We start from the raw sequence: 57,671 nt of genomic DNA, 5'->3' as shown, positions 1-57,671 counted from the left end.
TTATTCTTTCTCCTTTGATAGGCTCATAGTTCCTAATGTTACTTACACCTAAACTACAAAGAATTTTGCCTTTAATACCAGCTTCCCTAATACTTAAAGCGGTCTCAAGCCCCTCTGCTATAATCGTTACATTACTTGCTGAATTATTGCCATCTTTACTGTTTTGTACGTTCTGCTGTTCATTATTTTTACTAATCTCAACAAAAGAACCTCTGATTCTGCCAAAAGAACGTTTATTAACCTCAATATCAGCTTTATTATTTGTGTCTTTGTTTAAATAAATTGATTGTCTATAATGGTACCCAAAAACTAGACAAGAAAATAGAGAAAAGTAGGTATAATATCTCCTAGGAAAAGGAGCAAAAAATGAAAAAACAAGTTAAAAAATATAGTGCAGAAGAAAAAGCAAAAATAGCAATTGAAGCAATATCTGGAGAAATGACTATAGCTCAAATTACCAGCAAATATGGTGTTCACGCTAATCAGATTTATAAATGGAAGAAAGAAGCTTTAGATTTTATGGTTTCTGGATTTAAATCGAAATCTAAACAACAAGATACCGGCCAAGAAGATTTAATTAAATCATTATTTGAGCAAATAGGCCAGTTAACAGTTGAAAGAGACTGGCTTAAAAAAAAATCTAGTATCTTTGGATTTAGAGGTTAGGAAAAAAATGATAAGTTATGCTTCAAATTTAACCATAGCAAGACAATGCAAACTTTTAGATTTAAACCGCTCAAGTTACTACTACCGAGCTAGGAATACCTTAGATGATAAGGAGTATAGAGTACTGAACAGAATTGATGAGATTTTTACAGAGCATCCCTATTATGGTACTAGAAGAATGTCTCATGTCCTAAAATCCGAAGGGTTAAATGTTAGTCGTAAGATGATAAGAAAATATTATAAAATACTTGGTATTGAAGCAGTATACCCAAAGATTAATTTAAGCCGTAGGAATCAGGCTCATAAAGTATACCCATATCTATTAAATAATATAGAGGTGGTTTGCTCCAATCAAGTTTACTGTGCAGATATTACTTACATAAGATTAAAGCAAGGTTTTGTATATTTGGTTGCTATAATGGATTGGTATAGTCGTTATATTTTGAGTTGGCGGGTGTCGATTAGTTTAGAAAATGATTTTTGTATTGAAGCTCTAAATGAAGCAATATCTATACATGGCAAGCCTGACATTTTTAATACGGATCAAGGAGTACAATTTACATCAAAAGATTTTACTCAAATACTTGAGCAACAAGGCATAGCTATTAGTATGGACGGCAAAGGCAGAGCCTTAGATAATGTATTTATTGAACGTTTTTGGCGATCTTTGAAACAAGAGAAGATTTATCGTTTTGATCTTGAAACAGTACGTGAAGCAAAGATAGCTATCAGAGATTATATAGAATTTTATAATCAGCAAAGACCTCATCAATCGCTTGAATATAAGACACCTGAAATGATACATTTTGCAGAAAAACTAGAAAATTATCAAGAGGCTATATGACATAGAAAATGCAAACTTTACTTTGAAAAACCAATACATTAATACAGGAGAATTACACCTCTAAAATTTAAAAAATTTGTCTAGACAAAGGGTACCACCTCAGAGTTTCCATATAAGGCTGGTAGTTGGAGTCATGAACGTAGAATAATTGGTAAGGCAGAAATGACAATGCTTGGAGAAAATCCAAGGTATATAGTAACTAATTTATCAGATAAACCTGAAGATTTATACGACAAAGTTTACTGTGGTCGTGGTGATATGGAAAACCGTATAAAAGAGCAACAACTAGAATTATTTGCAGATCGTACTTCTTGTCATAGATGGTGGGCTAACCCGGATATTGCATGAAGTGAGATTTAAAGTAAGAAATTGAGTAATTTATAATATTAGCAATGATACTTTTGTAAAAATTTTGCCAAAAAATGCTTTGAAGCCGTTATTTTCAAATTTTAGATGTAATGCCCCTTACCCCATTTTTTCTAAGCACCGGGAACAGTGCTAATCTAGGTTATTCTAATGCTAATTTCTTCATCACATGATTCCATACCTGTCGGTAAGGATATGATGAAGATAACAAAAACTTAATACGCCTAGTATTACGGATAATTACTACCCCAATTTTTAATAATTTTAAACGTATTGTACCTATTTGTGCTTTTGCTAATGCACTACCTTGTAATAAATTACCTCTGATATATTCTACTAAAGTGTATGCAAGACCCGATAAAATCATTCTGAGCTGATTAGCCCACCATCTATGACAAGAAGTACGATCTGCAAATAATTCTAGTTGTTGCTCTTTTATACGGTTTTCCATATCACCACGACCACAGTAAACTTTGTCGTATAAATCTTCAGGTTTATCTGATAAATTAGTTACTATATACCTTGGATTTTCTCCAAGCATTGTCATTTCTGCCTTACCAATTATTCTACGTTCATGACTCCAACTACCAGCCTTATATGGAAACTCACTAAAAAGACGTTGCTTTTCTTGGGTTATAATAAATGCTGCTTTTGACTTCTCCATTGTAGGTTTCAGTAACTCATTTAGTCTGTTATTTTGGGGCATTCCTACAATATATTTTATATTATGAATATCACACCAATCAAACATCTGATGACGACAAAATCCACTATCACCACGAAAAATAATCTTTACCTCTGGCCAAGCTTGGCGAAAACGTTTTACTAACAATGATAATATTGCCCAAGAATGTTTTGCTTGATCCTGCTTTGACGTCCTAAGATAACTAACTAACAGATGCTTTCCACAAAAAACATACAAAGGTAAAAAGCAATTATGACCGTAATAACCATGATAAAACTTACCTTCCTGTTGCCCATGAATTTCATCATCCGTAGCATCAAAATCAAGTATTAGCTGCTTTGGTACTATTTTATGAGACTTAATAAATTTATCAAGCATTAGTTCATGCACTTTAATTGCAAAGTGTCTATCAGCATTGTTTTCTATACGACATAAGGTAGAACTACTTGCCATATCATCAATTGTTTCCATAGCTGTTTGCATAGCAGGACATTTTCGTAGATAATTGTGGTCATTTAAATCTTCATAACCTAATGCAATACCATAAATTCGTTGCCTCAGCATTGTTGCCATATTATGGGTAATTTTACTACCATCTCGTCTATCAGGAAATATTTTAGCAAGCTCCTCTGTTATACCAAGCCTTTTATCTGCTTCTCTTAATAACAACACACCTCCATCGCTACTAATATCACCTCCAGTGAAATTTATCTCTATTGTCCGATTTTTTACTTTGGAAAACTGGTAACTATATGCTATACAATTTGTCATGACAAAATCCTTTGTATTATTCTAATGAAATACCAGTATTATACAGCTTTACGAGGATTTTGTCTCCTATATCTCATGCAATATCCGGGCTAATCAGCTCAGAATGATTTTATCGGGTCTTGCATACACTTTAGTAGAATATATCAGAGGTAATTTATTACAAGGTAGTGCATTAGCAAAAGCACAAATAGGTACAATACGTTTAAAATTATTAAAAATTGGGGTAGTAATTATCCGTAATACTAGGCGTATTAAGTTTTTGTTATCTTCATCATATCCTTACCGACAGGTATGGAATCATGTGATGAAGAAATTAGCATTAGAATAACCTAGATTAGCACTGTTCCCGGTGCTTAGAAAAAATGGGGTAAGGGGCATTACATCTAAAATTTGAAAATAACGGCTTCAAAGCACTTTTTGGCAAAATTTTTACAAAAGTATCATTGCTAATATTATAAATTACTCAATTTCTTACTTTAAATCTCACTTCATGCAATATCCGGGCTAAGTATATTGTTATAATAATCCAGTAATTCTTCAGCACAATTTACCACACTAGCTAAATAATCCTTTTTTTCAGGATTATCTTCTATTTCATAAAGAGCTGTTACTAGTGAAAAAATCCCATTACATGGAATCTTTAATCCATGTACCATATTTTGAACCACATCTCTTTTAAATAACTCAGATTCTTTCAATTTATTATTTGCTTCTTGTAATTCTAATTTATATTTAATTATATCAGTATAATTTGTGATCGTCGAGTTAATGATATTCTCTTCTTGCTGATATGGTATTAATGTGACAGATATGGGAGATAATTGAAGATTCCAATTTGTTTTAGTAAGATTAGTAATATTATGATTATCTTTTGGTTGATTTTGATTATTAATTGTCATAGCATTTCCTTGCTGTTAAAGTTAAGAAAACAGCTCAGAGGTTAAGGTGATAAAATTTTGTAGTTTTTAATTTAACCTCTGAACTAGAGCTGCACCATGCAGCCCTCACAAGGACAGATATCCTAACTATTCCATGAAGTACAGAGGATTTAAGAGCTTTTTTGACAAACTTTGCACAATTTAATAAACAGCTGCATAAAAGAGACACTGCTAAATTACTATTGTTTGTTTGCTCAACTTTTTATCTATTATATATAAATCAACAGTAGCATTAATTATGCTACAAAAAACATCACAAATTCCTTCGAGTACAGCATTTTGCTGGCATTTAAGTCTATTTTATACTATAATTATAGTGTAAATATTTGAATAATAATTTCATGTCAGTAAAGAACTCAGATAAACCGCAACCATTCCTACAATGGGTTGGTGGTAAAAGAAAAATTGCCGATCAATTAATTAAGTTTTTTCCATCAACACTAAATAACTACTATGAACCATTCCTTGGTGGTGGGGCTTTATTTTTTCAAGTTAGAGATAAATTTAAACATTGCTTCCTATCTGATATTAATCTAGAGCTAGTAACATCCTATAACGCAGTTAAGAAGAATCCAGATAAGGTCAGTAAACTATTAGTGATGTGGCTATAGTATTCCGGACAGTTAGTATGAGACAATATTAACAGAAAGGAAATACAGTATGACAAAAACAAAAATGTATTCTAGTGAATTTAAAGAATCAGCAGTTAAATTGGCAACTGAATCGAAGCGACCTGTTATTCAGACTGCAAAAGAATTAGGTATCAGTAAGAATACTTTATATAGTTGGATAGATAAATATTCTAAACAATTTGAAGAATCAATAACAAGAACAGATGAACATCTGTATGATGAATTAAAAAGATTAAAGAAAGAGCTGGTGATAGTAACACAGGAGCGTGATATACTAAAAAAGGCTGCAGCGTACTTTGCAAAAGAGTCCCTGTAAGGTATGTATGGATAAAGAAGCATCAAGATGATTTCTCAATTGCAATTATGTGCAAATGTATGAAGGTATCACGTAGCGGTTATTATGAGTGGTTAAATAACCCTGGATGCAATAGGGATAAAGAAAATAGAGAATTAACCTGTAAGGTTAGAGCTATTTTTCAGGAAGGTAGACGAAATTATGGATCTAGACCCATTAAAAAGGCTTTGTTGAGGCAAGGCATAATTGTTAGTCGTAGGAGAATTACAAGACTAATGAATGAAGCTGGCTTAGTATGTAAAACTAAGTATAAATTTAAAGCAACTACTGATTCTAAGCATAATAAGCAAGTTGCTCCTAATTTATTGGATAGACAGTTTAAAGTTTCTAATGTTAATTGTTATTGGGTTGGTGATATCACCTATATCCCAACTGGAGAAGGATGGTTATATTTAGCAACAGTTATTGATCTATTTTCTAGAAAAGTAATAGGCTGGTCAATGAATAGTAATATGAAAGCTGATTTAGTTAATAATGCTTTGCTAATGGCAATATGGCAACGTAAACCACCTAAAAAGCTTATTTGGCATACTGATAGAGGTAGCCAATATTGTTCTGATAGTCATTTAAAACTTATAAAACAACATGGTATTATACAGAGTATGAGTCGTAAAGGAAATTGCTGGGATAATGCTGTTGCTGAAAGCTTTTTTCATACTATAAAAACAGAATTAATTTATCAACATAAATTTAAAACTAGGGAGGAAGCAAAACATGCTATATTTGAATATATAGAGGTATTTTATAATCGTATAAGAATGCATTCTGCTAACGATTATCTATCACCAGTACAATACGAAAAAATACAAAAATGTGCGTAAAAAACTGTCCGGAAAACTGTTGACAGATCACTTTATGAAGGACACCGAGCAGTTATAGATTGCCTTGCAGGGTTACACTTACTATCACAGTATCTACCCGTTTCTAAAGAATTAGTATTGAAACAATTACTCATGAATTGTCATAAAACAAGATTTAAAGTTTGGGCTAAAAATGCACCCTATGAAACTAAGGATTTATTAAAGTCTAGAGGATATCGTTGGTCTACCCATCCACAGGAAAATTATAAAGCATGGATGGTTGAAATTATTGAGAATAATATGGAATCAGAACTAAATTTTTTACAATCTTGTATTTATCATAAAAATTACGCTATCCCTATACAAACTATTTTGCCATATAATAGATTTACTTAATGATATTCAAATATTAGACCTATTTTGAAACTGGAATTTAAGATCAAAATATGATATAAAGAGAACGTTCATAGAACCATACGCATCAAGTTAAGAAAAGCAAGTAGGTTATACTGGTATTACGGTAGTAAATTATGAATTAAAAAGAAGCTAATATATGGTATAAATTTTTGCAAGATTAACAACTAAATTGTGAGAATTTGTACTATGGGGAAAATAGTAAACTTAGCAAAACTATGCCAAGAGTTTTTTGGAGAGACAGCCAATAATTTATCCATTACAACAGGATTTATTAAGAGACAACGAAAAATAACTGGTTCAGCTTTTCTAAAAGCTATAGTGTTTGGTAATATGAGCGATAGTAATTGTAGTCTTGATGGAATGCGTAACTTTTTAAGTGAAGAAACTATAGATATTTCTGCCCAAGGCTTAGACTTTAGGTTTACTGAGGTAGCAGTAAAATTTATGCAGTCAATGTATGAACAATGCTTGAAATTATTTAGAAATACTATGCCGCTTGATTGCAACATTTTGCAGCAATTTAATAGCGTTAAATTATTGGATAGTAGCCATATTATTCTACCTGCCAATATGGCGGATATGTATAAGGGTTGCGGTGCTTGCTATAAGGGGCGTAGTAGTACAGTGCAATCTTCTCTTAAATTACAGGTAGTATTTGATTATTTAAATCAATCGTTAGATAAAGTCGATATAACAGAAGGTATAAGGGCTGATCAAGGATATAGAGAACATTTATCAAACATATCTACTAAGGACTTATTAATATCTGATTTAGGTTATTTTGTCCCAGCTTCATTTATTCAAATTATCGAACTTGGTGCATATTTTATTAGTCGTTATAAAGCAGATACTAATATATATGACCCTATCACTGAGGAAAAAATTGATTTATTAAACTTATTAGATAATAAATTCTTTTTATCAAAAGATGTACTTTTAGGTAAACAAGCAAAAGTTAAGCTACGGATTATATGTCATAAATTGACTGATGAACAGGCTATTGGTAGAAGAAGGAAGGCTAATTTATTAGCTAAGTCTCATAAATATAAATCTTCTTCAAGAAACCAGAGATTACTAGATTGGTCAATATTTATCACTAATATATCAGAGGATATGGTTAATGCTGAGCATATAATGATAATTTATCGAGCAAGATGGCAAATTGAATTATTATTTAAATTATATAAAAGTCATGCAAAAATTGAGAATCTTAAAGGGAGAAGTAAACCTGCAAGAGTTTTGTGTGAATTATATGGTAAATTATGTAGTGTGCTTATTTTTCATGGATTATCGAATTGTGTAGAATTAGCAAATGATAGAGAAATTAGTTTAACCAAAGCATTTATTGAACTACAGAAAAGGTCAAGAGAATTATTCCTGTCTATTACTGGACGTCTTAATGATTTAGAGCAGTTCCTTAAGAAATTAATTATAGATTGGGGGAAATTTTCTTTGAAAGATAAATATCGTAAAACCAGATTATCTTCCTTAAATACACTAAAATTATTAACAATTATGGCTTAACTTGATGCGTATGGTTATATAAACTGTGCGTGTAGTCATTTTTTATACTCCTTAAATAATTTATTTACTTATAACAAAAGTAGTAATAGGATAAACTTGTAACTTAAAAAATGTAAACTTTTAATTATGTATATTAATACTTTAACTGTTTCGTCTAAAGATCAAATATTACTCTCATCATCACACGATCTTAGCGGCTCTCTTGCAGATTATAATAAAAATACCAACCTTTCCTTGCAAGAAATTAGAAAACAGGTTTGGCAAGAAAATACTTTACGCTTTAGCACTAGAGAAGCTATAGGAGCAAAGAATAACCTTTAAAACAAAAGAATATACAAAAGTAAGAACTGGATACCGTGTACAAGCCACGGTATGACAAACTCTTCAAATTCATCGAGTATACTCCTCAAATAACTTAACTAATTTATCATTTATCAAATAACTAATATGTCCTCCTTCTACTTCTAGTAGTGTAGAATCTTTTAAAGATTGATGCAAAGATAAAATAGATGATTTCGGTACTATTTGATCGTTACTTGCAGCTACTATATATACAGGCTGATTAATTACCCTCGGATCAATTACTATATTGTTAATTTCCCACCTAAGATTTGCAAACATATTATCGTCTAATATATTCCGGATGATTTGATAATAAGTAGCTTTCGGCAAATTGTTACCCGACATTAACCAATTTTCTATTCTAAATACTAAATCTTGCTCTTTACTAGAGGTTAAAGAAAAAAATTTACCTAATTTAACATTAAAGTGATTAGGAAATAAAAGAAAAAATAAAATTTGTATATGTATTTTAGGAATAATCGGTAAATTGTCTATATAATAATCTAAGGTGAAATAGTGATGAGCTTGGCGTATATAAAAAAAATGCGAAAAATCCCACGGCGTGGTAAGCAGAGTTAAGGTATTTATACTATTTGGAACTAGCACGTTTGCAGCTATTGCAAGATTGCCGCCGATACAGTGACCTACTAAATTAATAGAGTTAATACTTCTCTTTTCTAACTTATTTATAACCTTGATTACTTGTCGTACATAATCATCTAGTGAATATTTAGGATTTGTAGCTTCCAGCCAATCAATTAAAAAAACCTCACCGCATTCTCTTAAATTATCAATAAAATTTTTATCACGACTTAAAAAAAGAATTTCGGGAGAGTTAAAAATGGAAGGAATAACTAAAAATACTCTTGTGTCATTCCCGCGAAAGCGGGAATCCATCCTTAATTTGTCATGCTGACTTTGTTTTAATGGATTTCCCTCGTTGCTAGATTGATCTCGAGAGTGCGGAGATGACTTAAAAGAATAATACAGCAATCTATAATATCTAGTGCGAATTATTTTTTTGCCAAGCTCTAAATATTTGCTACCTAAATTGTAAGCTTTTGAATAACTATTATACCGGTCAAAATATTCTTGAAATTTATCGTTATCTAGCATTTTTTTAAATTCTTAATTTAAATTAGTAATTCTTGACAAAAAGCCTAATATGTTATATAAGTTTGGCACTTTTAAAACTATAGTCAAGTGATTTGAACTCGCTTCTTGTATGCAAATTCAACTTACTTGACTATTAACATGCAAAGTTAAGTATAAATATATTTAAATTAAGTTGATTTGATGTTATTTCCATGAGGCAGGAATATACTAAAATTTCGTCATTGCGAGGAGGTACGTAGTGCCGACGTGGCAATCTAGAAAAAATTAGCAGAGAATGCTATGAAAATTGTTATTTTCTAGATTGCCACGCTCCTTTCAGTCGCTCGCAATGACGATTCTGAATCCACACAGCAATGCTTTAGTTAGGAACGACATCGAGTTAAAACCTTGAAGTGCTTAAGTTTTTTTTTTGTCCCTAGGGCTTTATAATGCTAAGTACCTCGTCTTCATTTAGAAATAATTCCTTTAAAAGTAAATTTAGGGCTATGTTTTGGCCCGTGCATAACCATGAGCTAGGGAAATTTATCCCTATGAGTGCTTTAATGTTTTGCATTTTATTCAATCAAAATATCCTTCGAATTCTTAAAGATAGTATATTAATTTCTGAAATTAGTGCAGAAGTAGCAAGCTTTGCTAAAGTTTATTGCGTTACTCCCGCTGCTGCTATATTTGTTATTGCTTATGCTAAAATGGTTAATCATTTTACATTTGAAAAGATTTTTTACTATCTAAGTTTATTTTTTATCGGATTTTTTGTTGTTTTTGCTTTTATAATTTATCCGAATATTCATTTTTTTCATGCAAATCCCGATAATCTAACTCGCATGATGGAAGCACACCCTCATTTTAAATGGTATATAGCTTTAATAGGTAACTGGGCATATATAGTATATTATAGTCTTGCCGAGCTTTGGCCAAATATTTTTTACGTATTATTATTTTGGCAATTCGCTAATGAATTAACTACTACCGAAGAAGCAAAAAGATTCTACACGCTTTTTTCTTTATTTGGCAATTCTTCTTTGATATTGGTTGGCTTTCTGATGATGAATTTATCATCCGAGCAAACCATTATTAAATATTTTATTGATGTTTCGGACAATAAAATCACCCTTGTGCAAATATCGACTATTCTCGTAACCGTTGCGGCTATTGCTTCTTGCTTATTGGTAAGATTCATTACTAAAAATATATTTACTAACCCGACATTTTACGCCAAAGCCAAAAGCGGTAGGTCAACAAAAGACAGAATGGGATTAATAAAAAGTTTCAAATATATCGCAAAGTCAAGATATCTTTGGTTACTACTAATATGTTCGGCAGCTTTTGGGTTATCGATGAATTTAGTAGAAGCAGTCTGGAAAGCAAAAATTAAAGAGCTCTACCCGACAGTAAATACTTTTGCCGAATTTAATAGTCTGTACATACTTTGGACAGGGGTTGCTATTATGGTCATGACAATTATCGGTAATAATATCATGCGTACATATAACTGGTTTGCCGCAGCCGTGATTTCGCCGGTTATAATAATGATTACCGGCATATTATTTTTTATGTTGATAGTATTTGATCGACAAATATTATCGCTTTTTGAAGGAGCAATTTTAATGACTCCTCTTGCTCTTGCCGTGTCCATCGGTGCAATACAAAATATTCTAGCCAAAGGCACTAAATACTCAATTTGGGATGCCTCAAGGGAGATGTTGTATATCCCCCTTGATAAAGAGTTAAAAACCAAAGGGAAGGCTGCCGTCGACGTAATAAGTTCTAAAGTCGGGAAATCTTCAAGCGGGCTGGTACAATCAATTATCTTTACTATAATACCGACGGCAACTTTTAGCTCAATCTCCCCAATCTTAATGGTAATATTTACCTTTGTTTGTTTAGCGTGGATTTATGCGGTAAAGAAAATATATGTTGAATATCAAAAAATAGCTTAAATTTTCCGCTCCTTAATGTCTTTATACTCCCGCAAAACATGACCGGTATAAAGTTGACGGGGGCGGCTGATTTTTTGCTCCGGGTCTTCATGCATTTCTTTCCACTGTGCCATCCAGCCGACAGTTCTAGCTATGGCAAAAAGTACGGTAAACATTTGTGAGGGAATACCCATAGCCTGATAAATAATACCCGAATAAAAATCAACATTCGGATATAATTTATGTTCAATAAAATATTGATCTTTAAGAGCGATGCTTTCAAGCTCTATGGCAATTTGTAGCAACGGGTTATTTTTCAACTGCCCTAGCTCATTTAACACCTCTTTACAAGTTTCTTTAAGAACTGCCGCCCGTGGATCGTAATTTTTATATACTCGGTGACCGAAGCCCATTAGCCTAAACGGGTCGTTTTTATCTTTAGCTTTAGCAATAAATTTTGGAATATTTTCGGGCGTGCCGATCTCTTTCAGCATATTTATGACCGCTTCATTAGCCCCGCCATGTGCAGGTCCCCATAAAGAAGCAATACCCGTGCTGATGCAGGCAAAAGGGTTAGCACCTGACGAACCGGCTAGCCGCACTGTTGAAGTAGAAGCATTTTGCTCATGGTCGGCATGCAGAATAAATATTTTATTAAGAGCGTTTTTTATTATCGGATTTACCTGATATTTTTCACATGGCGTTGCAAACATCATATATAAAAAATTTTCGGTAAAATCTAAATTATAATTAGGATAGATAAACGGTTGCCCAATCGAATATTTATAAGACATTGCGGCAATTGTCGGTATTTTGGCAATCATTCTAATAGCGGTTAGTTCATAATCGGCGTTTTTAACATTTAATAAATCGGGATAAAAAGCTGAAAGCGAACCGACTGCCGCAAGCATAATAGCCATCGGGTGAGCGGAACTGCAAAATGTCGGGAATAAATTCCTTAGCCGCTCATTAAGCAACGAATGGTGAGTAATTTTTTTAGTGAAATTGTTATATTGCTCTTTATTGGGTAATTCTCCGTTAATTAATAAATAAGCTACTTCTAAAAACTCACTTTGTTCAGCTAAAGTTTTGATATCATAACCACGATGCCGGAGTATGCCAAGATCGCCGTCTATATAAGTTATAGTAGACTGACAAGAAGCAGTCGACATAAATCCCGGGTCGTAAGTAAAATAACCGGTTTCGGAGTAAATTTTACTAACGTCAATAACATCTTCTCCGATACTGGCTTTTTTTATGGGTAACTTAAATATTTTATCTTTGATTTTTAATTCGACAAATTCTATATAGTTATTATTTTCGTTAGTCATATGCATACACCTTGTATTTTTACATACTAAAAGTATAATCTGACTTTAAGAAAATTAGGAGAAATAAATTATAATTTCGATAAAAAAAATTTAAATAGTTAAACCTGAATTAGTTTTTAATTTTTCTACTATTTAGTTATTATTTAATAAATAAGTTAATTAATTATAGGTTTAAGATGCTAGAAATAATAGATTTTTTAGAAAATAGAGAGTATTACGTAGAAGCTGAAAAATTAAGACAAGGAGAAACTTCTCTTGATTTTTTTGCTAGATATATAGGAGATGAAGAGGTAGGAGAAATTGCTGAATTGCTGAAAATAAATACTACCATTACTTCTTTCAGTATAATGCATACTAGTGGAGGCACAGAACTCGCAGAATCTTTAAAAACAAACAAAACTCTTACTACTTTTAGAATTATGAGGAGCGAGATGGGAGATGAGGGAGCAAAGGAATTTGCTCATGCACTAAAAATTAATAACACTCTTACTTCTCTTGATTTGCACAATAATAACATGAGTACATTCAACATATTTGCCGATGTACTAAAAATTAATAATTCCCTTACCCACTTTATCATATCAAGCATCAACCCAAAATGTGAAGGGCTGGGAGAGTTTGCTGATGCACTAAAAATTAATAATTCCCTTACCTACTTTTGTTTTTCGGGTTGCGGACAAATGAAGGAAACAGACAGACTTGCTGCTGCACTAAAAATTAATAAAACTCTTACCTCTCTTGTTCTTTTGCATGTTGTAATAGAAGATGTAGAAGTAGAAAACCTTGCTAACTGCTTACAACTCAACAAAACGCTTACCTGTTTTAACTTTTCAAGTCGGAATATAAGTAACATAGGAGTAAAAAAGCTTGTCGATGCTTTAAAAAATAATTATACCTTAACTCACTTTGTTGTTAAAAATAATGGGAGAGATGATGAGGGTATATTAGACGAAATAGAAGAAAGAATTAATCATAATAAAAGCTTAGTACAGAAATTAAGTTTATCAATAAGTGACTATTTTAATAATAAAACTGAAGACAACGCTTTTAAAGTTTTAGCATGTACTAAATTTTATCAAAAAGCTGATAAGGAATTATTGAAAGAATATTTAACTAAGCAAAATATTATTGATGTCAAGTCTACGCTAAATGAAGTAAATAACCTTATCACAGAAAAAGCCTTCACTGTTTTAAGCATATGTAAAAATATACAAACAGCTAATTTCAAAGCGGCAGTCGGTAAAACACATATTTCAGATTTACCCAATGAAGTAATGAAACATATCGGTTCTTATCTAATTCACAATCTTTGGGAGAAAAATGTTGAGGTTATCGGTAATATAGTAGAAGAAATAAATTAAGTCTAAGCATTAAGTTTTGCATTAATATACTCCTTAATCTTCAGTAAATCATACCATGAGGTGCGTTTTTGCATAGGTTGCCGTAGTAAGTAAGCAGGGTGGAACATAGCCGTAGTTTGGATAGGTGTAGTTAAATATTTATTAGTGTAAAAATAATATTCCTGCCTAATTTTAGTAATACCGGCATTTTTCCCGAGCAAACTAGTTGCGGCAGTACTACCGACTAAAATAATTAATTTGGGGTTAATTAGTGCAATATGTTTCTCGACAAAGGGTCTGCAAATATCGACTTCATCAAGAGTCGGCTGACGATTAGCGGGCGGACGCCAGAACACCGTATTAGTAATATAAGCATTATCTTTTCGTGAAATTCCGATAGCCGACAACATATTATCAAGCAAATTCCCACTTTCACCGCAGAAAGGTATACCTTTCAAATCTTCATTACTTCCGGGTGCTTCACCTATCAACATAATAGCAGCTTTAGGGTTGCCGTCACCAAATACCGTGTTATTAGCCAGCTTCTTTAACTCGCAGCCGTCAAAATTTAGTAGAGATTCTTTTAACTCTGCTATATTATTAGCTTTATCGGCAAGCGACCTTGCTAAAGTAATATTTGTAGTTTCTTGAGAAAAGTTTGACGTATTAACAACTACCACGCTTTTTTTCATAGGTTCAACTTTAGAATTTTCTAGTTCCGTTTGCTTTATTACTTTATTTATTTCTATTTCTTTTATTGACTCTGAGCAATAATATTCTATACCGATTGCTTGCAACCATTTAAGGTGGTCGGTTTTTTGTATTAAATAATCCATTTTATGTTTTAATCTATAATTGCTATTATGATAAAATACCACATACCGCCCGAGCTAAACGGCTTTAGACTTGACAAAGCCTTATCTACACTTCTTAATCAAGTTTCGAGGAGTCAAATTCAAAAAGCTATTAAGGCTTCTTGCGTACAAGTTAATGAAGTAATTATTTCCGATTCTAACGTTCCGGTCAAGGAGAATGATGTTATATTATTTGCCTTTAAAGAACCGGAGCCGGTAACGATGAAAGCCGCTAATCTCAAGCTTGATATAGTTTATGAGGATGAGGATTTAATCGTAATCAACAAAGAAGCCGGTATGACGGTGCACCCTGGAGCCGGTCATTATCAAGATACGCTTGTTAATGCTTTATTATATCATTGCAAGATTTTATCCGATATCGGCTCGCCTGAAAGACCGGGCATAGTTCATCGTTTAGATAAAGACACTTCCGGCTTAATGGTAGTTGCTAAAAATAATTTTGTTCATATGACGCTTGCAAACCACATAGAGAAACGGCAAGTAGTACGGAAATATAAAGCATTAGTCTGGGGTGTAATTAACCCGTTAGAGGGAATAATTAAAAATAATATCGGTCGTAGTCGCATAGATCGGCAAAAAATGACTATATTAAAATATGGCGGCAAAGAGGCTATCACTCATTATAAAACAATAGAGCTATTTTTTCATGGCTCTATCAGCATGGTTGAGTGTAAACTTAACACAGGCAGAACTCATCAGATTAGAGTGCAGCTAAGCCACTTAAAACATTCGGTGGTCGGTGATCAATTATACGGCAATAACGATAGAAAAGTAAATTATAGCCCGCCGGAATTAAAGGCAAAATTAATTAATTTTAAACGCCAAGCTTTGCATTCGTGGTATTTAAGCTTTACTCACCCCGTGAGCGGTCAATTTATGGAATTTTCTAGCGACTTACCGCAAGATATGAAAAATATAATCAATTGTAATTGATTTTGTTCTCAAGATAGTATAGACTAGTTTAATAAACTGGTGTATTAAGAGGTTATATATGCGAACTGTAGGAATGTTTAAAACAAAAACCCATCTTCCGGAATTAATAAAAGACGTTGCAGCAGGCGAAGAGCTTTGCATAACTAATAGAGGAAAAGAAGTAGCTTTTATAATTCCTGTTAGTAAATATTATCAAAATAAGTTTTCTAACGTATTTCAAGAGCTTGCAGAGCTTAAAAAACGTGTCCCATTAGGTGATATAGATACTATTTTAGAAATGAAAAATTTAGGTAGAAAATGAATCTAGTGGTAGATTGCTCTTTTATTATGTCCTCTATTTTACCTGATGAACTTTTGATAAAGAGCAAAAATATTTATGACAAAATCATCGAAAATACATACACAGTATATGTTCCTGCTATATTTTATTTAGAATGTAATAATGTTCTTATCAATTCTTTAAAAAGACGAAGGATAGACAAAAATGGTTACGATGATTATATAAAATTACTAAGTTTATTACCTATTAATGTCGATAAATTTTGTTCTACCTCGGAGGCTTTATATATTATAGCTAAACTAGCTACCGAACATAGCCTAACTTCCTATGATGCTTGCTACCTTGAGCTGGCACTGCGACTAGAAGCAAATATTGTAACATTAGATAAAAACCTAACTGCAAGCTGTTTGCAAACAGGTATTAAGTCAATAATTTAACGTTTTATCTTTCATGCCATTCTCCATACAACAATGTCTTAATGAAGCAACCGATAAATTAAAGAAAATCGGCATTAACTCGCCCGAACTAGAAGCAAGAATTTTGCTGCAATATGCTATAGGCAAGCCGCTTGAATATCTACTTACGCACGGCGAAGAAATATTAACGGAATCTACGTTATCTATTTTTGAAGATTTTATAAATAGGCGTCTAAAATTCGAGCCGATAGCCTATATTAACGGCGTTAAAGAATTTTATAGCCATGAATTTATCGTTAATAAGCATGTATTAATCCCACGTGCGGATACGGAGTTATTAGTTGATGTTGTAGTGCATAATAGTTTTCAATGTCATTCCCGCGAAAGCGGGAATCCAGAAAAAACATTAAAAAAGTATCTGGATTCCGTGGTCAAGCCACGGAATGACAAACTCTTCAGCATTCTAGAACTCGGTACGGGTAGCGGTTGTATTGCTATCACCTTATTACTTAAACTTCCAAACAGTGCGGCAATTGCAACGGATATAAGCCTTGATGCCCTAGACATTGCTAAAAATAATGCTCTAAAACACAAAATAGATGACCGAATAAAAATAATTCATAGCGACTGGTTTGAAAATATAAAGGAAGAGAAATTTGACTTTATTGTTAGCAATCCGCCTTATATTTCACAAGCAGAAATCGCCGATATGGCAGTTGAGACAATCAAGCATGAACCGCACCTTGCACTATTTGCCGATCAAGAAGGATTACAAGCTTATTATGCAATCGCTCGAGAATCTAAAAGATTTTTAAAGCCGAGCGGTAAGTTAATAATAGAAATCGGCTATCTTCAAGCGGAGAGGGTAAGCAAAATTTTTAATGATTACGGTTATATTATCGATCATATTTATAAGGATTTACAAGGTCACACACGAGTAGCTGTCATATCTCATGCCGCTTTAAATCGCTCATATGCGAGACGCATCGGTAAAAGCCTGTCATCCTTACAACAAAATTTACTAAAAAATGAATTACCGAATTATCTATTTTCTCCGGAAAAAATAAAATCCGAAAAAACGTAAGATATTCCTGGAAATAGGCTTTGGTATGGGGGAGCATTTTATCCATCAGGCTAAAACTAATCCGGAGACGCTTTTTATCGGCGTGGAAGTATATTTAAACGGCGTAGCAAATGTTTTAAAACTAGCTCAAGAGCAGAATGTAACAAATTTTTTACTCTGGTCGAATAATTTAGATTTTATATTATACGAATTACCTAATAAAATATTAGATGGAATCTATATTTTATTTCCCGATCCATGGTCGAAAAATAAACAAAAAAAGAAACGTATTTTGAATCAGGAGCGGCTAAATATTTTACAAAGTAAATTAAAAACTAACGGCAGCTTTATATTTGCTTCCGATATTGAGGATTATTTTAATGAAACACTTAAGCTAATTCAGCAAAATCCTAATTTTCAAATTGTAAATAATAATGATTATTATCAACCTCACGATAATTATATAATTACCAAATATCACCAAAAAGCTATTAATGAAGGTAGAGCCGCAAAATTTATAAGAGCTATAGTCAAATGATCTTCTTTGCTGTGTGCAAGGCGTTATTGCATGGCTCGAATGGTATTGTTGCATAGCTCAAATTCTTGATGTCATTCCCGCGAAAGCAGGAATCCAGAGAATATTTAAGCGAATTATATAGTAAATTTTTATATAATTTTGCTTATTTTAAGTGTCTTTTCTGGATTCCCGCCTTTAGCTAGAATGACATCAGGCACTTTTTTAGAGCCATACAATAACGTCTATATGCAATGAGGCTGATTTGATTATAATTTAAACGGCATCAATATTAATTATCGTTATCCTTATAAATCTGTTCTACTACCCCGTCAAGCCCCATTAAAAAAGTATAGACTTTTAAATTTGGAAATTTTTCGTTAATTATTTCTCTTGCCTTATTTAAAATTTCTGCATGTGCTACTGTTTCTTTTTCAGGGGTTTCAAGATATTCTTCACCGATAAGAAGCTTATAAGCTCCGCATTCACGGTGATCAAGAAAAATAATTTGTTTAATATTATGTAATTTTTGTAAAATCTCAATAACATCTTCAATTGTTTTACCCCAATAAGGATATTGATTATTGACTAAAGCAAGGGAAGAACCCGGAAGCGATACTTCATCATAGTCATCTAGCAAATTTAATTTGTTCATAAAATCAACAGTTTCATCCCTCAACCGAAAGTCAACACAAGAAATAAGCAGAGTAGAAGCTTTATTAAGCACCTTAAGATGCTCATTACTTACTTTTACTTTTAAAACTTTTTTGCCGGCAAGAGTACCTTTATTATTGGCATAAAGATTGAAATTAGATAACATAATTAATCCTAAAATTATATATTTTACAGCATAACCTCCATTTAAAAATATTTACTACACGCCTTAAAATAAGAATAACCGGTTATAATTGTTAAAAAAGCAGCAACCCATAAAATTATTTCTCCTAATAAGTCTAAGTAAGCAATACCGGAGCCTTTTGAGCCCAGTATTAATATCGACAAAGCAAACATCTGCAAAAATGTTTTCACCTTAGCAAGCCTTGATACCGGAACGCTTACTTTAACTAAGGCTAAAAATTCCCGTAAACCGCTAACTAAAAATTCCCTAGCTAAAATTAGTAAGCAAGGTATTTCCCCTACCATATCTTTTTTTAATAACATTATAATAACGCAGCCGACTAATATTTTGTCTGCTACCGGATCGAACATCCTACCGAAATTTGAAACTAAATTAAATTTCCTTGCTATATATCCGTCGAAAAAATCGGTAATACTGGCTAAAATAAATAATACTGCCCCAAGCCTATGAGCAAAGGGATGCTCTAGATAAAAAGTCATTACAATAACCGGAATGACGGTAATTCTAGCTATCGTCAGATAATTCGGTAAATTTTTATCAATTTTCATCAATTAATAATTTTTATTTTTCATAAAAATATGTCATTCTTGTTAAGGCTTTGGCATTGTTGCGTGGATCTAAAAAAGTGCTATATGTCATTCCCGCGAAAGCGGGAATCCAGAAAAAACACTTAAAATAAGCAAAATTATATAAAAATTTACTATATAATTCGCTTAAATACTTTCTAGATTCCCGCTTTCGCGGGAATGACATCAAAAATTTGATCCATGCAACAACGCCGGCTTGACCACGGTATCCAGAAAAAGCCTTAATAAAAAGACCGGATGCCGTGATCAAGTCACGGCATGACAAAAACTGGATGGCTACGATGCTAAGGGACACCTCGCCATGACGCTTAACTACTTATCCAGCCTATTAATATAATATTGCTGAATTATAGATAAAATATTATTCCAAGACCAATAAATTAATAGTCCTGCAGGAAAGCTGCTAAACATTACTAGAAAAATTAACGGCATAAACTTCATTACTTGAGCTTGAACGGGATCAGCCGGCTCAGGACTCATTCTTTGCTGCAAGAACATAGTTATAGCCATCAAAATAGGCCACGCTCCAATCATTAGGAAGCTAGGGGGGGAGAACGGTATTAAACCGAATAAATTAAAAATCGTGGTAGGGTCAGGGGCTGATAAATCCTTAATCCAACCGTAAAACGGTGCCTGACGCATCTCAATAGTTACATATAATACTTTATATATCGAGAAAAATACCGGTATTTGTACAAGTATAGGTAAACATCCGGCTACCGGATTTACTTTTTCTTTTTTATATAATGCCATAATTTCTTGATTTAAGCGGACTTTATCCTCACTATATAAGCCTTTTATGCGTTCAATCTCCGGCTGTAAATTCTTCATTTTCTTCATTGAACGATATGATTTATTAGCCAAAGTAAACATTAACAGCTTAATAAGCACCGTCACGATTAATATACTAATACCGAAATTACCTACATAGCGGTAGAAAAAATTCATCGCATAGAAAACCGGTTTAGTGATAATATAAAACCAACCGAAATCAATAGCTCTATCAAAAAGTTTGATGTTATATTGCTTTTCATATTTATCAAGTAAATCAACTTTTTTTGCACCGGCAAAAAGTTTTTGAGCAATAGTAAAATTTTGCCCGGGCTGTACAATTTGCACGGGTGAAATAAAGTCTACCTGGAATCTCTCCACTTCTTGCTTGGCGGCATAATTAAAGTTAGAACTATATTGACTTATTTTATCCGGAATTAAAGAAGCAAGCCAATATTTATCGGTAATACCTATCCAATCAACAATCGAGGTAGCAAATTTTTCGCTCTTCTTATCTTTAATAGTATCGTAAGAATATTCTTCAAGATTTCCGTTAATACAACCGATTGGACCTTGGTGTAATATATTAACGGCTTTTTCGGACGAAATATATTTACGGTTAATTAAACCGTAAGATTGGACGGGAATATCCTTGTCGCTGTTATTAACTATAGTTTGTTCTATATTAAATAAATAATTATCATCTAAGCTAATAGTAACTAAAAATTTAACGTCCTCCTCATTTACCCAAAATAAATTAATCGGGTTTGTTGGAGTAAGTATATTACTATCGCTATGCCAAATAGTTTCGCTATTCGGCAAATCTACGGTTGATAAGTTACTCACCCAACCCATTTCAGCAAAGTAAGCATTTTCCGTGTTAGCAGGCGAAAATAGCACTACGTCAGGGCTATCTTTTGACAAATCTTGCTTATATTTACGCAAAATTAAATCATCAAACCGAAGCCCTTTTAATGAAATAGAACCGATAAGCGAACTTGATTCTATTGTAATACGCTGCTCGGAATTTACCTCTTCAGCTTTGGACTCCGACTTTATTAAGCTTACCTGCTGTTTCTTTAAATTCTCTACTTTTTTGGTATATGCTTCTTGTTGCTTAAGCTTTTTTGCTTGCGGTGCCGTATAAAAATACTGCCAGCCAAAAATAATACTTAAGGACAATACAACCGCCGCTATAAGATTAACTATATTATGATTCATTATAAAGTCTTAATTTTTCAATATTTTAATAACATTGAGTTTTATAGGATTTATATAAAATAATCAAGTTTAAAGATTGTAGAGATGTCATTTCTAGCTGCACCGGCATGTTGTGTGGCTCATAATTTACCGCATTATGGTTATTACAAGTATAGTGTCATACCGTGGCTTGACCACGGTATCCAGAAAAAACCTTAATAAAAAGACTGGATGCCGTGATCAAGGAACTAGAATGACACCGTACGCTTTGCAAAAATTCGAGCCATGCAATAACGCCTATCTTACTATACTTATATTTTGGAATATTGTTAATTTAAATTCCGGTAATACAGAAATTAAATGTTCAAAAATATTGCCCTGTACGTTTTCATACCCGACCATACCGATCTCTTTAACAAAAATATATATCTCTATCGGTAAACCGTTAATTGTCGGAGCAAGCTGTCTTACTAAAAAAGTAAAACCTTCTTGATATACGGCAGGGTTATTTTTCAAATATTCTTGTATATATAATTTAAATAGTTTGAGATTAGTTAAGTCTTTATTTTCATTATCAAGATTAATATTATTAATTACGTTTTTTGAAAGATAAGGCGATTTTTTTAATTCTTTTAAAAAAGTAGCATCACAAAAATTAATAGTTGCCATATTAATATTAAGGATTCTTTGAACCCTCCTGGCACCCGCTTCGCTGATCCCACGGTAATTCGTCACATTAGTATTTACGATATTATAAGTGGGGATCGTCGAGATAGATTGGTCAAAATTTCTGATACTTACCACGGAAATAGTAATTTTTTCAACAGTTCCTTCAACATCGCCGACACGTATCCAATCACCGATACTAATTATACCTTGACTAGTTAGTTGTAGGCTAGCGAGTAACCCTAAAACAGTATCTTTAAAGACAAATGTTAATAAAGCCGCCGCTGCACCTAAGCTTGTTAAAAACGTACCGAGAGAAATATTTAAAAGATAAGAAATAGTTACGATAATCGCTATAGCTATTACCATAATTTTTAATATTTGGAAATATAAGCTAAGCGGAGCGTTTTTAGAAACAATTTTAATTTTATGTTGATAAAGATCGGCAGTAGCATCAGTAATAGATAATAATAACATTGTTAAAGATATACTAGTATATAAGATTACTACGGTATCTTTAATACTGGTTAATGCGTGCGAACCAAAAGTAGTCGGCTTGAAAATATTACCCCAAAATATAAAATAAATTCCAAGTAAACTATGTAATAAATAGCGAAATATGGAATGTTTGCTTAATATTTTTTCATAATCATCATAATGATGTTTAGCCATGTAATTTTTAATAGGGGTAAAAATTAATTTTTGAATAAATAAAACTAAGGGAATAAGAGACAATAACATAATAATCAACATTATAATTTCAGCACTAAGTCTATTATATAAATCTATTAGATATTGCATATTTCCCCCGTTATTATTATGGTTATATATTTGATTAACTTGAATAGTGTTTGTTGTGTGGCTCTAGAATTTGCCGTATTATGGTTATTACAAGTACGGTGTCATACCGTGGCTTGACCACGGTATCCAGAAAAAACCTTAATAAAAAGACTGGATGCCGTGATCAAGGAACTAGAATGACACCGAGTGCTTTGCAAAAATTTGATCCACGCAACAACGCCTAGTTTGAACTAGAATAACACCGAACCATTTACAAAAAATACATTTTGACTAAAAATTTTATACTTATCAACAAAAATATTCTTTTATATGGTTTTCCCGAATATTGACCCTGTTATTTTTTCTATAGGACCGCTTGCCGTTTCTTGGTATTCACTTTCTTACGTTACGGGTATTTTGCTCGGTTGGTGGTATGCGAGTAAAATTATAGAAAAATTTAACCCTTCAATTACCAAAAAGAATTTGGAGGATTTTATTAGCTGGGCTATTATCGGCATAATAGTAGGGGGGCGTCTCGGTTATGTTTTATTATATAATCCACATAAATATTTAACAAACCCAATCGAGATTTTAAAAACCTATAAAGGCGGGATGTCCTTTCACGGCGGTACTATTGGGCTACTTATTGCTGCTTATTTTTTCTGTAAAAAGCATAATGTTAGATTTCTAAGCCTGACGGATATTTTAGCAACCGTTGCACCGATCGGGATATTTTTCGGTAGAATAGCCAATTTTATCAACGGCGAATTATACGGTCGTGTAACTAGCTCTTCTTTGGGAGTGATTTTTCCGAATAGTGATTTGCAACTGCGTCATCCTAGCCAATTATATGAATCCCTTTTTGAAGGTTTGTTATTATTTCTTGTTTTAGCATGCTTGGTATTTAAGTATAAGACTATTAAACGACTCGGTTTAAATTCCGGAATATTTTTAGTATTTTACTCTATTTTCCGAATAATTATCGAAACTTTTCGGGAACCTGATATACAAATCGGCTTTATTCTTGATACTCTAACGATGGGTCAAATTTTATCATTACCTATGCTGTTATTGGGTATATACTTAATTACACTGAAAATAACTTGCAAAACTTAAGTTTACTGTATATACTTGTTTATACAATAAACTACTAAATAACATTATGCAGACTCAAATTCAAAAATGGGGCAATAGTTTAGGAATTAGAATCCCTAAATATTTAACTGGAAAGCTACATTTAAAACAAGGTACATTTGTTAATTTAGAAATAACTGGCAATCATTTAATTATTAGTGCTGAAATATCAGAATTAGATACATTACTAAATAATATTACCGATTCTAATCGTCATCATGCAGTATTAAATGACGATGATATTGTAGGCAATGAATTATGGTAACATATGTACCTGAAAGGGGAGATGTAGTATGGCTTGATTTTGAACCGCAAAAAGGCAGAGAGATTCAAAAGACACGACCAGCTGTAGTTCTCAGCCCATACAAATATAATCTTAAAAGTGGTCTTGCTTTATTTGCACCTATTACTAGCCAGATTAAAGGTTACCCATTTGAAGTAAAAATAGGTTTTGAGCAGATAAACGGAGCAGTATTATGCGATCAAGTTCGATCTATGGATTGGAAAGCACGCAAGGCGAATAAATTTCTGATATTAGATAAAACACTTATAGACGAGATACTGTCTAAATTGAAATTATTGTTAAGTTAAAGCACAATGTCAGTTGAGTGGAAAATAAGACAACTTATTAAAGAAAGCGGTTATGTTAGCTGCGATCAATTAATGCGTGAGGTGCTTTCCTTAAACCCTTCTTCTTATTATCAACATAAGGATATTTTGGGCATTGAGGGGGATTTTATAACTGCTCCTGAAATTTCGCAGCTATTCGGTGAAATTATCGGCTTATGGTGTATAAAAGAATGGCAGAAAATTGGTTGCCCTTCAAGAATTAATCTAATTGAACTCGGTCCTGGTAGAGGACTGTTAATGCGTGATTTACTTCGTACTGCAAAATTAGTGCCGGAATTTTATCAAGCTCTGACGATAGAATTAATTGAAATTAACCCCAATTTTATTGCGTATCAGCAAACAAATTTGCAAGGTATAAATTTACCGATTAATCATCACTTATTTATCGAGTATATACCTCAAAAACCTTCTATAATAATCGCTAACGAATTTTTTGATGCGATACCGATAAAGCAATATATTAAGGTTAGAGGATTATGGTATGAGAGAGTATTTATTATAGGCTCAGGTAACCAAATCAAGTTTGACAAAATAGCCGTTAATAAAAATTTACAAGAGCATTTATTACAAACCCACTTAGAAGCAAATGACGAAGCAATAATAGAAGAATCTTATGAATCTATAAAAATTATGCAATTTATTAGCAATCATCTAAAAAATTTAAGCGGAAGCTGCTTGGTTATAGATTACGGTTATGATATAAATCCAAATCACAGAACTAGAGACCAATATAACTCAACTATTCAGGCTATAAAAAATCATAAATATTCCCCTATTCTTGAGGATTTAGGTAAAGCTGACCTTTCGGCACATGTTGATTTTTACGCTTTAAAATCTGTGGCGAAAAACGCCGGTTTAAATATAGCCGAAATAATATCGCAGCAAGATTTTCTTACTCAAAACGGCATTTTATTACGTAGTAAAATATTGCAGGACAAAATCGCTCCTGCTCAAGCGGCAATAATAAAGCGGCAAGTGGATAGATTAATTTCACCGAGCCAAATGGGTACATTATTTAAAGTGCTACAAGTTAGCAATGTCAGTTTAGAATAAAATTATGATTATACTCGGTATCGATCCGGCACTTACTAACCTTGGTTGGGGAGTGGTTCGTAAAGAAATGACAAAGCTAACGTATATAAATAGCGGCGTGATAAAAACAAATAGCAAAGATGCCCTGCACATAAGACTTGCTTTTATTACCGCTTGTTTAGAAAAAGTAATATTAGAACATAAACCAAATGCCGTAGCCCTTGAAGAAACTTTTGTTAATATGAATAATTTAACATCTTTAAAACTCGGCTACGCAAGGGGTGCTATTATGGCACTTATCGGCAAACATAATATTGATTTTCGAGAATTTAAACCTAATACGGTAAAAAAAACGGTAACGGGTTACGGGCATGCTGAAAAACATCAAATTCTACACATGATTAAACTCCTTTTGCCCGGCACTTCTTTAATTACTAGTGCCGACGGAAGCCGATGCGGTGGCAATTGCCTATACTGCCCTTGTAATAAGAATTTAGGCTATAAAATGACCGAGGAAAATAAATTTTCTAAACCTACAATAATCTTAGTTTGTCCTCAGATGGGAGAAAATATCGGAGCTACTGCTAGAGCAATGAAAAATTTTGCTTTAGGTGAGCTAAGAATAGTTAACCCACGAGACGGCTGGCCGAATGAGCAAGCGAGAAGCACTGCCGTCGGTGCGGTTAATGTTATAGATAATGCAAAAATTTATGATACTTTAGAAGAAAGTATTAAAGATATTGAGTATCTCTACGCTACAACTTGTACAAAACGCACCATGAATAAAGATTATGTATTTTCACAAGATTTATCGTTAGATTATCCGTTAGGACAAAAAGCAGGAATAATGTTCGGACGGGAAAATAACGGACTGAGTAACGAGGAGGTTTCCCTTGCTCATAAAATTATTACTATTAATACAAGTGAGTTTAGCTCTTTAAATATTGCCCAGGCTGTAATCATTATATGCTACGAGTTGTTTTGTAATAAGCCTCATGACGGCAATATATCTATTTGTAATACCCAAAAACTTGCAACTAGAGGAGAAGTTAATTATTTCTTAGAACATTTATTTAATCAGCTAGATAAGAAAAACTTTTTTAAAGTGCCGGAAAAAACCTTGATGATGAAACAAAATATTACTAATATTTTCACCCGTATAGATAAATTATCCGGCACAGAAGTTCAAACGCTACGCGGTATTATAAAAGCTTTAGGTTTTTAAAGGTAAGTTAGCTATTCTGCTTATTTAACTTTACTTGAAAAATCTCATTTATTTTTTTGCGAACTTTATCTATTAGTACTTCATAATCTTTTTCCGGATTAACTAAAATTCTCTGATTCCAGATACTACAATATAGTTCATCGTCATTATCTACTTTTTTAATATAATCTACTAATGCATCTTGTGTAGGAAAGTCTCCACCGAAGACAACGGCTTTACTATTTATATCTTCTAAAACACTTCTATCTGCGTTATATATCGGTATAGATCCTGCGAACCAAGCTTGAAAAGGTTTTTCCGTAATATATCCTGGATAATATTGATTTTCATAAGCTATAGTGAATTTACATTGTGATAACCAATCTTCTGTTTTATTTTGTTCAAATGGCACTCTTTCTCCTATATTATTTAAAAGTTTCCCTCCGCTTAAAACTTTTTTATATAAAGATAGCCTATGAAATAACTTAGCACGCTCTCTCGCTCCATCAAATGTAGGAAGCCATTCGCCGTCATTAGTAGCTAAAAAACATGCAAAATATTTTTTTTCTGAAGGATTGCATTTTTTTCCTTCTCTTTCATAATCATGCCGCATTCTCTCTTTATGTCAATGATAAGAAAAAGGAAATCTGATATAATTAGGTTGATCTATATAATCAAACCCTAATACTAAATCTTGATTTTTTAACTGCTCTTTTACACTTTCTGTATATATTTCGGCAATATAATATATTTTAATTACTTTAGGGTCTTTTGTAATCGGTTCTCTACTGAAGCAACCGTTTAGCAATACATCTTCATTCTTATCTACAAATTTCAAATTATAATTTTCTTCAAGTATTTTTGTTAAAAATGGATTGGCATCATTTTGATTTTCTGCATCAAAGTTTATTGCTTTTACTCTTAAAGTTGGCTTATTATTTTTATTGGGTTTATATTTATAAAGCCCTAATCCAGTTGTAATAACGGTTATTAAAATAATTAGATAAAAAAGGTAGCGTTTCATAAATTTAATCCGAATAAGGGGTTGCCTATAGGCTTCGATTTTGAATAAGTCTAGTCAACTCAAGTAATTTCTTTACTTTTTCTTCAGGACTATTCACTATTATTAATTTATTTGGGTCTGTTTTTTTATCAAAAAAATATTTATTTTTTTGATCTGTAATAATCCAATCCGAGTTCTGGATAAGGTAATTATGTTCTGAGCTTTTTATATGGTTGTTATCAACGTACTCATACACAACTAATATGTTATTAAAATGCTTTTTTAAAGCAAAAATATTCTTACATATAGTTTTATCCAGACATTGGATAATAAATAAAGAATTTTGTAAAAATTCCTTATACCTAGCTTCAAAATCAGCTATTGAAAAATATTTATAATAAAGTAATTCTAGTAATGTGTGATCAGTATTAAGGAATAATGCGTTCCTTTTCACAGTATTTTTAGCAATGTTTGAAAAAGATACAGTGTTAAAGTTGATAAAAAAAGTTTTATAATTATTTTCAATAAATTTTAAAATTTTTTCTCTGTTATCTTTCCCTTTACTTAAATTATCAATGCTAGTACTGGAAAGGATAAAGCATAAGCCTTTAATATTTCTTTTAGTTATTTCAATTTCTGCTTGTTTTTGCAAAAATTTCTTATAATTATTTTGTAATATATTCGATTGCCAACCCAAGTTTATATTTGGCTTAAGAAGATAACTAGAATAGAAATATGGCCATAATCCTAATTCAAAATTAGCAATCATATAATTAAATAATTTCTTTTTTGTGGCCTCTAATGTTGTCGGATGTTCCCATAATAGAAAAGCTTTCTTATTAAATATCCAAGTTTTAGATTCTTTTTTATATTTATAGCAAAATAACGTGTCTTCCCCAGCATATGTTAGATATTCTGGATATTTTCCAATTTTTAATGCTATATCTTTTCTATACACTAAACAAGCACCGTAAGGCTCTACTCGAAATTCAAAATGCTTAACCGGCGATAAATAAACGGACCAAGTATATTTATGTTTAGGATAGTGTACACCACTTACTAAATCTAAATCTTTGTATTTATAAAATGGTCCTATAGTATTAGCAGCATAGTTTTTATTTAAATAAGTTCCTGCATCAACATTCATTAATAAATTATTTCGAGAATGATCTATTGCCATATTCCTTTGATGACCGATGTTTTGTTCTGATGAGAATAATAACAAAATATCTAACTTAGATGATTCTTTATATAAATTTATTTTTTTTACTGTTTGATCTGAAGAACCTCCATCAACAATAATAACTTGATCTGGCTTTAAACTTTGTTCTTCAATAGATTTTAATACTTCGATAATATTATCTTCTTCGTTTAGCACTGGAGTAATAATAGTGTATTTTGGAAATTGATCATTGACTGAATAATCTTTATCTATAATATGTATTTTTAGATCATTTGAATAAAGTGAGATATGCTTATAGATATTGGGATAAGTATAGGTAAGTATTTTAAGTATTTTTCTAATAAATGTATGAGCGTATTTTGCATATCGATAAAAAATATAATAACAGTGTACAAGTAATACTTTTAAATATTTCGATAATATTTTTTTTAGTATAATTTTTAAATTTTGTATCTGCATTTATTGTTACGTATTTAATTTATACTTTCATTAGTACTTAACTCTTTTGTTAAGATTTCCATTATATAAACAGCAGCTTTGCCGTCCCCATAGGGATTATGAGTTTCTGACATTGCTTTATAATAATAGCTATTCTCGAGTAATTTTGTTGTTTCATGCAAAATATTTTCTATATTCGTCCCGACTAATTTAGCAGTACCCGCCGTCACCCCTTCCATCCTTTCGGTTACGTCACGAGTAACCAAAAGCGGTTTGCCGAGAGTCGGAGCTTCTTCTTGCAAACCACCCGAATCGGTAATAATGATATAGGTTTTCTCCATTAACCAAATCATAAAGGAATAGTTAAGGGGGGAAATAAGAAAAATATTTTTGATATTAGCAAGCCTATTATTGACTATATTCTCCACATTGGGATTAGGATGTACTGGATAAACAAATTGTACATCTTGGTATTTTGCCGCTAATAATTCTAAGGCAACACAAATATTTTCTAGCGGCTTCCCAAAACTTTCCCTTCTATGCATAGTAATCAGGATAATTCTTTTGCTAAAATCTAAAAACCTAAAATAATCATAATATTTTTCTTCGCCGCTATTTTTAATTAAGCCTAAACCCAGTAGTAAAGCGTCTATTACGGTATTACCGGTAACATATATATTATTTGCAATATTTTCTTTTTTTAAATTAAATTTAGAGCTCTCAGTCGGCACAAAATGATATTCTGCCATATCGGCGGTAAGAGTTCTATACATTTCTTCAGGATAAGGGGAAAATTTATCACCGCTTCTAAGACCCGCTTCAATATGAGCAACCGGCACTTTATGATAAAAAGCCGAAAGCGCTCCGATAAATGCCGTAGTAGTGTCACCTTGCACTAGAATTAAATCCGGTTTTACTTCTGTAATTACTGATTTGAGTTTATTTATAGCATTACTAGTTAAGTCAGATAAATCTTGATTAGGTAGCATTAAATTGAGATCGTAATTGGGGATAATTTTAAAAAAATTTAAAACTTGATCAAGCATTTCACGATGTTGAGCAGTTACGCAAACTATAGTTTCAAAATTTTTATCTTCCTGAGATTTTTTAATCAACGGTGCCATTTTTATAGCTTCCGGTCTAGTCCCAAAGATGAAAAGTAGTTTTTTTGTCATCTTTAATTTACCACCTTACTAACGCACTTCCCCAGGTTAAGCCGGCACCGATGGCAGTAAAAAGGATAATATCACCCTTTTTTAAGCTTCCCGAAACTTTTAGCTCGCTTAGAGCTAAAGGGATAGAGGCGGCTGAGCAATTAGCATGATTTTTCACTGTTTTTACTATCTTGTTTTGTTCTAAATTTAAGACTTCAGCAAGTTTATCGATGATTCTAACATTTGCTTGATGAGGAACAAAATAATCAATATCATTCACCGTAAGATTATTGTCGTTTAATATTGCCTCTACCGATTGCCCCATTTTCTCAATTGCATGGCGAAATAATGCTTGTCCCTGCATGACGATTTTACCGCTATTGCCGTTCATACTTACGCCGCCGCTTGTATAAAGTATTTCGGCATAGCTACCGTTTGAGTAAATTTTACTATCTATTATACCGGAGCTATCCTCACTATGCTGTAATATCACGCTCCCTGCTCCGTCGCCGAATAAAACACAAGTTGATCTATCTTGGAAATCAAGCAAAGAAGTCATTTTTTCGGCTCCTATAAGCAAGACGGTCTTATATTTACCTGAAGCAATAAGAGAATTTGCTACCTGCAGCCCGTACACAAAGCCGGCACATACCGCTTGTAAATCAAAAGAAGGTATATTATTCGTAAAACCTAGATACCCCTGCAATTTAGTAGCCACGGACGGAAAACTATTATCGGGAGTAGTGGTGCATGTAATAATCAAATCTATATCGGACACTGCTATATTAGCGTCTGATATAGCATTTTCGGTTGCTTTTAGAGCAAGGTGGGAAGTATATTCATCACTTGCCGCAATATGGCGCTGCGATATACCCGTTCTTGTCTTAATCCATTCGTCGTTAGTGTCTACATACTTTGCAAGCTCGTCATTACTAACTACTCGCTCCGGTAAATATCCGCCGCAACCGATAATTTTACAGGTCATAATAATAAGCTTTATGCTACTTCTTCGTCGTCGACTTCTTTTTTCTTCACGACAACTTGACGACCGTTATATGTACCGTCAATTGTGGATATATGGTGAGGAAGCTTATATTCTCCGGTTTGGGAATCAACTATTACGTTAACTTTACCGACCGCTAAGTGAGAACGACGCATATTACGCCTTGATTTAGATGTTTTTTTCTTTGGAACTGCCATATTAGCCTATCTTTAATAAATCTATAATATGTAAAAAAAAGTATTTGTCAAATTAGCAGAGCAGTATATTATAATTCAGTAATAAAATCTAGGTATTTCAAATTAAATTTATGAAATCTTTTATAATTCATGCTTTCGGTATATTGATTTTCCTACTACTTAGTGGTTGCCAGACCATTGAAACCAGAGGTCAATTTATAGACAATACTTTACTTTCTCGGCTAGAAACTCAAAAACTTAATAAATCTGAAGTAACGGAATTAATCGGCAGTCCGACGATTATACCCGATTATTCTCCAAATAGTTGGTATTATATCGAGAGAACTATGTCGAAGCGGGCTTGGTTTAATCCAAAAGTCGAGCAGCAAAGAATAGTAAAAGTTACGTTTGATACTCGTAATTTAGTACAAGAAGTTATAGTAATTAACGATTCTCATAAGGAAGATATCGAAGTGATTCGAGAATATACTAAAACATACGGTACGGAACTTAACGGGCTGCAAAAATTTGTTAAAAATTTCGGCAGGTTTAATGCAACTACTAAGAACAGCAAGAAAAAGAAATAAAAATTGTTGTTTGCTAAGAAATTGTTAAGGATCATTGCGATCCCAAACGAGTGTTGTTGCATGATTTGACAAAAGTAGCAGTATGTCATTCCCGCGAAGGCGGGAATCCAGAAAATAATAGTCATCCTGAAATAAATTCAGGATCTACTAAAAAAGATGCTGAAACGAGTTCAGCATGACAAAAAAGCCTGGATTCCCGCCTTCGCGGGAATGACATCAAAAATTCGAGCCATGCAACAACGCCGTGTACGTAAAAATTTATTCAGGGGATGGTTTTTATAGTTTTTTAGCTTCTAATAATAAGAATATATTAGATTTTTTTATAATATTTAGTTCTTTATCCGTAAAAGCCTGTAAGGCGATTTCGTCTAGAAATAGGTCACATTTTCTAACATCGGTAAAACCCACTTGTTCCATTAATTGTTTTATGGTCTCAAAATTTCTTTGGTAGGAGGTTACAGTACAATTTTCTATAATTTCTATTTGTATAGGGCAACCGTCAATATACTTATTATCCTTAGTTAAAGGTTTTGTAGGAAGTTTTAGTATATTAAAGACTTCCGGATAAAATGAAGCACTTAAAATATCTAACGTACATATTACAATTTTCCCACCTTTTTTTAAGCATTTGTAACAATTTTCAATAAATGTTTTTAATTTATCAAGAGTTTCTATATATAATATTACAAACACATTATAAACAATATCATACTTATTCTGTCCTAAAACTATAGAGCTGTTAGCATCAGAAAAATCCATAATGTAATATTCTATATCGTTATTTTTTACAGTTTCTATACATAATTGTATTTGATGTGCAGAAATATCACATCCGACTAACTTTGACGGGGTATGCTTAGAAAGAACTTCTAGGTATCTACCGAATCCACAACCTACTTCTAATACGGTTTTACCTTTTATATTTCCTATAAGATTTATAATATGAGGATTAATAATATAATTGTTATTTCTTAACTCGGTAGTTTTCTTATAAGCATTATTAATAGCTTTTAATTGCCAATTTTTCATTATAATTATCCTTCATGGTGTGCGGTGTAGGTAATTTGGATTTTAACTAAATATAGAATTAATAATAGCATTATCAAAATATTGTCCGTTAGAGTGCTTTTTTAGTAATTCTTCATTAAGAAAATCTTCTATTGAATCTACGTGTGGTAAGAGCCTATTATTAATAGGTATATTTTCTTTTAAATTATTGATCAACGTTTGTATTACTAGCTTTTGTATTTTAGGATGTAGCATGTATTCTTTAGGTTCTTCTTTAGGCTCTAATATATATTCCTTAATTAATTGAGATGCTGCTTGAATAATCCCCCCAAATAATAATCCACGAGTAAGTTGGATGTTTTTAGCAGGTACAGATTGACCGGAATTATCAAAATTTACCGGATATCCGCCTTTTAATATTTTGATAAAACCGCCTTTTATTGGATATGTGATATCTTCTAATGCATTTAAGCTCTTATAAGCAAAATTCTTGCGTATAGCTTTCAATAAAGAGTTAAATTCTACGTCTTGTGATGAGCAACTTATTAGGTATTTAATACCGTATAATTTATGTAAATCGAGAGATACGGTAATATCTGTACCTGTACAGCCAAAGATATAATCTGTTTCTTGAAATAATAGTTGTATATTACTGGTAACTTTAAACGAATCTAGAAAGAGCCCTTTTTCTATTTCCTTATCATATACTATCACGTTTTGATTAGTTGCTAACAATTCCTGAATAATACTGCTTCCTATTGCCCCAAACCCCACTACTCCATATACAAAATTATTAGAATTTAAAGGTAAAAATTTCTTCAATTTAGCTACAACCGCTTTAGCAATCATCGGAGATTCTATAAATTGTTTTGCACAAGAATATGAAACATTAATAAGGTTAAAAATAATATTATTATTTTTAATCCGAGAAATACCTGATGATGTTTGTTCTACAGTATAAATTTTATGACTATTATTTAAATACTCAGGAATATTTGTTATACATTGACCGCCGTCATCAAGAACAATAATATATGGAGTTTCTATATTAGTACTAATTCTATCCCACATATTCTTTATATCATAACTAAAATGATCTTTAAAACAACCAAGTTGTCGTGGAGGGAAGCTAGCATGATATACCACCCCCATTTGAATCATTTGTTCTTTTACTTCAGAACATGTAGAATAAAATTTACCCATCACGTGAATATTTTTTGGCTTTGCCCCAAGAATGATTAAAGACCGTATTAAATCTACCGTTGTAAATACAAGGTGTTGTACGCAAACAAATGTTACTTTTTCTAAATTAAGGTTTCTATAGTTTTTAATCTTTTCTACTATTGCTTGTAACGTCGGTAAAATATTATACTTATTCATGATATCCTAATACACCCTTTAAAAAAACTAGACGATGCGCAAAATATTCTATCATCCGTATAACTATTATTACAACTGAAAAATCTAGGATCATCCTCAGGAATCATAGTACTAGAAGTAATTTGATGTAACTCGTCGTTATGTGAATGAAAATACTCAAATTTTATATTTTTTAAGCCGGTATTTAGTTTATTTTTTTGATCGAGAATTATATCCATTAAAATATCTAATAAATTTTTAATATTTCTTTGATCTTCTATTATGCTAGGAGGATTGTTACAATGTAAAGAACTATTAGGTATAGTAGGCATACTAAGAGAATAATATACTTTATTACCTGTGGTAAACCTTGCCGGCTGCATTATATTAGGGATGTAATTTCTTAAATTATAATCTTTTATGTATACTTGTTGTATCAGACTTGCCGGTAAATCCGTATCATCTATCGAAGGTTCAAATGCTACACCTATCCCTTGAGTAATTGAAATTAAATGTTTAACAGTATCAACTATATATGTTCTTGGTTTTAAATTGCGTCTGTTAATTGCCTGCGTAAATAATAACCATAATTTATTATACTCACTAAACTCTTTTAATAATTGTAATTGCTCCCAGCATTTATTAACTAAGTACTTATAAAATTCAGTATATACTACGTTGTCTTGGTTCTCAAACCATTTATTTGAAAATACTAAAATGGTAGTATGCCAGGCATTTTTTTTATTGCTATTATTAATATTACAAAATATTGACCAGTGTTGGTTATCAACTTCCTTATATACATGATCATTCATATTAAGCTTTTTGCAAACTCTACGATTACTTATTATATTAGAAACGCTTGGAAGCATAAATACAGAACGTGCTCCTGCCGATACATTCCAAATAGATTGATGTAATATAGGCGTTTGAGTTAATGAATTCATTAACTCAAACAGACCGAATAATTCACCTGCCTTTAAAAAGTTAAGCGGTATTATTCTCTGTTCTTCCTTAATAAATACTTCGCTAGAATTATTGATGATACACGCTAGGGGAAGATGAGCATATGCTAAACTTTGTCGTAAAGATTCAGGTACTCTTTCATCTTTTATAGAAATCGTTTTTCCATTCAAAGTGGGAAGATAAAATTCTCCGTCTTGAATAATAGATAGTCCATAGGCGTATTTTATCTTAAATATAGAACATTTTTTATAGGTATTTATATGATCACACTTTTTAGCCAATTCCGGATTAACTGTATACATATCGTCCCTAACATCAGACCATTCTACTTCTTCAAGATTCAATTTAATGTTCTTATTGGACATATAATATCATTCATAATCATTGTTATTACCCTAAGGTTTTACATATATTACTTATCCGAGGCAATGAGCCTTGTTGTATGGATCAAGAAATTAATAAAAATCCGTCATGGCTAGGCAATGGTGCAAAGTTATAGTGTAAAGCCGTATGGAAAGCATAGCGTTTTTTCTTATTTTATTCAGTTTAAGGTAAGATTTTAGAAAATCTTATACTTGCTGCTTATACTTGCTGGGGTTAATATTCTCAAATCTAATTATTACTACCTAAAATAACCTCCTATTTTTCATACTGATTTTTTGCCTTATCTCTTCTATTAATGTTGCTTATTTTCCTTTCTAGTGGTGCTGTCTGTTTTTAGAAACTCTCTATCATTGCAAAATATATGCTTTAGATTCCTTACGTGGCTACCCAAACCGTCATGGCGAGACGGCGTTGTTGCGTGGATCGGAATCATTACAAAAAACCCCGTCATTGCGAGGAGGCATTGTTGCGTGGATCATAATTTACCGTATTATGGTTATTACAAGTATGGTGTCATACCGTGGCTTGACCACGGTATCCAGAAAAAATGAGGTGGTACCCTTTGTCTAGACAAATTTTTTAAATTTTAGAGGTGTAATTCTCCTGTATTAATGTATTGGTTTTTCAAAGTAAAGTTTGCATTTTCTATGTCATATAGCCTCTTGATAATTTTCTAGTTTTTCTGCAAAATGTATCATTTCAGGTGTCTTATATTCAAGCGATTGATGAGGTCTTTGCTTATTATAAAATTCTATATAATCTCTGATAGCTATCTTTGCTTCACGTACCGTTTCAAGATCAAAACGATAAATCTTCTCTTGTTTCAAAGATCGCCAAAAACGTTCAATAAATACATTATCTAAGGCTCTGCCTTTGCCGTCCATACTAATAGCTATGCCTTGTTGCTCAAGTATTTGAGTAAAATCTTTTGATGTAAATTGTACTCCTTGATCCGTATTAAAAATGTCAGGCTTGCCATGTATAGATATTGCTTCATTTAGAGCTTCAATACAAAAATCATTTTCTAAACTAATCGACACCCGCCAACTCAAAATATAACGACTATACCAATCCATTATAGCAACCAAATATACAAAACCTTGCTTTAATCTTATGTAAGTAATATCTGCACAGTAAACTTGATTGGAGCAAACCACCTCTATATTATTTAATAGATATGGGTATACTTTATGAGCCTGATTCCTACGGCTTAAATTAATCTTTGGGTATACTGCTTCAATACCAAGTATTTTATAATATTTTCTTATCATCTTACGACTAACATTTAACCCTTCGGATTTTAGGACATGAGACATTCTTCTAGTACCATAATAGGGATGCTCTGTAAAAATCTCATCAATTCTGTTCAGTACTCTATACTCCTTATCATCTAAGGTATTCCTAGCTCGGTAGTAGTAACTTGAGCGGTTTAAATCTAAAAGTTTGCATTGTCTTGCTATGGTTAAATTTGAAGCATAACTTATCATTTTTTTCCTAACCTCTAAATCCAAAGATACTAGATTTTTTTTTAAGCCAGTCTCTTTCAACTGTTAACTGGCCTATTTGCTCAAATAATGATTTAATTAAATCTTCTTGGCCGGTATCTTGTTGTTTAGATTTCGATTTAAATCCAGAAACCATAAAATCTAAAGCTTCTTTCTTCCATTTATAAATCTGATTAGCGTGAACACCATATTTGCTGGTAATTTGAGCTATAGTCATTTCTCCAGATATTGCTTCAATTGCTATTTTTGCTTTTTCTTCTGCACTATATTTTTTAACTTGTTTTTTCATTTTTTTTCATTTTTTGCTCCTTTTCCTAGGAGATATTATACCTACTTTTCTCTATTTTCTTGTCTAGTTTTTGGGTACCATTATAGCCGACCAGATTGAACAAAAACTTGCTGACTTAGAAGGAAAAGTAGGTGGACATATAGCTCCAAAGGAGTTAAGCGAGGCACAAAATATAAAAATAAAATTAACTTATAAGCGAGCAGATGAGTATCCTGAGCTTGCAAAGGTATCTCTTGATTATAATTTAAATAATGAATTGTTTGATAAATGTTTAGACATAGAAAAACGAAAGAAAAAAAGTGACAATTTACCTGATGTCATAATACATGGCACAGAAGTAAGTGATGATTTACGTATCGGAAATAAAGAGGCACTACAAGAATATCATATAGTAAAATTACCAATAAATGATCCAAGAGCATATATCTTAGGTAAAATTACTAATTCTTGTCAATCTATAGGAGGACAGAGCGAGGTGTGTGTAATTGACGGCATAACTAGAGAAAATAACGGTTTCTACGTTTTATTAAAAAATAAAAAGAAAAATCAAGAAAACTTAAAAATTTTTAAACAAACCGGGGAAATCGATTATCAAAATTTTGAGATAGTAGAGCAAGGATATGCCTGGCTTAGTGATGTAGGAAATTTAACCTTTGACTCCTGGGAAAATTTACGTAATCAAAAATTAGGCGGTGGTTTAGCAGATGACGGCATAATAGTGCCGTTGTTAAGGCTATTCGCCGAAAAAGTATGCGAAACTACTGATATTTCTAGAGTTACTATTGGTACCGGCGGTAAGACACCCAACCTATTTAAAGCTCAAAATACTTTAAATAACGAAGAAAATATGAAAGAAGGTTTTAATTACGGTGATGCACAGCATCAAGTATTAATAGGTCAAAAAAAATATTTAACAGCTCTACAAGCAATACTCGATGATAAGAATACACATTGGGATAGGAAAGAAAAGACGCTTAAACAAGTGAAAGAAAAACTAAATATTGAAGAAGGACAAAATATTGATGAATTTATACTTAATTATTATCTGCAGACAAAGAGTGGTTCAGAAGGCTGCACAAATGGATTTTTTACTTACGAAGATTTAAAATCTCTACAAATCACCTTAGTAAGAGGGGTGACAAGTGAAAATACAATATCTGGATATAAAAATAAAATTTTTACGTTTGATGTTTTAAAAGATTTATCTTTAGGGCAGATACATAGCCTTACAACCGATAATGCATTAAAAGGATTTGAAGAAGGCTATTTTACGTTTGATGATTTAAAAGGTTTGGAAGCAGGAAAAATGATAATTCTAATAAAATTCGGCTTATCTATTTATAAAGAACAAGATTTTACTTCACAAGAGCAAAATGATAGTTTGTTTAAAGAAATAAAAGACTCAATATCGAAGTTAACATTAAATAATATACAAAAAATTATAAATCCTCTTAATTGTAAAGTGTTAATTAGTACTCATTTTGATAATGTTATAGACGGACATAGAGAAGGACACTTTAAAATCGATGATCTAGCAAAACTAGAAGCAGAAAAAATAAAACTGCTTACAAGTGAGCTTGCGTCATGTGCATATGATAACGGTTGGCTTAACTTTAATAAACTTAAAGATTTAAGTATATCAGAAATAAAAATTCTTACCTCTGGAGAGTCACTAAATAAATATGAGAACAATATATGCTCATTTGAAGATTTACTAAATCAAAACGATGGAAATTATCATCTTACTAAAGCTGAAGAGTATAGCGTTGATTTAGTAGGTTAACTTTAGGTAGGTTGTTGCATGGCTCTAAGTATCGTCATGGCGAGGCGACCTTGTTGCGTGGATCATAATTTACCGTATTATTGATCATGCTATAAAAAAACGTACAAATCGAATTAAGATGAGATAAAATAAATCTTAGGAGGATTTGCAATGAGTCAAAAAATATATGATAAAGAATTTAAAATTAATGCAGTAAAACTGTATTTAGCAAATAAAGGTAGTAAAAGCATCAATGATATTGCTAAGGATTTAGGGGTTTCACGCTCTGGTTTGGGATATTGGCTTAAGAATTACAAAGGCAAAGGAGAGGCTAGCCCGGATATTGCATGAGATATAGGAGACAAAATCCTCGTAAAGCTGTATAATACTGGTATTTCATTAGAATAATACAAAGGATTTTGTCATGACAAATTGTATAGCATATAGTTACCAGTTTTCCAAAGTAAAAAATCGGACAATAGAGATAAATTTCACTGGAGGTGATATTAGTAGCGATGGAGGTGTGTTGTTATTAAGAGAAGCAGATAAAAGGCTTGGTATAACAGAGGAGCTTGCTAAAATATTTCCTGATAGACGAGATGGTAGTAAAATTACCCATAATATGGCAACAATGCTGAGGCAACGAATTTATGGTATTGCATTAGGTTATGAAGATTTAAATGACCACAATTATCTACGAAAATGTCCTGCTATGCAAACAGCTATGGAAACAATTGATGATATGGCAAGTAGTTCTACCTTATGTCGTATAGAAAACAATGCTGATAGACACTTTGCAATTAAAGTGCATGAACTAATGCTTGATAAATTTATTAAGTCTCATAAAATAGTACCAAAGCAGCTAATACTTGATTTTGATGCTACGGATGATGAAATTCATGGGCAACAGGAAGGTAAGTTTTATCATGGTTATTACGGTCATAATTGCTTTTTACCTTTGTATGTTTTTTGTGGAAAGCATCTGTTAGTTAGTTATCTTAGGACGTCAAAGCAGGATCAAGCAAAACATTCTTGGGCAATATTATCATTGTTAGTAAAACGTTTTCGCCAAGCTTGGCCAGAGGTAAAGATTATTTTTCGTGGTGATAGTGGATTTTGTCGTCATCAGATGTTTGATTGGTGTGATATTCATAATATAAAATATATTGTAGGAATGCCCCAAAATAACAGACTAAATGAGTTACTGAAACCTACAATGGAGAAGTCAAAAGCAGCATTTATTATAACCCAAGAAAAGCAACGTCTTTTTAGTGAGTTTCCATATAAGGCTGGTAGTTGGAGTCATGAACGTAGAATAATTGGTAAGGCAGAAATGACAATGCTTGGAGAAAATCCAAGGTATATAGTAACTAATTTATCAGATAAACCTGAAGATTTATACGACAAAGTTTACTGTGGTCGTGGTGATATGGAAAACCGTATAAAAGAGCAACAACTAGAATTATTTGCAGATCGTACTTCTTGTCATAGATGGTGGGCTAATCAGCTCAGAATGATTTTATCGGGTCTTGCATACACTTTAGTAGAATATATCAGAGGTAATTTATTACAAGGTAGTGCATTAGCAAAAGCACAAATAGGTACAATACGTTTAAAATTATTAAAAATTGGGGTAGTAATTATCCGTAATACTAGGCGTATTAAGTTTTTGTTATCTTCATCATATCCTTACCGACAGGTATGGAATCATGTGATGAAGAAATTAGCATTAGAATAACCTAGATTAGCACTGTTCCCGGTGCTTAGAAAAAATGGGGTAAGGGGCATTACATCTAAAATTTGAAAATAACGGCTTCAAAGCACTTTTTGGCAAAATTTTTACAAAAGTATCATTGCTAATATTATAAATTACTCAATTTCTTACTTTAAATCTCACTTCATGCAATATCCGGGCTAGCTTTGTTGGTAGTGGCAATGTAATGAATCAAGAGGTACGAGATTTAAAGAGGGAATTACATCTTGTAAAACAAGAGCGAGATATCCTAAAAAAAGCAGTGGTCATCTTTTCAGCTCCCGCAAACAAAGGTACGAATTTATGAAGAATCATAGTTCTTGTTTTTGTGTAGATCAGATGGCTAAGATTTTAGGGGTTAGTAGAAGTGGTTATTATGATTTTATTAATCACATGCCAAGTAAAAGAGCTGAATATAATGAGGAATTGATAAGTAAGATTAAAACTATTTTTACAGAAAGTTATAAAACTTATGGAAGTCCAAGGATTCATACAGAGTTAAAAGAACAAGGCTTTGTTTGCTCACGCCCTCGAGTAGCAAGGCTAATGCAAGTAAATAGCATTCAAGCAAAAATGTACAGAAAGTTTAAAAAGACTACAAGGCAGTCTGATAAACCTTATCATAGGGGAGAAGATTTGGTTAAACAAAATTTTTCTGCCTCAAGCCCAAATAGCATTTGGGTAGCTGATATAAGTTATATTTCTGTAAATAATAAATGGGCTTATCTTGCTATAGTACTTGACCTGTTCTCACGGAAAGTAGTAGGTATGGCGTTAGAAGAAACTATGAGAACTGATTTGATAATTAAAGCTCTTAACTCTGCTGCATTACAACGTAAACCCTTAAAAGGGCTTATTCATCATTCTGATCTTGGAAGCCAATTTACTAGTTTTGACTTTTATAATGCAACCAAAAAACACGGAATTGTTTTAAGTCATGGAAAGACTGGTGTGTCCTATGATAATGCTGCTATGGAAAGCTTTTTCCACACTCTGAAAACTGAGCTTGTTTATTTTAAAAAATACCAAAGCTTAGAAGAAGCAAAGCTTGATATATTTACTTATATTTTTACTTTTTATAACCAAAAACGGAGGCACTCTACATTAAATTATCAAACTCCAAATGAGTACGAGTTACATTATAAAAAAATTAAAAACGTCTCTCTTTAATTTGTCCGTTTTTTTGTTGCAAGATCATTATGGTTATTACAAGTATGGTGTCATACCGTGGCTTGACCACGGTATCCAGAAAAAAACTTAATAAAAAGACTGGATGCCGTGATTAAGTCGACGTCGTTGCATGGCTCTAGAAAAGTGCCGTATGTCATTCCCGCGCAGGCGGGAATCCAGAAAAAACACTTAAAACAAGCAAAATTATATAAAAATTTACTATACAATTCGCTTAAATATTTTCTGGATTCCCGCTTTCGCGGGAATGACATCAAAAATTTGATCTACGCAACAAGATCGGCTTCACCATGACGGGTTTTTATTAATTTTCGAACCATGCAGCAATGCCTTCGTCACCTCACTATGACGATTCTGGGTATTGTCCAAATTCAGTTTTTTAGTTATTGAGTCGGAGCATTATTTGCTACTTTTACTTTAATTGTTTTCATAGAGGTATTATCAAAGAACAAATATACTTTAAATTCATCTCCTGCCTTTAAAGATTGTTTTAAATCATACAGCATTATATGTGTACCGCCGGGCTTAAGCTCCACGCTAGTTTTCGTAGGTATTACAAGGTTATCTAGTTTTACCATTTTACTAATTCCTTTTTCATCGGTAAAAGTTTGATGAAGTTCTACTTTATTGGCGATATCCGACGATACGTTTATTAAATTATAATTAGCATCGCTATCATTTTTAATTATTAAATACATAGCGGAATTATTAATTTTACCTGCCATACTTGCTGCAGGTCTTGCCCATGGATTAATAAAGCTAAGATCGGTCATTGCCGTAATAGGCACATTACTATCGGATTGAGTACCGGAAGAAGGAGCTGCCGCCGCTGCCGGTGCAGCAGGGGGATTAGTAGAAGTAGCGTAGCTTACAGAGCAAGTTAAACTAGTAAGTAATAAGAGAAGAGTTTTTAAATTCATGTTGATACCGTAAAATAAGTTTATTCATAAGTTATATTAACATGAATAAGCTACAAATCCAATACTCTTTTAGCAATATTACCGGCATTGCCTAAAAAGAACGGCGTTGTTGCATGGCTCGAATTTTTGATGTCATTCCCGCGAAAGCGGGAATCCAGAAAAAGCACCCAAAACAAGCAAAATTATATAAAAATTTACTATGTAATACGCTTAAATATTCTCTGGATTCCCGCTTTTAGCTAGAATGACATACAGCACTTTTTTTGATCCATGCAACAACGCTAGTAAAATATTGAGAGAGCGGTTATTTTTTCTGATCGGTTCTAATTGAAACAACGGTAGACATACCCGGTATTAGATTAGCATTACTAGCCCGGATATTGCATGAGATATAGGAGACAAAATCCTCGTAAAGCTGTATAATACTGGTATTTCATTAGAATAATACAAAGGATTTTGTCATGACAAATTGTATAGCATATAGTTACCAGTTTTCCAAAGTAAAAAATCGGACAATAGAGATAAATTTCACTGGAGGTGATATTAGTAGCGATGGAGGTGTGTTGTTATTAAGAGAAGCAGATAAAAGGCTTGGTATAACAGAGGAGCTTGCTAAAATATTTCCTGATAGACGAGATGGTAGTAAAATTACCCATAATATGGCAACAATGCTGAGGCAACGAATTTATGGTATTGCATTAGGTTATGAAGATTTAAATGACCACAATTATCTACGAAAATGTCCTGCTATGCAAACAGCTATGGAAACAATTGATGATATGGCAAGTAGTTCTACCTTATGTCGTATAGAAAACAATGCTGATAGACACTTTGCAATTAAAGTGCATGAACTAATGCTTGATAAATTTATTAAGTCTCATAAAATAGTACCAAAGCAGCTAATACTTGATTTTGATGCTACGGATGATGAAATTCATGGGCAACAGGAAGGTAAGTTTTATCATGGTTATTACGGTCATAATTGCTTTTTACCTTTGTATGTTTTTTGTGGAAAGCATCTGTTAGTTAGTTATCTTAGGACGTCAAAGCAGGATCAAGCAAAACATTCTTGGGCAATATTATCATTGTTAGTAAAACGTTTTCGCCAAGCTTGGCCAGAGGTAAAGATTATTTTTCGTGGTGATAGTGGATTTTGTCGTCATCAGATGTTTGATTGGTGTGATATTCATAATATAAAATATATTGTAGGAATGCCCCAAAATAACAGACTAAATGAGTTACTGAAACCTACAATGGAGAAGTCAAAAGCAGCATTTATTATAACCCAAGAAAAGCAACGTCTTTTTAGTGAGTTTCCATATAAGGCTGGTAGTTGGAGTCATGAACGTAGAATAATTGGTAAGGCAGAAATGACAATGCTTGGAGAAAATCCAAGGTATATAGTAACTAATTTATCAGATAAACCTGAAGATTTATACGACAAAGTTTACTGTGGTCGTGGTGATATGGAAAACCGTATAAAAGAGCAACAACTAGAATTATTTGCAGATCGTACTTCTTGTCATAGATGGTGGGCTAATCAGCTCAGAATGATTTTATCGGGTCTTGCATACACTTTAGTAGAATATATCAGAGGTAATTTATTACAAGGTAGTGCATTAGCAAAAGCACAAATAGGTACAATACGTTTAAAATTATTAAAAATTGGGGTAGTAATTATCCGTAATACTAGGCGTATTAAGTTTTTGTTATCTTCATCATATCCTTACCGACAGGTATGGAATCATGTGATGAAGAAATTAGCATTAGAATAACCTAGATTAGCACTGTTCCCGGTGCTTAGAAAAAATGGGGTAAGGGGCATTACATCTAAAATTTGAAAATAACGGCTTCAAAGCACTTTTTGGCAAAATTTTTACAAAAGTATCATTGCTAATATTATAAATTACTCAATTTCTTACTTTAAATCTCACTTCATGCAATATCCGGGCTAGGGGCTTCAAAATCTATTAAGACCGGTATACGCTGAACGATTTTAGTAAAATTGCCCGTAGCGTTATCAGGCGGAATTAGAGTAAATTTTGAGCCGGTTGCCGGTGAGATATTACGAATTCTGCCGTATATTATTTTTTTCGGTAGAGAATCAAATTGTATTTTTACTTTTAAACCGGGGCGGAATTTTTCTATTTGCGTCTCTTTAAAATTAGCTTGGATATACATTGTTTTATCTTGGACGATAGAAAATAATATCCTACCGGAAACTATATAATTCCCGACTTCTAAACTGCTATTACTAAATATACCGCTCACGGGTGCAATAATTTTAGTATTTTGCAGACTCCTCTCGGTGATTTTTTTATTCTCCGTCAATTCTTTTAGATTTTCTTCTTCTGCCGATTTCTCAAGGCTTAATAGTAGCAAATTTTGCTTAGCAATCTGTAAATCTAATTTAGCTTGATTATAATCGGTTTTTGCTTTTGCAAATAGGTTCTTTGAATCATCCAAGGCTTTGCTACTGGCAAATTTTTCTTTATTCAACTCCTTAGTTCTAGCAAAATCAGTGGAAATAATCTCAAAGCTTGTCGTCGCTAAACTTAATTTCTCTTCTGCTTGTGCCAATTTAATTTGCCCTATTAAAGTTTTCTGATCAATAATTTCTATATTTTTTGTTGAGGCATTAATAGAGGCGTCTAACGCATTAAGGCGTGCCTTATAGTCTCTATCGTCAATTTCACCAATCAGATCACCCTTGTTAACCCTTGTGTTATTAGAGATTAATAAATTAGTTAAGACGCCGTTAATCTCAGAACTTACATTTGATATATCGGCATCAATATAAGCATTATCGGTAGATTGCGTATTAACCCAGACATAAATACCGTAACCGGCACTAATTAATGCTATTATAATTATCGCTAACAAATATTTAGCTAAAGGATGAGTTTTATATTTCTCAATATTTTGAATCACATTAAGCATAGTTATTTACTACCGAGTTTGTGCTTGAGAAAATAACAAGCAGGTATAGAAAGAATATATATAACCGCTATTAACGGTAATGAATACCATGGGTATATGATAAGGTTTATAATAATGATTGCAAATAAAATCATTGCAAGCGATAAATATTCCGGTTTTATATTTAAATTTTTTGTTGAAATAGTCGGTAATCTACTAGCAAGTAAAAAAGCTATTATAGCTAAATAGATATTAATGGTTATAGTGTGAACACGAATATTTATATTTAGTAAAGTACTAATTTCAAAATCTAACATAACCGGCGTTAAAGCAAGTAACGCACCGCAAGGTGCCGGTACACCGGTAAAAAAATATTCCGCTCCATCTTGCTTCGGCTGGAAAATACTAATGTTAAAACGTGCAAGACGTAATGCCATACATACGATAAATAGTAGCATCACTGCCCATGAAAACACCTTATACTCATATTGCTGAAAAGACCATAAATATATTAGATATGCGGGAGCTATACCGAAATTGGCAAAATCACATAATGAATCAAGTTCGGCACCGAAAGGGCTGGTAGCGTTTAGCATTCTTGCTACTCTGCCGTCAATGCCGTCAATAATTGCTGCGACTATAATACAATATACGGCAATTTCCCATCTACCGTCTAAGGCAAATCTCAAAGAACTCATACCGGTAATAAGCCCTAATAAGGTAATAAAGTTAGGAATTAATTTTATAAAGGGAATAGGCTTATTTATTATAGCTTTACGTATTTTTAACAATTTAGTACCTAATGTAATAAAGTTTGTTATTGCGAAGAGGTATTGGCATTGTTGCGTGGATCAAGAAAAGTGCTATATGTCATTCCCGCGAAAGCGGGAATCCAGAGAATATTTAAGCAAATTATATAGTAAATTTTTATATAATTTTGCTTATTTTAAGTGTTTTTTTCTGGATTCCCGCTTTCGCGGGAATGACATACTGCTACCCTTAGCGAGTCATGCGGGCAACGCCTCTATAAAGGACAACAATACTACCTTCTCTCAAACTTAAATTCCGACGTTTTTTTACGACTAAAATCGGCAATGATAGTTTCGCCGCCGATAGCGGTTTGACCCTTGGTAACAAATAAGGCTGTTTTTAACGGTAAATAAATATCCGCTCTACTGCCGAAACGAATTATACCGTATCGCTCTCCTACTTTAACCTCGGTGCCTTCTTCTAAATCGCATACTATTCTTCTAGCTATTAACCCTGCTATCTGTACAAAAGCTATTTTCTGACCGGTATTAGTTTCCATTAACACTGATTGACGCTCATTATAAATACTTGCCTTATCAAGTGAAGCGTTAAAAAACTTCCCCGGATTGTAATGCAGCGATAAAATTTTTCCGCTAGCAGGTACCCTATTAACATGCACATTAAAAATATTAAGAAAAACACTAACTCTTATCATTTCTTCGTTACCAAGCCCTAACTCTGCTGGAGGCACAGCTTCTTTTATTTCTTGAACTATTCCGTCCGCCGGACTTACTATTAAGTCATTATTTATAGGAACGTAGCGGTCGGGGTTACGGAAAAAATATATACACCAAGCAGTTAGGATAAACCCTATGGCACCAAGTTTACTATTAAAAGAAGCTAATAAAAAACTCACTACCGCAAAGCTTGCAATGAATATATACCCTTCGCGATGAATAATTTTAAAAAAATCGTTATATTTATCTTGTTTCATTTTGATCTCTAAAAGTTGTTGATGTTGTTATTCTCGTATCCTTTTATGTCATTCTCTGCGTAGGCATTGTTGCGTGGCTCTAAAAAAGTAGCTGTATGTCATTCCCGCGAAGGCGGGAATCCAGAAAAAAATATTTTTAAGTCATCCTGAATTTATTTCAGGATATTTTTTAACAGATGCTGAAACAAGTTCAGCATGACAAAAAAAACCTGGATTCCCGCTTTCGCGGGAATGACATCAAAAATCTGAGCCATGCAACAACGCCACCTGGAAACGGGAATAACATCGAACATACCACGCAACAATATATAAGTTATTTATACCCCTTCCTCACTCTCTTCTAAATCCTCGTCATCTTTCATTGCTACCGTTGGGGCGTTTTGATCTTCTTGAGCTGATCCAAGAGCATACACACACAAATCTTCAAGTGGCACGTTATTTTTTTTAGAAAGATCGTTTAATTTACTAATTGCATCCATTACTTCTGATGGTACGGCACCTCCACGTTCTTTTGACAACCAATCTGCTTGAAACTGTATTGGGTGATGCCCTTGTTCGGGTGTTCCGATATAAAATTTAAATTTTGACTTTTGTCCGCCAAAATCACAATCAAATTCAAATGCTTTCATAATAAAGACAAATTTAATTACATTATTTATTATTAATGGTTTGATATTAAAAACGCAAACCTAAAATGCTCTTTTGTGCTAATAAAAAATTATAGCTAGGCTTGCATATAGAATTTTTGCATTATGCTTGTTGTGTAGACTAATGTTCTATGTCATTCCCGCCTTTAGCTAGAATGACACCGAGCATACTTAACTTACCTAGGTAATAACGCTTGCTTAAGATGATCGTTGGAGGCAATAAATTTATCGTTGTTATTTATTACCACACCGCCGGCTTCTTTAATGATTAATTCAAATGCATGATATAGAGTATAATTTAATGATGACAAATATATTATATCGATTTTACCGGCTGCTAAAAGCATAGCTGAGTAGCAAGGTGAGCCGAAATCTCTGATATTATTTGCCGGAAAAATAGAATCACTTAAATTATCGCTTATTATTAAGGCATTCTTTAAATCATTGATACCGGAAACCCGAAGCCTTGCACTTTTATTATTTATGGCATTAAAACTATCTCTTTCTATCCACGCCCCTTTGCCTTTTTCGGCATAATAAATTTCATTAAGTGCCGGAAAATGTATTACGGTAGATACCGGCATTAAACCTTTTTGTGTTCTTTTTAAATAAGTTATCGATAAAGCAAAAAAAGGTATACTTCTAGCTAGATTATTTGGGCTATCTATCGGGTGTACCAAAAAAGCAACTTCCCGATTATTATTATCTATCTCAAATATATCCTCCGGAAAAAACAAAGATTCTAAATGCCTTTGCAATTCATTTTGTAATAAAGTTTTTAATTTTAAGTAAGATTTCTCGCAGAATTCTTTATTGCCTGAGCTTGTTCTCTGGAGCATTTCAAGCTCTAAAAAATCTCGTTGTAAAAATTTAACGGCTTTGCGTGTAGCACTAATTAATAAATTGGTTATCGGTTGCATTTATATACTCGTTGTCTTTCAAGAATTGCTCTTTCATTTTATCAGGGTCTCGTGTACTCACGTACTATTATAGGCGTTGTTGCATGGATCGAAAAAAGTGCTGTATGTCATTCCCGCGAAAGCGGGAATCCAGAAAAAGTACTTAAAATAAGCAAAATTATATAGAAATTTACTATATAATTCGCTTAAATATTCTCTGGATTCCCGCCTTCGCGGGAATGACATCAAAAATTTGATCCATGCAACAAGACCACTAATTATACGCTCCGTTCACTCGCCCATCAAAATAAAATTCAATTCTTGAAATACTTAGAGTATACATTAATAATTTACTTAACTCGCTCGACAAAACTAATATCCTCGGTTTTGATAATAATTTTTTCGCCCGCTACCAAATATTGCGGTACCATAACCCTAATACCGTTGGCTAAAATTGCCGGTTTATATGAAGAGGTAACGGTTGATCCTTTTATTACGGGGGCGGTTTGAACGATTTCAGCCGTAACCGTCGGCGGCAGTTCAATATTCAAAGGATTATCTCCGTAAAATTCTACCTTTACTAGCATATTATCGGTTAAAAGCGGTAATTTTTCACCTAAAATTTGTTTGTCTATAGTAATTTGCTCAAAAGTTACATTATCCATTAACACAAGGTTATTATCTTCAAAATAAAGAAATTGAAAATTTTTATGTTCAAGCTCGGCTTTTTCGATATAATCGGATGAACTAAAGCGTTCATTAAGCTTTGTTCCCGTTTTTAAGTTTTTCATCTCTACTTGCACATAAGCACCGCCTTTGCCGGGTTTAGTATGTTCAGGCGTTTTATTTACCACCCATAAATCATTGTTGTATACTAATATATTACCGGTTCTAATTGAATTTGCCGAAATTTTCATATATATAATTACAGTATGTATCTTAAAAAATTAAAATATACAAATTATTCTTTTTAAAAACAAGGTTTAAAGATAATATTTTAAATAATACTATTTTAACATTTGGGTTTTGTAAAATTTATGACGGCAAATATATTAGTAGTAGACGATATAGAGACAAATATTAAATTATTAAAAGCAAAGCTTTTAAACGAGTACTATACGGTCTTTACCGCAATTAGCGGTAAGGAGGCATTAAGTATACTTGAAAAGGATAAAATCGATGTGGTATTGCTTGATGTTATGATGCCCGAGATGGATGGTTTTGAGGTATGCAGGCAGATAAAAGCGAATCCTGAGACTACTCATATACCGGTAGTTATGGTAACGGCACTTTCGGAGGTAGAGGATCGTGTCACCGGTTTAGAGGCGGGGGCAGATGAATTTTTGACCAAACCTATAAACGATACTGCTCTTTTCGTAAGGCTTAAGTCCCTATCGAGAATGAAAGCATTAATTGACGAATTAAAGCTTCGGAATGATACAAATGCTTTATTGGGTAGTCCGGCTATAGAAATGCAGGATACTTTTAACGATAAAAAAATCTTATTAATTAATGATGATATAGTACAGGCTAGAAATATCAAACAAATGTTACTAAAAATTTCTCCGAATGTCCGAGTAATAAGCGAGTCCCTAGAACTTGAAGCTACACCGGAATATATTCCTGATTTAGTAATTATTAGCAGTACGCTCGAAAATGAAGATCCGTTAAGAGTGAGCGTAGTGTTAAGAGGCAAACCGGAAATAAGCGGAGTGGTACTAATTTTACTAGTCGATGAAGAAAATTTACCTATAGTTATGAAAGGAATGGAACTCGGAATTAACGATTATTTTATTTACCCTATTGAAGAAAATGAGTTACTCGCAAGGATTAGAACACAACTTCGCAGAAAACAATATCAAGATAATTTACGCAATGACCTTGAACAAAGTGTAAATTTAGCAGCCAAAGACGGTTTAACGGGCTTATTTAATCGGCGTTATTTCGATATACATATAAAGCAAATGATAGAAAAAGCTAACGAAGGTGAAATTAGTTTGCATTTACTTATGTGCGACGTTGATGATTTTAAGCATGTTAACGATAGTTACGGTCACCAAGCGGGAGATACGGTTTTAAAAATAGTTACCCGTGTTTTGAAAAATACTTTTAGAGTAACTGATTTAATTGCCAGATTTGGCGGAGAAGAGTTTACCGTTCTTTTAAGTGATATGAATATGGAGCAAGCAATACATACGGCAGAAAGAATTAGAGTAAAAATTGAATGTATGGATTTTCAGATTGAAGGACAGCCGGAACCTATACACAAAACTATTTCTATCGGTGTAACGGAATATAAAAAAGGAGAATCTGTCACTGATTTTATCGAGCGTTCAGATAAAGCGATGTATATGGCAAAAACATCAGGAAAAAATAAAGTAGTAAAATTGGTTTAATATAAATTTAAGATAATGAAAAATTTTCTTTCTCAAGAATATCGTAAACTACCTTATAGACCCGGGGTAGGAATGATGATAATAAATACTGAAAATAAAATATTTGTCGGTAAAAGAGTAGATACTAAAGTGGCAGCATGGCAAATGCCTCAAGGTGGTATAGTACCTGGAGAAACCTCAAGCGTTGCAGCATTGCGGGAAATGCTAGAAGAAATCGGCAGCGATAAAGGGCATATTATTGCTGAAAGTAAATGCTGGTATAGCTATGATGTGCCGGCATTTCTAATACCGAAATTATGGGACGGTAATTTTCGAGGTCAAAAACAAAGATGGTTTTTAATTAGATTTACCGGTACTAACGAAGACATTAACGTTAATACTAGTAACCCTGAATTTGAGCAGTGGCGTTGGGCATCATTTGATGAATTATTTTCTATTATAATTCCTTTTAAACGTAAGCTTTATCAAGCAGTAGTAAAAGAATTTGAATCACTGCTTGATAGGTAATGCTTACATGACTCAAATTATTAATGTTACTTCCACGAGGCATTGGCATTGTTGCATAGCTCGAATTTTTGATGTCATTCCCGCGTAGGCGGGAATCCAGAAAAATTATAGTCATCCTGAATTTATTTCAGGATATATTAATGAGATGCGCAAAACTTGTTCAGCATGACAAAAAAAGCCTGGATTCCCGCCTTCGCGGGAATGACATATAGCACTTTTTTAGAGCCAAGCAACACGCCCGAGGCAATACTGAGCTAGAATAACATACCGGGGTATGAATGCTTTTTTATCATAATCGTAAATTTAAACCATCCGACAAATGCAAAGAAATTATTTAGAACAATTTAAAAAACTCCCCCTTACTTTAATTTCGCTTATTACTGTAATTTGTATTATAGGGTTTATAGTTCTTTATTCGGCATCAAATAGCAATCTCCAACCTTGGGCATATAAGCAAATAGTAAATTTTTGTATATTTTTGCCTTTATCTATCCTAATTGCCACACTTGACTTAAAATTAATATTTAGGTTTTCCTATATATTCTATTTTTTAGTATTAGCTTTATTATTAAGCGTCGAGCTTTTCGGTTCGGTATCGATGGGAGCAAAACGTTGGATTGATCTGGGAATCATCCGTTTACAACCTTCTGAACCTATAAAGCTTGCAATAATATTAATGTTAGCTCGTTATTTTCACCAATTAAAATTTGAAGATTTGACAAAAATACATAAAATTTTAGTACCGATTATTGCAGTAATTATACCGGTACTATTAATAATCAAAGAACCTGACCTTGGTACCGGCATTATAAATATAATTATTACCGGTATTATATTTTTTGCGGTTGGGTTTAGAATAAGAAATTTTGTAATAATCGGTCTTATTGTATTTGCTTGTATACCGGTAATGTGGCATATAATGCATGATTATCAAAAAAAACGAGTAATGGTATTTCTTGACCCAGAAAAGGAACCGCTCGGTGCCGGTTATAATATCATTCAATCAAAAATCGCGATAGGTTCGGGAGGAGGTTTTGGGCAAGGACTAAACCAAGGCAGTCAAAGTCACTTAGATTTTTTACCCGAACATCAAACAGATTTTATTTTTGCGACATATGCTGAGGAATTTGGTTTTATAGGCGGGATTTTCCTATTACTTTTATATTCTGCGGTTATAGTTATCTCATTAATAATTGCTATTAATAGCCGTTCTATTTTCGGTAAATTAACGGTAATAGGTATAACCTCAATTTTATTTAGTCATGTATTTATCAATATGGCAATGGTTATGGGGTTATTGCCGGTAGTAGGAGTACCGCTGCCATTTATTTCTTACGGCGGAACAATGATGGCTTCGATGTTAATCGGTTTCGGGCTGGTTATGAATGTACAAGTAAATCAACATACCAATTTAAATTAAAAAATTATCAATCAACAAATTTATTTTAGCTTTTCATAAAGAAAATTCTAGACCGCAGCAAAAAGATTTGTTATAAGAAACCTGACCTTAAAATATCAAATCACTAAAATTATCAATAAGGCTAATATATTCCTCGGTAGCTCAGCGGTAGAGCAAACGGCTGTTAACCGTTAGGTCGCTGGTTCGAATCCGGCCCGGGGAGCCATTCCGTACAATTCGCTACTTTTTCAAGTTCTGAGAACGGGAAAGCCAGAGAGTAATGCACCTTGCCGCCCTTCAATGTTAGGTTCGCAAATACAAAATTCAAAAATTCACGTTTTTCGGCAATCGTCGAACCTTTAACCCGGATATTGCATGAGATATAGGAGACAAAATCCTCGTAAAGCTGTATAATACTGGTATTTCATTAGAATAATACAAAGGATTTTGTCATGACAAATTGTATAGCATATAGTTACCAGTTTTCCAAAGTAAAAAATCGGACAATAGAGATAAATTTCACTGGAGGTGATATTAGTAGCGATGGAGGTGTGTTGTTATTAAGAGAAGCAGATAAAAGGCTTGGTATAACAGAGGAGCTTGCTAAAATATTTCCTGATAGACGAGATGGTAGTAAAATTACCCATAATATGGCAACAATGCTGAGGCAACGAATTTATGGTATTGCATTAGGTTATGAAGATTTAAATGACCACAATTATCTACGAAAATGTCCTGCTATGCAAACAGCTATGGAAACAATTGATGATATGGCAAGTAGTTCTACCTTATGTCGTATAGAAAACAATGCTGATAGACACTTTGCAATTAAAGTGCATGAACTAATGCTTGATAAATTTATTAAGTCTCATAAAATAGTACCAAAGCAGCTAATACTTGATTTTGATGCTACGGATGATGAAATTCATGGGCAACAGGAAGGTAAGTTTTATCATGGTTATTACGGTCATAATTGCTTTTTACCTTTGTATGTTTTTTGTGGAAAGCATCTGTTAGTTAGTTATCTTAGGACGTCAAAGCAGGATCAAGCAAAACATTCTTGGGCAATATTATCATTGTTAGTAAAACGTTTTCGCCAAGCTTGGCCAGAGGTAAAGATTATTTTTCGTGGTGATAGTGGATTTTGTCGTCATCAGATGTTTGATTGGTGTGATATTCATAATATAAAATATATTGTAGGAATGCCCCAAAATAACAGACTAAATGAGTTACTGAAACCTACAATGGAGAAGTCAAAAGCAGCATTTATTATAACCCAAGAAAAGCAACGTCTTTTTAGTGAGTTTCCATATAAGGCTGGTAGTTGGAGTCATGAACGTAGAATAATTGGTAAGGCAGAAATGACAATGCTTGGAGAAAATCCAAGGTATATAGTAACTAATTTATCAGATAAACCTGAAGATTTATACGACAAAGTTTACTGTGGTCGTGGTGATATGGAAAACCGTATAAAAGAGCAACAACTAGAATTATTTGCAGATCGTACTTCTTGTCATAGATGGTGGGCTAATCAGCTCAGAATGATTTTATCGGGTCTTGCATACACTTTAGTAGAATATATCAGAGGTAATTTATTACAAGGTAGTGCATTAGCAAAAGCACAAATAGGTACAATACGTTTAAAATTATTAAAAATTGGGGTAGTAATTATCCGTAATACTAGGCGTATTAAGTTTTTGTTATCTTCATCATATCCTTACCGACAGGTATGGTCATGTGATGAAGAAATTAGCATTAGAATAACCTAGATTAGCACTGTTCCCGGTGCTTAGAAAAAATGGGGTAAGGGGCATTACATCTAAAATTTGAAAATAACGGCTTCAAAGCACTTTTTGGCAAAATTTTTACAAAAGTATCATTGCTAATATTATAAATTACTCAATTTCTTACTTTAAATCTCACTTCATGCAATATCCGGGTTAAATGTCTCATATGCATTTGTCATGACATTTATAAAATCTAGAAGCTTTTTGGAAAGTTTGTCATCTACTGTGTCATAGCTTTTAATTAACTCGCTTAATTCATATTGACGCTCTTTTAACTGTGTTTTCTTACGTAAAAACTCTTCTCTTGTTAAACCCCCCGCCGTCAGCTACTAAATCCATATATGAATCAAGCTTATTTTGTATTTTCGTATGTTCTTCTTTTAACTCTGCTATTTCTCTATTATGCTCATATGCTTTACCATGATTTATCCCTTTCAAATAATCTGTGGTTTGCTTTAAAATTTTAGGGTCTTTAATCTTTAATCCTTTTAGTATGTCTTCTACTTGCTTTATTACATCATCCTCTTTAACCCACATAATTTTTGTTGGGTCATCAGGGTTCCAGGTACGTAAATATGTCCATTCTGCTACTTCACCATTTTTATATTTTTTAGTTTTTGTGTCGGCAGTAACTAATTTACCGGTAACCCCACATTTAAGTATTCCTCTAAATAAATATTCTTTACCCCTATATTGAAAAGGTTTTTTATTCCATCCCATCCTAACCGCCTCGCATGCTTTAAATGTTTCTTTTGTAATTAACGGCTCGTGACAATGTGGTAATATATCACCTTTTAATATGGTAATATGGTGAAATTCTTTTGCTGGCAGTAGTTAGTGATGAGGCTTTGTCGGCGTTTGTAACTTATGGGACTCGCAAGAGGCTTAAGAAAAATTATTGCTTTGGAAGCCGGTAGTATAAATTTTGGAGTTGATGAGTTTAATTTAGTAGATTGATTATTTTGATTGGTCATATTGGTTTATCCCCATTAATTTAAGTTGCTTAAATTTTAACCACCAAAGATTTTATCAACCTAAGGTGGTCGGGGAGTTAGAAAAACCGCCTAAGACAGCTATAATAGCTTTTAGGTTTAAAGTTTTCACCTTAGACCCTGAACATAACTATTATCACCCCGACCTTGACAAAGTCGAGGATTAGACCAGTTTAACGGTTGGTCTATCCCGCTTGTTGTTTGGAGGCTACTACACCCCAGAAAAGCTTTGCAGCTATTCCACTTGTGGTTTTATACAACTCCCCGAAAAAGTCAACTAGGCTTTATTATTTTCTTTCTCTTTTTCTAATCGCATTTGTACCTCCATAATAATTTTCACGAATTCAATTAATCTTCTTGCTGCTTCGTGTATTTCAACTTTAGGTAATTTATTGTTGTACATTTTCCTTATACGTATTTTTGCAGCAGGGCATTTATTCGAGGAGCTAGCTATTAATTGGTTAAGCCTTGCGGGGTTTGAGCTTGTTACCAAAAACGAAGAAGGTAAGCAGTTTGGTTTTAAGGTAGCGGATAGTAGAATTGCCGGACATATTGACGGGATTATAGTTAATACCCCCGGTGATTTAAAGTTATCTTGTCCGATGCTTTGGGAAACTAAAACAATGAACGGCAAAAACTGGCGGGAAACAAATAGATTTATCGTCTGGAAAAACTCCCTTATTTTTGATAATTTTACGGATTTGACGATTTAC

General features: G+C 32.8%; 58 protein-coding genes, 1 tRNA gene and 4 pseudogenes (2 of these 63 only partly in view). 32 read left to right on the top strand and 31 right to left on the bottom strand.

Going from position 1 to position 57,671, the window contains the following annotated elements:
- Positions 1-289: pseudogene (locus AAGD48_RS09800) on the bottom strand (toprim domain-containing protein); its annotated part reaches 719 nt to the left of the window's first position; the annotation flags it as partial.
- Between the two features lie 77 nt (positions 290-366).
- Between AAGD48_RS09800 and AAGD48_RS09795 the strand changes: the two are divergent.
- From AAGD48_RS09795 to AAGD48_RS09785, 3 genes are all read left to right on the top strand, one after another.
- Complete coding sequence (locus tag AAGD48_RS09795; protein WP_045812944.1) at positions 367-666, top strand: transposase; 300 nt, start codon at positions 367-369, stop codon at positions 664-666.
- A 7-nt stretch (positions 667-673) separates the two neighbouring features.
- Positions 674-1,510, top strand: a complete 837-nt coding sequence (locus AAGD48_RS09790) for an IS3 family transposase (RefSeq protein ID WP_341789327.1) — start codon at positions 674-676, stop codon at positions 1,508-1,510.
- 144 nt (positions 1,511-1,654) lie between these two features.
- Complete coding sequence (locus AAGD48_RS09785) at positions 1,655-1,858, top strand: transposase (RefSeq protein WP_410526044.1); 204 nt, start codon at positions 1,655-1,657, stop codon at positions 1,856-1,858.
- A gap of 160 nt (positions 1,859-2,018) precedes the next feature.
- Here AAGD48_RS09785 and AAGD48_RS09780 read toward each other — a convergent pair whose 3' ends face one another.
- Positions 2,019-3,332, bottom strand: coding sequence for an IS1380 family transposase (locus tag AAGD48_RS09780; RefSeq protein WP_341789277.1), 1,314 nt, complete (start codon positions 3,330-3,332; stop codon positions 2,019-2,021).
- 103 nt (positions 3,333-3,435) lie between these two features.
- Here AAGD48_RS09780 and AAGD48_RS09775 point away from each other — a divergent pair, with 103 nt between their 5' ends.
- A complete protein-coding gene (locus AAGD48_RS09775; protein WP_341789864.1) occupies positions 3,436-3,660 on the top strand; it encodes a transposase in 225 nt (74 codons plus the stop codon).
- 160 nt (positions 3,661-3,820) lie between these two features.
- Here the strand turns inward: AAGD48_RS09775 and AAGD48_RS09770 are convergent, their stop codons facing one another.
- Positions 3,821-4,231 (bottom strand): hypothetical protein, encoded by a 411-nt coding sequence (locus AAGD48_RS09770; RefSeq protein ID WP_341789863.1) that lies wholly within the window; start codon positions 4,229-4,231, stop codon positions 3,821-3,823.
- 380 nt (positions 4,232-4,611) lie between these two features.
- On the opposite strand from AAGD48_RS09770, the pseudogene AAGD48_RS09765 reads away from it, so the two are divergent.
- The 5 genes and pseudogenes from AAGD48_RS09765 to AAGD48_RS09745 all read left to right on the top strand — a co-directional run.
- Positions 4,612-4,866 (top strand): annotated as a pseudogene (locus tag AAGD48_RS09765) (DNA adenine methylase); the annotation flags it as partial.
- Positions 4,867-4,930: 64 nt separating this feature from the next.
- Positions 4,931-6,078, top strand: a protein-coding gene (locus AAGD48_RS09760) for an IS3 family transposase (protein WP_410526015.1) whose coding sequence is annotated in 2 segments (ribosomal slippage) — positions 4,931-5,177 and positions 5,177-6,078 — 1,149 coding nt in all. Because the reading frame shifts where the segments join, the coding sequence is not laid out codon by codon here.
- A gap of 117 nt (positions 6,079-6,195) precedes the next feature.
- Positions 6,196-6,453: a hypothetical protein gene (locus AAGD48_RS09755; protein ID WP_341789861.1), complete on the top strand. Its 258-nt coding sequence runs from the start codon at positions 6,196-6,198 to the stop codon at positions 6,451-6,453.
- Positions 6,454-6,660: 207 nt separating this feature from the next.
- A complete protein-coding gene (locus AAGD48_RS09750; protein ID WP_341790700.1) occupies positions 6,661-7,998 on the top strand; it encodes an IS4 family transposase in 1,338 nt (445 codons plus the stop codon).
- 126 nt (positions 7,999-8,124) lie between these two features.
- Positions 8,125-8,319 (top strand): hypothetical protein, encoded by a 195-nt coding sequence (locus AAGD48_RS09745; RefSeq protein WP_341789860.1) that lies wholly within the window; start codon positions 8,125-8,127, stop codon positions 8,317-8,319.
- A gap of 69 nt (positions 8,320-8,388) precedes the next feature.
- Here the strand turns inward: AAGD48_RS09745 and AAGD48_RS09740 are convergent, their stop codons facing one another.
- Positions 8,389-9,456, bottom strand: coding sequence for an alpha/beta fold hydrolase (locus AAGD48_RS09740; RefSeq protein ID WP_341789859.1), 1,068 nt, complete (start codon positions 9,454-9,456; stop codon positions 8,389-8,391).
- Between the two features lie 428 nt (positions 9,457-9,884).
- On the opposite strand from AAGD48_RS09740, the gene tlc5 reads away from it, so the two are divergent.
- Positions 9,885-11,396, top strand: coding sequence for a GTP/GDP exchange transporter Tlc5 (gene tlc5 / locus AAGD48_RS09735; RefSeq protein WP_341789858.1), 1,512 nt, complete (start codon positions 9,885-9,887; stop codon positions 11,394-11,396).
- Here the strand turns inward: tlc5 and AAGD48_RS09730 are convergent.
- On the bottom strand, positions 11,393-12,706 hold the full coding sequence (locus AAGD48_RS09730) for a citrate synthase (RefSeq protein WP_341789857.1): 1,314 nt from the start codon (positions 12,704-12,706) through the stop codon (positions 11,393-11,395). The two genes, tlc5 and AAGD48_RS09730, sit on opposite strands and share 4 nt — an antisense overlap.
- 176 nt (positions 12,707-12,882) lie before the next feature.
- Between AAGD48_RS09730 and AAGD48_RS09725 the strand changes: the two genes are divergently transcribed.
- Positions 12,883-14,067, top strand: coding sequence for a hypothetical protein (locus AAGD48_RS09725; protein ID WP_341789856.1), 1,185 nt, complete (start codon positions 12,883-12,885; stop codon positions 14,065-14,067).
- Between the two features lie 2 nt (positions 14,068-14,069).
- On the opposite strand, the gene AAGD48_RS09720 is transcribed toward AAGD48_RS09725, so the two are convergent.
- Positions 14,070-14,882 carry a uracil-DNA glycosylase family protein gene (locus AAGD48_RS09720; RefSeq protein WP_341789855.1) on the bottom strand — a complete coding sequence of 271 codons (813 nt, stop codon included), beginning with the start codon at positions 14,880-14,882 and terminating at the stop codon, positions 14,070-14,072.
- 27 nt (positions 14,883-14,909) lie between these two features.
- On the opposite strand from AAGD48_RS09720, the gene AAGD48_RS09715 reads away from it, so the two are divergent.
- The 4 genes and pseudogenes from AAGD48_RS09715 (at position 14,910) to trmB (ending at position 18,151) form a co-directional block, all read left to right on the top strand.
- Positions 14,910-15,854, top strand: coding sequence for an RluA family pseudouridine synthase (locus AAGD48_RS09715; protein WP_341789854.1), 945 nt, complete (start codon positions 14,910-14,912; stop codon positions 15,852-15,854).
- Between the two features lie 73 nt (positions 15,855-15,927).
- On the top strand, positions 15,928-16,155 hold the full coding sequence (locus AAGD48_RS09710) for a type II toxin-antitoxin system prevent-host-death family antitoxin (protein WP_341789853.1): 228 nt from the start codon (positions 15,928-15,930) through the stop codon (positions 16,153-16,155).
- The gene (locus tag AAGD48_RS09705) at positions 16,152-16,571 is read left to right on the top strand and encodes a type II toxin-antitoxin system VapC family toxin (RefSeq protein WP_341789852.1); all 420 of its coding nucleotides are present in this window, start codon (positions 16,152-16,154) and stop codon (positions 16,569-16,571) included. Before AAGD48_RS09710 ends, AAGD48_RS09705 begins: the two co-directional genes overlap by 4 nt.
- Before the next feature lie 13 nt (positions 16,572-16,584).
- Positions 16,585-18,151: pseudogene (gene trmB, locus AAGD48_RS09700) on the top strand (bifunctional peptide chain release factor N(5)-glutamine methyltransferase PrmC/tRNA (guanosine(46)-N7)-methyltransferase TrmB).
- Positions 18,152-18,419: 268 nt separating this feature from the next.
- On the opposite strand, the gene AAGD48_RS09695 reads toward trmB, so the two are convergent.
- The 4 genes from AAGD48_RS09695 to AAGD48_RS09680 form a co-directional block, all read right to left on the bottom strand.
- Complete coding sequence (locus AAGD48_RS09695; protein WP_341789851.1) at positions 18,420-18,947, bottom strand: carbonic anhydrase; 528 nt, start codon at positions 18,945-18,947, stop codon at positions 18,420-18,422.
- 41 nt (positions 18,948-18,988) lie between these two features.
- Positions 18,989-19,534, bottom strand: coding sequence for a CDP-diacylglycerol--glycerol-3-phosphate 3-phosphatidyltransferase (gene pgsA, locus AAGD48_RS09690; protein WP_341789850.1), 546 nt, complete (start codon positions 19,532-19,534; stop codon positions 18,989-18,991).
- 351 nt (positions 19,535-19,885) lie between these two features.
- The gene (gene yidC / locus AAGD48_RS09685) at positions 19,886-21,565 is read right to left on the bottom strand and encodes a membrane protein insertase YidC (RefSeq protein WP_341789849.1); all 1,680 of its coding nucleotides are present in this window, start codon (positions 21,563-21,565) and stop codon (positions 19,886-19,888) included.
- A 276-nt stretch (positions 21,566-21,841) separates the two neighbouring features.
- Complete coding sequence (locus tag AAGD48_RS09680; protein WP_341789848.1) at positions 21,842-23,011, bottom strand: mechanosensitive ion channel domain-containing protein; 1,170 nt, start codon at positions 23,009-23,011, stop codon at positions 21,842-21,844.
- Between the two features lie 309 nt (positions 23,012-23,320).
- Here AAGD48_RS09680 and lgt point away from each other — a divergent pair, with 309 nt between their 5' ends.
- From lgt to AAGD48_RS09650, 6 genes and pseudogenes are all read left to right on the top strand, one after another.
- A complete protein-coding gene (gene lgt, locus AAGD48_RS09675; RefSeq protein WP_341789847.1) occupies positions 23,321-24,106 on the top strand; it encodes a prolipoprotein diacylglyceryl transferase in 786 nt (261 codons plus the stop codon).
- A gap of 46 nt (positions 24,107-24,152) precedes the next feature.
- Entirely contained in the window at positions 24,153-24,389 is a 237-nt protein-coding gene (locus AAGD48_RS09670; RefSeq protein WP_341789846.1) for an AbrB/MazE/SpoVT family DNA-binding domain-containing protein, read from the top strand.
- Positions 24,383-24,715 carry an endoribonuclease MazF gene (gene mazF / locus AAGD48_RS09665; protein WP_341789845.1) on the top strand — a complete coding sequence of 111 codons (333 nt, stop codon included), beginning with the start codon at positions 24,383-24,385 and terminating at the stop codon, positions 24,713-24,715. Before AAGD48_RS09670 ends, mazF begins: the two co-directional genes overlap by 7 nt.
- A 6-nt stretch (positions 24,716-24,721) precedes the next feature.
- On the top strand, positions 24,722-25,807 hold the full coding sequence (locus AAGD48_RS09660) for a class I SAM-dependent methyltransferase (RefSeq protein WP_341789844.1): 1,086 nt from the start codon (positions 24,722-24,724) through the stop codon (positions 25,805-25,807).
- Between the two features lie 4 nt (positions 25,808-25,811).
- Positions 25,812-26,283 (top strand): annotated as a pseudogene (gene ruvC, locus AAGD48_RS09655) (crossover junction endodeoxyribonuclease RuvC).
- Between the two features lie 8 nt (positions 26,284-26,291).
- Positions 26,292-27,011, top strand: coding sequence for an RNA methyltransferase (locus tag AAGD48_RS09650; RefSeq protein ID WP_341789843.1), 720 nt, complete (start codon positions 26,292-26,294; stop codon positions 27,009-27,011).
- Positions 27,012-27,018: 7 nt separating this feature from the next.
- On the opposite strand, the gene AAGD48_RS09645 is transcribed toward AAGD48_RS09650, so the two are convergent.
- The 6 genes from AAGD48_RS09645 to rpmF are packed head-to-tail and all read right to left on the bottom strand — an operon-like array spanning position 27,019 to position 31,968.
- Complete coding sequence (locus AAGD48_RS09645; RefSeq protein ID WP_341789842.1) at positions 27,019-27,603, bottom strand: glycosyltransferase family 10 domain-containing protein; 585 nt, start codon at positions 27,601-27,603, stop codon at positions 27,019-27,021.
- A gap of 12 nt (positions 27,604-27,615) precedes the next feature.
- A complete protein-coding gene (locus AAGD48_RS09640; RefSeq protein ID WP_341789841.1) occupies positions 27,616-28,014 on the bottom strand; it encodes a hypothetical protein in 399 nt (132 codons plus the stop codon).
- A gap of 25 nt (positions 28,015-28,039) precedes the next feature.
- The gene (locus tag AAGD48_RS09635; protein WP_341789840.1) at positions 28,040-29,635 is read right to left on the bottom strand and encodes a glycosyltransferase family A protein; all 1,596 of its coding nucleotides are present in this window, start codon (positions 29,633-29,635) and stop codon (positions 28,040-28,042) included.
- 14 nt (positions 29,636-29,649) lie between these two features.
- Complete coding sequence (gene wecB, locus AAGD48_RS09630) at positions 29,650-30,789, bottom strand: non-hydrolyzing UDP-N-acetylglucosamine 2-epimerase (protein ID WP_341789839.1); 1,140 nt, start codon at positions 30,787-30,789, stop codon at positions 29,650-29,652.
- A gap of 7 nt (positions 30,790-30,796) precedes the next feature.
- On the bottom strand, positions 30,797-31,753 hold the full coding sequence (locus tag AAGD48_RS09625) for a beta-ketoacyl-ACP synthase III (protein WP_341789838.1): 957 nt from the start codon (positions 31,751-31,753) through the stop codon (positions 30,797-30,799).
- Positions 31,754-31,764: 11 nt separating this feature from the next.
- Complete coding sequence (gene rpmF, locus AAGD48_RS09620) at positions 31,765-31,968, bottom strand: 50S ribosomal protein L32 (RefSeq protein ID WP_341789837.1); 204 nt, start codon at positions 31,966-31,968, stop codon at positions 31,765-31,767.
- Between the two features lie 110 nt (positions 31,969-32,078).
- Here rpmF and AAGD48_RS09615 point away from each other — a divergent pair, with 110 nt between their 5' ends.
- Positions 32,079-32,534, top strand: coding sequence for an outer membrane protein assembly factor BamE (locus tag AAGD48_RS09615; protein WP_341789836.1), 456 nt, complete (start codon positions 32,079-32,081; stop codon positions 32,532-32,534).
- Between the two features lie 276 nt (positions 32,535-32,810).
- On the opposite strand, the gene AAGD48_RS09610 is transcribed toward AAGD48_RS09615, so the two are convergent.
- From AAGD48_RS09610 to AAGD48_RS09590, 5 genes are all read right to left on the bottom strand, one after another.
- Positions 32,811-33,563: a class I SAM-dependent methyltransferase gene (locus tag AAGD48_RS09610; protein ID WP_341789835.1), complete on the bottom strand. Its 753-nt coding sequence runs from the start codon at positions 33,561-33,563 to the stop codon at positions 32,811-32,813.
- Positions 33,564-33,605: 42 nt separating this feature from the next.
- Positions 33,606-34,922, bottom strand: a complete 1,317-nt coding sequence (locus AAGD48_RS09605; protein ID WP_341789834.1) for a hypothetical protein — start codon at positions 34,920-34,922, stop codon at positions 33,606-33,608.
- Complete coding sequence (locus AAGD48_RS09600) at positions 34,919-36,211, bottom strand: hypothetical protein (RefSeq protein ID WP_341789833.1); 1,293 nt, start codon at positions 36,209-36,211, stop codon at positions 34,919-34,921. The genes AAGD48_RS09605 and AAGD48_RS09600 overlap by 4 nt, the downstream gene beginning before the upstream one ends.
- A gap of 690 nt (positions 36,212-36,901) precedes the next feature.
- Positions 36,902-37,738 carry an IS3 family transposase gene (locus AAGD48_RS09595; protein WP_341789572.1) on the bottom strand — a complete coding sequence of 279 codons (837 nt, stop codon included), beginning with the start codon at positions 37,736-37,738 and terminating at the stop codon, positions 36,902-36,904.
- 7 nt (positions 37,739-37,745) lie between these two features.
- Entirely contained in the window at positions 37,746-38,045 is a 300-nt protein-coding gene (locus AAGD48_RS09590; protein ID WP_045812944.1) for a transposase, read from the bottom strand.
- 70 nt (positions 38,046-38,115) lie between these two features.
- Here AAGD48_RS09590 and AAGD48_RS09585 point away from each other — a divergent pair, with 70 nt between their 5' ends.
- From AAGD48_RS09585 to AAGD48_RS09570, 4 genes are all read left to right on the top strand, one after another.
- Entirely contained in the window at positions 38,116-39,828 is a 1,713-nt protein-coding gene (locus tag AAGD48_RS09585; protein ID WP_341789832.1) for a hypothetical protein, read from the top strand.
- Positions 39,829-39,978: 150 nt separating this feature from the next.
- Positions 39,979-40,158 (top strand): transposase, encoded by a 180-nt coding sequence (locus AAGD48_RS09580; protein WP_341789831.1) that lies wholly within the window; start codon positions 39,979-39,981, stop codon positions 40,156-40,158.
- 73 nt (positions 40,159-40,231) lie between these two features.
- Positions 40,232-41,545: an IS1380 family transposase gene (locus tag AAGD48_RS09575; protein WP_341789277.1), complete on the top strand. Its 1,314-nt coding sequence runs from the start codon at positions 40,232-40,234 to the stop codon at positions 41,543-41,545.
- A 234-nt stretch (positions 41,546-41,779) separates the two neighbouring features.
- The gene (locus tag AAGD48_RS09570; RefSeq protein WP_341790717.1) at positions 41,780-42,730 is read left to right on the top strand and encodes an IS3 family transposase; all 951 of its coding nucleotides are present in this window, start codon (positions 41,780-41,782) and stop codon (positions 42,728-42,730) included.
- 401 nt (positions 42,731-43,131) lie between these two features.
- Here the strand turns inward: AAGD48_RS09570 and AAGD48_RS09565 are convergent, their stop codons facing one another.
- Positions 43,132-43,668, bottom strand: a complete 537-nt coding sequence (locus AAGD48_RS09565) for a copper chaperone PCu(A)C (RefSeq protein WP_341789830.1) — start codon at positions 43,666-43,668, stop codon at positions 43,132-43,134.
- 461 nt (positions 43,669-44,129) lie between these two features.
- Here AAGD48_RS09565 and AAGD48_RS09560 point away from each other — a divergent pair, with 461 nt between their 5' ends.
- On the top strand, positions 44,130-45,443 hold the full coding sequence (locus AAGD48_RS09560) for an IS1380 family transposase (RefSeq protein ID WP_341789277.1): 1,314 nt from the start codon (positions 44,130-44,132) through the stop codon (positions 45,441-45,443).
- A 160-nt stretch (positions 45,444-45,603) separates the two neighbouring features.
- On the opposite strand, the gene AAGD48_RS09555 is transcribed toward AAGD48_RS09560, so the two are convergent.
- The 6 genes from AAGD48_RS09555 to efp form a co-directional block, all read right to left on the bottom strand.
- Entirely contained in the window at positions 45,604-46,608 is a 1,005-nt protein-coding gene (locus tag AAGD48_RS09555; protein WP_341789829.1) for an HlyD family secretion protein, read from the bottom strand.
- A gap of 2 nt (positions 46,609-46,610) precedes the next feature.
- Positions 46,611-47,378, bottom strand: coding sequence for a CDP-diacylglycerol--serine O-phosphatidyltransferase (pssA, locus tag AAGD48_RS09550; protein WP_341789828.1), 768 nt, complete (start codon positions 47,376-47,378; stop codon positions 46,611-46,613).
- 251 nt (positions 47,379-47,629) lie between these two features.
- The gene (locus tag AAGD48_RS09545) at positions 47,630-48,331 is read right to left on the bottom strand and encodes a phosphatidylserine decarboxylase (protein WP_341789827.1); all 702 of its coding nucleotides are present in this window, start codon (positions 48,329-48,331) and stop codon (positions 47,630-47,632) included.
- Between the two features lie 317 nt (positions 48,332-48,648).
- Positions 48,649-48,960, bottom strand: a complete 312-nt coding sequence (locus AAGD48_RS09540; protein ID WP_341789826.1) for a DUF2610 domain-containing protein — start codon at positions 48,958-48,960, stop codon at positions 48,649-48,651.
- A gap of 194 nt (positions 48,961-49,154) precedes the next feature.
- Positions 49,155-49,898 carry an inositol monophosphatase gene (locus tag AAGD48_RS09535; RefSeq protein WP_341789825.1) on the bottom strand — a complete coding sequence of 248 codons (744 nt, stop codon included), beginning with the start codon at positions 49,896-49,898 and terminating at the stop codon, positions 49,155-49,157.
- Positions 49,899-50,227: 329 nt separating this feature from the next.
- Entirely contained in the window at positions 50,228-50,794 is a 567-nt protein-coding gene (gene efp / locus AAGD48_RS09530; RefSeq protein WP_341789824.1) for an elongation factor P, read from the bottom strand.
- 120 nt (positions 50,795-50,914) lie between these two features.
- Here efp and AAGD48_RS09525 point away from each other — a divergent pair, with 120 nt between their 5' ends.
- From AAGD48_RS09525 to AAGD48_RS09505, 5 genes are all read left to right on the top strand, one after another.
- Entirely contained in the window at positions 50,915-52,273 is a 1,359-nt protein-coding gene (locus AAGD48_RS09525; RefSeq protein ID WP_341789823.1) for a PleD family two-component system response regulator, read from the top strand.
- Between the two features lie 15 nt (positions 52,274-52,288).
- On the top strand, positions 52,289-52,780 hold the full coding sequence (locus AAGD48_RS09520; protein ID WP_341789822.1) for an RNA pyrophosphohydrolase: 492 nt from the start codon (positions 52,289-52,291) through the stop codon (positions 52,778-52,780).
- 319 nt (positions 52,781-53,099) lie between these two features.
- A complete protein-coding gene (gene rodA, locus AAGD48_RS09515; protein WP_341789821.1) occupies positions 53,100-54,200 on the top strand; it encodes a rod shape-determining protein RodA in 1,101 nt (366 codons plus the stop codon).
- Positions 54,201-54,330: 130 nt separating this feature from the next.
- Positions 54,331-54,405, top strand: a tRNA-Asn gene (locus AAGD48_RS09510).
- A 226-nt stretch (positions 54,406-54,631) separates the two neighbouring features.
- Complete coding sequence (locus AAGD48_RS09505) at positions 54,632-55,948, top strand: IS1380 family transposase (RefSeq protein WP_341789820.1); 1,317 nt, start codon at positions 54,632-54,634, stop codon at positions 55,946-55,948.
- A gap of 303 nt (positions 55,949-56,251) precedes the next feature.
- On the opposite strand, the gene AAGD48_RS09500 is transcribed toward AAGD48_RS09505, so the two are convergent.
- The 3 genes from AAGD48_RS09500 to AAGD48_RS09490 all read right to left on the bottom strand — a co-directional run.
- On the bottom strand, positions 56,252-56,686 hold the full coding sequence (locus AAGD48_RS09500) for a hypothetical protein (protein ID WP_341789819.1): 435 nt from the start codon (positions 56,684-56,686) through the stop codon (positions 56,252-56,254).
- 549 nt (positions 56,687-57,235) lie between these two features.
- Positions 57,236-57,361 carry a hypothetical protein gene (locus tag AAGD48_RS09495; protein WP_341789818.1) on the bottom strand — a complete coding sequence of 42 codons (126 nt, stop codon included), beginning with the start codon at positions 57,359-57,361 and terminating at the stop codon, positions 57,236-57,238.
- 187 nt (positions 57,362-57,548) lie between these two features.
- Positions 57,549-57,671, bottom strand: partial view of an IS256 family transposase gene (locus AAGD48_RS09490; protein WP_341789817.1) — the 3' portion only. It continues 1,062 nt past the right edge of the window; the window shows 123 of its 1,185 coding nt (coding positions 1,063-1,185); the start codon falls outside the window, past its right edge; the stop codon is at positions 57,549-57,551.

The organism is Rickettsia endosymbiont of Polydrusus tereticollis, from assembly GCF_964026385.1.
Taxonomy (GTDB): domain Bacteria; phylum Pseudomonadota; class Alphaproteobacteria; order Rickettsiales; family Rickettsiaceae; genus Rickettsia.
Note: the sequence above shows the minus strand (reverse complement) of the source record. Positions and strands in the feature narration are given on the sequence as shown.

Excerpts from the sequence above, each read along its gene's own strand:
- AAGD48_RS09795 (WP_045812944.1), top strand. The coding sequence starts at position 367 with ATGAAAAAACAAGTTAAAAAATATAGTGCAGAAGAAAAAGCAAAAATA.
- AAGD48_RS09790 (WP_341789327.1), top strand. The coding sequence starts at position 674 with ATGATAAGTTATGCTTCAAATTTAACCATAGCAAGACAATGCAAACTT.
- AAGD48_RS09780 (WP_341789277.1), bottom strand. The coding sequence starts at position 3,332 with ATGACAAATTGTATAGCATATAGTTACCAGTTTTCCAAAGTAAAAAAT.
- AAGD48_RS09775 (WP_341789864.1), top strand. The coding sequence starts at position 3,436 with ATGATTTTATCGGGTCTTGCATACACTTTAGTAGAATATATCAGAGGT.
- AAGD48_RS09770 (WP_341789863.1), bottom strand. The coding sequence starts at position 4,231 with ATGACAATTAATAATCAAAATCAACCAAAAGATAATCATAATATTACT.
- AAGD48_RS09750 (WP_341790700.1), top strand. The coding sequence starts at position 6,661 with ATGGGGAAAATAGTAAACTTAGCAAAACTATGCCAAGAGTTTTTTGGA.
- AAGD48_RS09745 (WP_341789860.1), top strand. The coding sequence starts at position 8,125 with ATGTATATTAATACTTTAACTGTTTCGTCTAAAGATCAAATATTACTC.
- AAGD48_RS09740 (WP_341789859.1), bottom strand. The coding sequence starts at position 9,456 with ATGCTAGATAACGATAAATTTCAAGAATATTTTGACCGGTATAATAGT.
- tlc5 (WP_341789858.1), top strand. The coding sequence starts at position 9,885 with ATGCTAAGTACCTCGTCTTCATTTAGAAATAATTCCTTTAAAAGTAAA.
- AAGD48_RS09730 (WP_341789857.1), bottom strand. The coding sequence starts at position 12,706 with ATGACTAACGAAAATAATAACTATATAGAATTTGTCGAATTAAAAATC.
- AAGD48_RS09725 (WP_341789856.1), top strand. The coding sequence starts at position 12,883 with ATGCTAGAAATAATAGATTTTTTAGAAAATAGAGAGTATTACGTAGAA.
- AAGD48_RS09720 (WP_341789855.1), bottom strand. The coding sequence starts at position 14,882 with ATGGATTATTTAATACAAAAAACCGACCACCTTAAATGGTTGCAAGCA.
- AAGD48_RS09715 (WP_341789854.1), top strand. The coding sequence starts at position 14,910 with ATGATAAAATACCACATACCGCCCGAGCTAAACGGCTTTAGACTTGAC.
- AAGD48_RS09710 (WP_341789853.1), top strand. The coding sequence starts at position 15,928 with ATGTTTAAAACAAAAACCCATCTTCCGGAATTAATAAAAGACGTTGCA.
- AAGD48_RS09705 (WP_341789852.1), top strand. The coding sequence starts at position 16,152 with ATGAATCTAGTGGTAGATTGCTCTTTTATTATGTCCTCTATTTTACCT.
- AAGD48_RS09695 (WP_341789851.1), bottom strand. The coding sequence starts at position 18,947 with ATGTTATCTAATTTCAATCTTTATGCCAATAATAAAGGTACTCTTGCC.
- pgsA (WP_341789850.1), bottom strand. The coding sequence starts at position 19,534 with ATGAAAATTGATAAAAATTTACCGAATTATCTGACGATAGCTAGAATT.
- yidC (WP_341789849.1), bottom strand. The coding sequence starts at position 21,565 with ATGAATCATAATATAGTTAATCTTATAGCGGCGGTTGTATTGTCCTTA.
- AAGD48_RS09680 (WP_341789848.1), bottom strand. The coding sequence starts at position 23,011 with ATGCAATATCTAATAGATTTATATAATAGACTTAGTGCTGAAATTATA.
- lgt (WP_341789847.1), top strand. The coding sequence starts at position 23,321 with ATGGTTTTCCCGAATATTGACCCTGTTATTTTTTCTATAGGACCGCTT.
- AAGD48_RS09670 (WP_341789846.1), top strand. The coding sequence starts at position 24,153 with ATGCAGACTCAAATTCAAAAATGGGGCAATAGTTTAGGAATTAGAATC.
- mazF (WP_341789845.1), top strand. The coding sequence starts at position 24,383 with ATGGTAACATATGTACCTGAAAGGGGAGATGTAGTATGGCTTGATTTT.
- AAGD48_RS09660 (WP_341789844.1), top strand. The coding sequence starts at position 24,722 with ATGTCAGTTGAGTGGAAAATAAGACAACTTATTAAAGAAAGCGGTTAT.
- AAGD48_RS09650 (WP_341789843.1), top strand. The coding sequence starts at position 26,292 with ATGACCGAGGAAAATAAATTTTCTAAACCTACAATAATCTTAGTTTGT.
- AAGD48_RS09645 (WP_341789842.1), bottom strand. The coding sequence starts at position 27,603 with ATGCGGCATGATTATGAAAGAGAAGGAAAAAAATGCAATCCTTCAGAA.
- AAGD48_RS09640 (WP_341789841.1), bottom strand. The coding sequence starts at position 28,014 with ATGAAACGCTACCTTTTTTATCTAATTATTTTAATAACCGTTATTACA.
- AAGD48_RS09635 (WP_341789840.1), bottom strand. The coding sequence starts at position 29,635 with ATGCAGATACAAAATTTAAAAATTATACTAAAAAAAATATTATCGAAA.
- wecB (WP_341789839.1), bottom strand. The coding sequence starts at position 30,789 with ATGACAAAAAAACTACTTTTCATCTTTGGGACTAGACCGGAAGCTATA.
- AAGD48_RS09625 (WP_341789838.1), bottom strand. The coding sequence starts at position 31,753 with ATGACCTGTAAAATTATCGGTTGCGGCGGATATTTACCGGAGCGAGTA.
- rpmF (WP_341789837.1), bottom strand. The coding sequence starts at position 31,968 with ATGGCAGTTCCAAAGAAAAAAACATCTAAATCAAGGCGTAATATGCGT.
- AAGD48_RS09615 (WP_341789836.1), top strand. The coding sequence starts at position 32,079 with ATGAAATCTTTTATAATTCATGCTTTCGGTATATTGATTTTCCTACTA.
- AAGD48_RS09610 (WP_341789835.1), bottom strand. The coding sequence starts at position 33,563 with ATGAAAAATTGGCAATTAAAAGCTATTAATAATGCTTATAAGAAAACT.
- AAGD48_RS09605 (WP_341789834.1), bottom strand. The coding sequence starts at position 34,922 with ATGAATAAGTATAATATTTTACCGACGTTACAAGCAATAGTAGAAAAG.
- AAGD48_RS09595 (WP_341789572.1), bottom strand. The coding sequence starts at position 37,738 with ATGATAAGTTATGCTTCAAATTTAACCATAGCAAGACAATGCAAACTT.
- AAGD48_RS09590 (WP_045812944.1), bottom strand. The coding sequence starts at position 38,045 with ATGAAAAAACAAGTTAAAAAATATAGTGCAGAAGAAAAAGCAAAAATA.
- AAGD48_RS09580 (WP_341789831.1), top strand. The coding sequence starts at position 39,979 with ATGAGTCAAAAAATATATGATAAAGAATTTAAAATTAATGCAGTAAAA.
- AAGD48_RS09575 (WP_341789277.1), top strand. The coding sequence starts at position 40,232 with ATGACAAATTGTATAGCATATAGTTACCAGTTTTCCAAAGTAAAAAAT.
- AAGD48_RS09565 (WP_341789830.1), bottom strand. The coding sequence starts at position 43,668 with ATGAATTTAAAAACTCTTCTCTTATTACTTACTAGTTTAACTTGCTCT.
- AAGD48_RS09560 (WP_341789277.1), top strand. The coding sequence starts at position 44,130 with ATGACAAATTGTATAGCATATAGTTACCAGTTTTCCAAAGTAAAAAAT.
- AAGD48_RS09555 (WP_341789829.1), bottom strand. The coding sequence starts at position 46,608 with ATGCTTAATGTGATTCAAAATATTGAGAAATATAAAACTCATCCTTTA.
- AAGD48_RS09545 (WP_341789827.1), bottom strand. The coding sequence starts at position 48,331 with ATGAAACAAGATAAATATAACGATTTTTTTAAAATTATTCATCGCGAA.
- AAGD48_RS09540 (WP_341789826.1), bottom strand. The coding sequence starts at position 48,960 with ATGAAAGCATTTGAATTTGATTGTGATTTTGGCGGACAAAAGTCAAAA.
- AAGD48_RS09535 (WP_341789825.1), bottom strand. The coding sequence starts at position 49,898 with ATGCAACCGATAACCAATTTATTAATTAGTGCTACACGCAAAGCCGTT.
- efp (WP_341789824.1), bottom strand. The coding sequence starts at position 50,794 with ATGAAAATTTCGGCAAATTCAATTAGAACCGGTAATATATTAGTATAC.
- AAGD48_RS09525 (WP_341789823.1), top strand. The coding sequence starts at position 50,915 with ATGACGGCAAATATATTAGTAGTAGACGATATAGAGACAAATATTAAA.
- AAGD48_RS09520 (WP_341789822.1), top strand. The coding sequence starts at position 52,289 with ATGAAAAATTTTCTTTCTCAAGAATATCGTAAACTACCTTATAGACCC.
- rodA (WP_341789821.1), top strand. The coding sequence starts at position 53,100 with ATGCAAAGAAATTATTTAGAACAATTTAAAAAACTCCCCCTTACTTTA.
- AAGD48_RS09505 (WP_341789820.1), top strand. The coding sequence starts at position 54,632 with ATGACAAATTGTATAGCATATAGTTACCAGTTTTCCAAAGTAAAAAAT.
- AAGD48_RS09500 (WP_341789819.1), bottom strand. The coding sequence starts at position 56,686 with ATGGGATGGAATAAAAAACCTTTTCAATATAGGGGTAAAGAATATTTA.
- AAGD48_RS09495 (WP_341789818.1), bottom strand. The coding sequence starts at position 57,361 with ATGTACAACAATAAATTACCTAAAGTTGAAATACACGAAGCAGCAAGA.